General features: G+C 42.6%; 38 protein-coding genes, 5 tRNA genes, 3 rRNA genes and 1 other annotated feature (2 of these 47 cut by a window edge). Of the genes, 10 read left to right on the top strand and 36 right to left on the bottom strand.

The features are described from left to right. Together CGICJO_RS03945 and CGICJO_RS03940 are read right to left on the bottom strand one after the other, a co-directional pair. On the bottom strand, positions 1–1,618 hold the 5' portion of the coding sequence (locus CGICJO_RS03945) for a tetratricopeptide repeat protein (protein ID WP_486499716.1). Its footprint begins 128 nt before the window's first position; the window shows 1,618 of its 1,746 coding nt (coding positions 1–1,618); the start codon lies at positions 1,616–1,618; the stop codon falls past the left edge of the window. Positions 1,619–1,624: 6 nt separating this feature from the next. Next, positions 1,625–2,947: an ATP-binding protein gene (locus CGICJO_RS03940; RefSeq protein WP_486499715.1), complete on the bottom strand. Its 1,323-nt coding sequence runs from the start codon at positions 2,945–2,947 to the stop codon at positions 1,625–1,627. A gap of 198 nt (positions 2,948–3,145) precedes the next feature. On the opposite strand from CGICJO_RS03940, the gene CGICJO_RS03935 reads away from it, so the two are divergent. The 3 genes from CGICJO_RS03935 to CGICJO_RS03925 are packed head-to-tail and all read left to right on the top strand — an operon-like array spanning position 3,146 to position 6,244. After that, on the top strand, positions 3,146–3,520 hold the full coding sequence (locus CGICJO_RS03935; RefSeq protein WP_486499714.1) for a GntR family transcriptional regulator: 375 nt from the start codon (positions 3,146–3,148) through the stop codon (positions 3,518–3,520). After that, positions 3,517–4,416: an ABC transporter ATP-binding protein gene (locus CGICJO_RS03930; protein WP_087378749.1), complete on the top strand. Its 900-nt coding sequence runs from the start codon at positions 3,517–3,519 to the stop codon at positions 4,414–4,416. Before CGICJO_RS03935 ends, CGICJO_RS03930 begins: the two co-directional genes overlap by 4 nt. Next, positions 4,394–6,244, top strand: a complete 1,851-nt coding sequence (locus tag CGICJO_RS03925; RefSeq protein WP_486499713.1) for an ABC transporter permease — start codon at positions 4,394–4,396, stop codon at positions 6,242–6,244. Before CGICJO_RS03930 ends, CGICJO_RS03925 begins: the two co-directional genes overlap by 23 nt. Before the next feature lie 349 nt (positions 6,245–6,593). Here the strand turns inward: CGICJO_RS03925 and leuA are convergent, their stop codons facing one another. The 21 genes from leuA to CGICJO_RS03820 form a co-directional block, all read right to left on the bottom strand. Continuing rightward, positions 6,594–8,267, bottom strand: a complete 1,674-nt coding sequence (leuA, locus tag CGICJO_RS03920) for a 2-isopropylmalate synthase (RefSeq protein WP_486499712.1) — start codon at positions 8,265–8,267, stop codon at positions 6,594–6,596. 46 nt (positions 8,268–8,313) lie between these two features. After that, positions 8,314–8,555 (bottom strand) — a binding site (T-box leader). Between the two features lie 71 nt (positions 8,556–8,626). After that, positions 8,627–8,926: a DUF1292 domain-containing protein gene (locus CGICJO_RS03915; RefSeq protein ID WP_486499711.1), complete on the bottom strand. Its 300-nt coding sequence runs from the start codon at positions 8,924–8,926 to the stop codon at positions 8,627–8,629. 80 nt (positions 8,927–9,006) lie between these two features. Further along, a complete protein-coding gene (locus CGICJO_RS03910; RefSeq protein ID WP_158096277.1) occupies positions 9,007–9,276 on the bottom strand; it encodes a DUF1292 domain-containing protein in 270 nt (89 codons plus the stop codon). An 84-nt stretch (positions 9,277–9,360) separates the two neighbouring features. Continuing rightward, positions 9,361–10,563 carry an elongation factor Tu gene (tuf, locus tag CGICJO_RS03905; RefSeq protein WP_486499710.1) on the bottom strand — a complete coding sequence of 401 codons (1,203 nt, stop codon included), beginning with the start codon at positions 10,561–10,563 and terminating at the stop codon, positions 9,361–9,363. 167 nt (positions 10,564–10,730) lie between these two features. Continuing rightward, positions 10,731–12,809 (bottom strand): elongation factor G, encoded by a 2,079-nt coding sequence (gene fusA / locus CGICJO_RS03900; RefSeq protein ID WP_486499709.1) that lies wholly within the window; start codon positions 12,807–12,809, stop codon positions 10,731–10,733. A 38-nt stretch (positions 12,810–12,847) separates the two neighbouring features. Continuing rightward, complete coding sequence (gene rpsG, locus CGICJO_RS03895) at positions 12,848–13,318, bottom strand: 30S ribosomal protein S7 (protein ID WP_087378735.1); 471 nt, start codon at positions 13,316–13,318, stop codon at positions 12,848–12,850. Between the two features lie 147 nt (positions 13,319–13,465). Next, positions 13,466–13,888 (bottom strand): 30S ribosomal protein S12, encoded by a 423-nt coding sequence (gene rpsL, locus CGICJO_RS03890; protein ID WP_087378733.1) that lies wholly within the window; start codon positions 13,886–13,888, stop codon positions 13,466–13,468. A 722-nt stretch (positions 13,889–14,610) separates the two neighbouring features. Further along, on the bottom strand, positions 14,611–15,723 hold the full coding sequence (ftsZ, locus tag CGICJO_RS03885) for a cell division protein FtsZ (RefSeq protein WP_087378729.1): 1,113 nt from the start codon (positions 15,721–15,723) through the stop codon (positions 14,611–14,613). Positions 15,724–16,014: 291 nt separating this feature from the next. Then, the gene (locus tag CGICJO_RS03880) at positions 16,015–17,454 is read right to left on the bottom strand and encodes a cell division protein FtsQ/DivIB (RefSeq protein WP_486499708.1); all 1,440 of its coding nucleotides are present in this window, start codon (positions 17,452–17,454) and stop codon (positions 16,015–16,017) included. A gap of 37 nt (positions 17,455–17,491) precedes the next feature. After that, positions 17,492–18,754 (bottom strand): UDP-N-acetylglucosamine 1-carboxyvinyltransferase, encoded by a 1,263-nt coding sequence (murA, locus tag CGICJO_RS03875; RefSeq protein ID WP_087378725.1) that lies wholly within the window; start codon positions 18,752–18,754, stop codon positions 17,492–17,494. Between the two features lie 76 nt (positions 18,755–18,830). Next, positions 18,831–19,952, bottom strand: a complete 1,122-nt coding sequence (murG, locus tag CGICJO_RS03870) for an undecaprenyldiphospho-muramoylpentapeptide beta-N-acetylglucosaminyltransferase (protein ID WP_486499707.1) — start codon at positions 19,950–19,952, stop codon at positions 18,831–18,833. Between the two features lie 10 nt (positions 19,953–19,962). Continuing rightward, positions 19,963–21,312 (bottom strand): FtsW/RodA/SpoVE family cell cycle protein, encoded by a 1,350-nt coding sequence (locus CGICJO_RS03865; RefSeq protein ID WP_486499706.1) that lies wholly within the window; start codon positions 21,310–21,312, stop codon positions 19,963–19,965. Between the two features lie 36 nt (positions 21,313–21,348). Further along, positions 21,349–22,374 (bottom strand): phospho-N-acetylmuramoyl-pentapeptide-transferase, encoded by a 1,026-nt coding sequence (mraY, locus tag CGICJO_RS03860; RefSeq protein WP_486499705.1) that lies wholly within the window; start codon positions 22,372–22,374, stop codon positions 21,349–21,351. Positions 22,375–22,546: 172 nt separating this feature from the next. Then, positions 22,547–22,984: a hypothetical protein gene (locus CGICJO_RS03855; RefSeq protein WP_087378717.1), complete on the bottom strand. Its 438-nt coding sequence runs from the start codon at positions 22,982–22,984 to the stop codon at positions 22,547–22,549. A gap of 58 nt (positions 22,985–23,042) precedes the next feature. Further along, the gene (locus CGICJO_RS03850) at positions 23,043–25,361 is read right to left on the bottom strand and encodes a peptidoglycan D,D-transpeptidase FtsI family protein (protein ID WP_486499704.1); all 2,319 of its coding nucleotides are present in this window, start codon (positions 25,359–25,361) and stop codon (positions 23,043–23,045) included. 92 nt (positions 25,362–25,453) lie between these two features. After that, a complete protein-coding gene (locus CGICJO_RS03845; protein ID WP_486499703.1) occupies positions 25,454–25,996 on the bottom strand; it encodes a septum formation initiator family protein in 543 nt (180 codons plus the stop codon). A 233-nt stretch (positions 25,997–26,229) separates the two neighbouring features. Continuing rightward, on the bottom strand, positions 26,230–27,156 hold the full coding sequence (gene rsmH / locus CGICJO_RS03840) for a 16S rRNA (cytosine(1402)-N(4))-methyltransferase RsmH (protein WP_486499702.1): 927 nt from the start codon (positions 27,154–27,156) through the stop codon (positions 26,230–26,232). A gap of 14 nt (positions 27,157–27,170) precedes the next feature. Then, on the bottom strand, positions 27,171–27,590 hold the full coding sequence (mraZ, locus tag CGICJO_RS03835) for a division/cell wall cluster transcriptional repressor MraZ (protein ID WP_158096276.1): 420 nt from the start codon (positions 27,588–27,590) through the stop codon (positions 27,171–27,173). Between the two features lie 316 nt (positions 27,591–27,906). Further along, positions 27,907–29,055 carry a beta-N-acetylglucosaminidase domain-containing protein gene (locus CGICJO_RS03830; protein WP_486499701.1) on the bottom strand — a complete coding sequence of 383 codons (1,149 nt, stop codon included), beginning with the start codon at positions 29,053–29,055 and terminating at the stop codon, positions 27,907–27,909. A gap of 90 nt (positions 29,056–29,145) precedes the next feature. Continuing rightward, a complete protein-coding gene (locus CGICJO_RS03825; RefSeq protein ID WP_486499700.1) occupies positions 29,146–33,477 on the bottom strand; it encodes an alpha-N-acetylglucosaminidase TIM-barrel domain-containing protein in 4,332 nt (1,443 codons plus the stop codon). 323 nt (positions 33,478–33,800) lie between these two features. Next, positions 33,801–34,157 (bottom strand): winged helix-turn-helix transcriptional regulator, encoded by a 357-nt coding sequence (locus tag CGICJO_RS03820; RefSeq protein ID WP_486499699.1) that lies wholly within the window; start codon positions 34,155–34,157, stop codon positions 33,801–33,803. Positions 34,158–34,303: 146 nt separating this feature from the next. Here CGICJO_RS03820 and CGICJO_RS03815 point away from each other — a divergent pair, with 146 nt between their 5' ends. After that, entirely contained in the window at positions 34,304–34,807 is a 504-nt protein-coding gene (locus CGICJO_RS03815; RefSeq protein ID WP_087378702.1) for a flavin reductase family protein, read from the top strand. A gap of 73 nt (positions 34,808–34,880) precedes the next feature. Further along, the gene (locus tag CGICJO_RS03810) at positions 34,881–35,807 is read left to right on the top strand and encodes a radical SAM mobile pair protein B (RefSeq protein ID WP_486499698.1); all 927 of its coding nucleotides are present in this window, start codon (positions 34,881–34,883) and stop codon (positions 35,805–35,807) included. A gap of 420 nt (positions 35,808–36,227) precedes the next feature. On the opposite strand, the gene CGICJO_RS03805 is transcribed toward CGICJO_RS03810, so the two are convergent. The 8 genes from CGICJO_RS03805 to CGICJO_RS03770 all read right to left on the bottom strand — a co-directional run bounded on the left by CGICJO_RS03805 (position 36,228) and on the right by CGICJO_RS03770 (position 41,577). Then, positions 36,228–36,303: transfer RNA gene (locus tag CGICJO_RS03805), tRNA-Asn, on the bottom strand. A gap of 41 nt (positions 36,304–36,344) precedes the next feature. Beyond that, positions 36,345–36,461, bottom strand: a 5S ribosomal RNA gene (gene rrf, locus CGICJO_RS03800). Between the two features lies 1 nt (position 36,462). After that, positions 36,463–36,537, bottom strand: a tRNA-Glu gene (locus CGICJO_RS03795). 47 nt (positions 36,538–36,584) lie between these two features. Next, positions 36,585–36,660, bottom strand: a tRNA-Lys gene (locus CGICJO_RS03790). 62 nt (positions 36,661–36,722) lie between these two features. Beyond that, positions 36,723–39,552, bottom strand: a 23S ribosomal RNA gene (locus CGICJO_RS03785). Between the two features lie 184 nt (positions 39,553–39,736). Further along, a tRNA-Ile gene (locus tag CGICJO_RS03780) sits at positions 39,737–39,813 on the bottom strand. Between the two features lie 33 nt (positions 39,814–39,846). Further along, a tRNA-Ala gene (locus CGICJO_RS03775) sits at positions 39,847–39,922 on the bottom strand. Between the two features lie 125 nt (positions 39,923–40,047). Then, positions 40,048–41,577: ribosomal RNA gene (locus CGICJO_RS03770) — 16S ribosomal RNA — on the bottom strand. Together the 16S, 23S and 5S rRNA genes with 5 tRNA genes alongside form the textbook arrangement of a ribosomal RNA operon. A 763-nt stretch (positions 41,578–42,340) precedes the next feature. Here CGICJO_RS03770 and CGICJO_RS03765 point away from each other — a divergent pair. Further along, positions 42,341–43,441 carry a GDSL-type esterase/lipase family protein gene (locus CGICJO_RS03765; RefSeq protein ID WP_486499697.1) on the top strand — a complete coding sequence of 367 codons (1,101 nt, stop codon included), beginning with the start codon at positions 42,341–42,343 and terminating at the stop codon, positions 43,439–43,441. Between the two features lie 194 nt (positions 43,442–43,635). On the opposite strand, the gene fba is transcribed toward CGICJO_RS03765, so the two are convergent. The 3 genes from fba to CGICJO_RS03750 form a co-directional block, all read right to left on the bottom strand. Next, positions 43,636–44,502 carry a class II fructose-1,6-bisphosphate aldolase gene (fba, locus tag CGICJO_RS03760; protein ID WP_087379885.1) on the bottom strand — a complete coding sequence of 289 codons (867 nt, stop codon included), beginning with the start codon at positions 44,500–44,502 and terminating at the stop codon, positions 43,636–43,638. 198 nt (positions 44,503–44,700) lie between these two features. Beyond that, a complete protein-coding gene (locus CGICJO_RS03755; RefSeq protein ID WP_486499696.1) occupies positions 44,701–45,279 on the bottom strand; it encodes a hypothetical protein in 579 nt (192 codons plus the stop codon). A gap of 76 nt (positions 45,280–45,355) precedes the next feature. Next, the gene (locus tag CGICJO_RS03750) at positions 45,356–45,901 is read right to left on the bottom strand and encodes an ImmA/IrrE family metallo-endopeptidase (RefSeq protein ID WP_486499695.1); all 546 of its coding nucleotides are present in this window, start codon (positions 45,899–45,901) and stop codon (positions 45,356–45,358) included. A gap of 335 nt (positions 45,902–46,236) precedes the next feature. Between CGICJO_RS03750 and CGICJO_RS03745 the strand changes: the two genes are divergently transcribed. The 4 genes from CGICJO_RS03745 to CGICJO_RS03730 are packed head-to-tail and all read left to right on the top strand — an operon-like array spanning position 46,237 to position 50,448. Beyond that, the gene (locus CGICJO_RS03745) at positions 46,237–47,280 is read left to right on the top strand and encodes a D-alanine--D-alanine ligase family protein (protein ID WP_486499694.1); all 1,044 of its coding nucleotides are present in this window, start codon (positions 46,237–46,239) and stop codon (positions 47,278–47,280) included. A 4-nt stretch (positions 47,281–47,284) separates the two neighbouring features. Beyond that, positions 47,285–48,664 carry a UDP-N-acetylmuramoyl-tripeptide--D-alanyl-D-alanine ligase gene (locus CGICJO_RS03740; RefSeq protein ID WP_486499693.1) on the top strand — a complete coding sequence of 460 codons (1,380 nt, stop codon included), beginning with the start codon at positions 47,285–47,287 and terminating at the stop codon, positions 48,662–48,664. 28 nt (positions 48,665–48,692) lie between these two features. Then, positions 48,693–49,505, top strand: coding sequence for a Cof-type HAD-IIB family hydrolase (locus CGICJO_RS03735; protein ID WP_087379879.1), 813 nt, complete (start codon positions 48,693–48,695; stop codon positions 49,503–49,505). A gap of 25 nt (positions 49,506–49,530) precedes the next feature. Continuing rightward, positions 49,531–50,448: a sugar phosphate nucleotidyltransferase gene (locus CGICJO_RS03730; RefSeq protein WP_486499692.1), complete on the top strand. Its 918-nt coding sequence runs from the start codon at positions 49,531–49,533 to the stop codon at positions 50,446–50,448. A gap of 110 nt (positions 50,449–50,558) precedes the next feature. Here CGICJO_RS03730 and CGICJO_RS03725 read toward each other — a convergent pair whose 3' ends face one another. Beyond that, entirely contained in the window at positions 50,559–55,139 is a 4,581-nt protein-coding gene (locus CGICJO_RS03725; protein WP_486499691.1) for a beta-N-acetylglucosaminidase domain-containing protein, read from the bottom strand. A 91-nt stretch (positions 55,140–55,230) separates the two neighbouring features. Beyond that, positions 55,231–57,671, bottom strand: partial view of a glycoside hydrolase family 2 TIM barrel-domain containing protein gene (locus tag CGICJO_RS03720; protein WP_486499690.1) — the final stretch only. Its footprint extends 3,235 nt past the window's final position; only the last 2,441 of its 5,676 coding nucleotides appear in the window; its start codon lies beyond the right edge, outside the window; its stop codon occupies positions 55,231–55,233.

The following is a 57,671-nucleotide window of genomic DNA, read 5'->3' as shown; positions in this document are numbered from 1 at the left end:
TCTCATATTCTCCCATATCATCATACACAGTAGCTAAATTGTTGTATGTCGCAGCGGTATCGGGATGATTTTCTCCCAGCTGTTTTTCTCTTATATACAAAGCTTTGTTGCAAAACTCTAAGGCTTTCTCGTATTCGCCCAGAGCTTTATACACCCCGGCTATATTGTTGTATGTTGTAGCGGTATCGGGATGATTTTCTCCCAGCTGTTTTGCTCTTATATACAAAGCTTTGTTGTAAAACTCTAAGGCTTTCTCGTATTCGCCCAGAGCTTTATACACCCCGGCTATATTGTTGTATGTTGTAGCGGTTGAGGGATGATTTTCTCCCAGCTGTTTTTCGCTTATCTTCAAATCTTTATAGTAAAACCCCAAAGCTTTCTCATATTCGCCCATATGATAATACACCCCGGCTATATTGTTGTATGTCGCAGCGGTTGAGGGATGATTTTCTCCCAACTGTTTTTCTATTACTTTCAAAGCCTTATAGAAAAACTCCAAAGCTTCCTCATATTCGCCCATATCATCATACACAGTGGCTAAATTGTTGTATGTCGTAGCGGTATCGGGATGATTTTCTCCCAGCTGTTTTTCACTGATACTTAAATCTTTATAACAAAACTCCAAGGCTTTCTCGTATTCGCCCAGAGTTTTATACACACCGGCTATATTGTTGTATGTCGCAGCGGTTGAGGGATGATTTTCTCCCAGCTGTTTTTCTCTTATATACAAAGCTTTATAATAAAACTCCAAAGCTTTCTCGTATTCGCCAAGATCTTCATACACACCGGCTATGTTGTTGTATGTGCCAGCGGTTAATGAATTGTGTTTTCCTAAAGTATTTTCCTTTATCCTTAAAGCTTTTTCTGCGGCTTTCAAAGCATCACCGTAACGCCCCTGCTTATCATAAACTTCGGACAAGTCCTCATACACATTTGCAGTGTCAGGATTGTCCTCTCCTAAAAGCTTTTCCCTTATTTCCAAGGCGTAGTTTAGGATTTTTTCTCCGTCGGACAGCCTATACTCTTTGACAAGTCTTTTTCCTCTGTTTCTGAGGGTAATCGCAAGAGCCAAAAGCTTTTCCCTGCTTTGGTTGTAGTCTATAGTTACATCAGTGTTTTCACCTGTACTTCTGTCTGTTATCCTGTCTGCCTCGGACGAAAACTCCGTTGAAAATTCCTTTGCAGGAATAATGTCCTCAAAGGTCATGGTAAGGCGAACATAAGAATAAAAGTCATAAGCGTTTTTACTGAGAAAATCGTCAGCTTCCTTTGTAAGGCAGAAAACAAACACCTTACCCATAGAGTTCAGCATATCCCTGCTGAAATTAAATCGCTTTACTGTATTTTCTCTTTTGTCTTTTTGAAAAAAAAGGGATTGAAAATTTTTGAAGAAATAAGCAGAAGCGTTGGGATTGCCGGAAACAAATTTTTCAATATTTTTTATAGAGTATTCTCCGTCCCACTGTGTACAGTCTACCACTGCAACGGGAGTTGAGGAATAGTGCTCTATGACTTCGCTTTGCATAGCGGGGGAAGCTATCAAAAGATAAAATCCGTCGTCTGCGTTATTCAGTATATTTCCAAGACAGTAATATGAATAGCTGTTATCAGTTTTCATTACGCATTACCTGTTTATAAATCCCTGTTCCTCTAAAAATTCCCCCACAAGAGGGTGAACATCGTGCCAGCGTTTGCTGTTGTATTCAAGGACAACGCTTGCCTGAAGCATTTCCAAAAGCATTTTTTTATCGGAAATCTGTTCCCTGTAATTTTTATCGGAATATATTTTTGCCAAAAATTCATAATGTCTGCTGTCTATTCTTCTGGTAAGTGAGGTTTTAAGCTGTTCCAAAGCTATTGATACATCCTCCATTGATATAGTTTCAGCTTGCCTGCGCATAGCTCTGGTTGCGCCTGAAACGATGATAGAAAACAAATCTCTAATCGACCCACCTGTTTTCTTGATAATATATTTCAAAACATCAGCTTCAAAAAGGTTTAAATCCGTTCTTTTTTCAACAATTTTCTCAATGGCTTCAATTCCTTCGTCGTTTTCAGTGCCATCTATCTTCTTCACCTTTATCATAGGAAAGGTTTTCGCTTCAAAATATCCGTCCAAAGAGCCGAACATTGTTTCATATGACATGTAAATAGGGATGGTATAGATTATAGGAAAGGAAACTCCGGAAAGAATTGCGGGATGATTGTAGAAGATTTTTCTCGCATCCTCGGAATTGAGCTTATCTAATTCCTCGAAAATGACTATAGGCTGTTTCTGGTCGTTATATTCAGTCAGCGTATCGGCAATCTCCGTCATTATATTTATCCATTCGCTGGCACGTCTTGAAACCTTTTCCCTGTACACTGTCCTTGTTTCTTCGTTAAATTTCAAATCGCTTTTCAAAGAAACCATGAAATTCAAAATATTTAATAAAAAGAGTTTTCCTTTTGTATCGGCAGAAATTCCACCGGACAAAGCTACATTTGACCCGGCGCTGATTTCCTGACATTTTTCTTCTTCAACAGTCCAGTATTTTACTATTCTTTCCTCAAGGTCATTACCCAATTCACAGTCATGTTCCTCAGCAATTTTTAAAAGGGCGTTGCCCATAAGTATAAGCAGGTCTGTATATATAATATTGTTTAAATCCAAGTCTAAAGCGCACTGCACAGATTCCACATAATAACCCTCCGTTCTCAGCTTTTCAGCCATGCGGTTAAGCTCTGTGCTTTTTCCGCTTCCTCTGTGTCCTAAAAGCAGAAAGGCGTTTCTGTCCGAGGGCATTTTGCAGGCTTCGTAAATATCTTGTATAGGAGATGAATACTTATCTCCTGTTCTTGTTTCCATTGTTTCACAGTAAAATTTGTCAAGATCATTTCCGTCAAGAGGAGCCGCCTTAAAGGCAGTAATAATTCCATGAAGGTCATTTGCATATTTTACTCCCATAGTATCCTCCTTTAAAAAATATAATAAAAAGCATATATATAATTATTATAATGTTAACATAACCGATTATGCTTTGCAAGAGAAAAATTATAAGACTTTTTCATGAGAACCCTTGACATTGTATTGGCCACCGTGTATAATTGTATTAGATGATACAGTACAATTAGTCATCAAAAATCGGGAAAGGATGGTGATGTTATGTTTTCTGTGGACTTTATGGCAAGACAGCCTCTTTATGAACAGATTTATTTAAGCGCTGTTAACTTAATATCCCACGGGGTTTTGGCTCCCAATGAAAAGCTGCCGCCTATACGCTCGGTGGCGTCGGAGCTGGGAATAAATCCAAACACCGTGACAAAGGCTTATCAGATGCTTGAAAAGGACGGCTACATATATTCCACCGTTGGCAGGGGAAGCTTTGTTTCTCCCAATGTGGACAAATTTGAAGAGCGAAAGAAAAACGCTTTGCGTGTAGTTGAAAAATCTATCGGCACTGCAATAGAATGCGGCGCAGGCAGGAAAGAAATCACCGAGATACTTGACAAGGCTTTGAGAAACGGAGGGTTATTATGATTGAGATAAAAAATCTTTCTAAAGCTTTTGAGAAAAATTTTGCCCTGAAAAAACTTAATTTTCAGGTGGGCGACGGCTCTGTTTTTGCTTTGGTAGGCTCTAACGGAAGCGGAAAATCCACCCTTTTGAGGACAATTTCCGGTGTTTACCAGCCGACAGCGGGAGATGTTTTGATTGACGGCAAACCGATTTTTGAAAATCCTCAGCTTAAAGACCAAGTTTATTTCGTGGCTGACGTTCCCTTTTTCTACAACGGAACAACCCTGGACAACGCTTCAAATCTTCTAAGCAAAATCTACAGCGGATGGAGTGAGGAAACCTATTTAAGACTTTGCTCCATATTCCCTATCGACAGAAGAGGAAAGCTCATAAATATGTCTAAGGGTATGCAAAGACAGGCTTCTTTGATTTTAGCCCTTTCCGCAAAGCCCAAGTATCTTTTACTTGACGAGATTTTCGACGGTCTTGACCCTGTAATACGCAGGCTTGTAAAACAGCTTATAATAAATGACGTAAGCGACAGGGGTATGTCTGTTATCATCGCTTCTCACAACATGAGAGAGCTTGAGGATATCTGCGACCACATTGCTTTTCTCCACAGGGGCAACCTTGTTGTTGAGGACGATGTGGACGAGATAAAAACACAGGTTCACAAGTTCCATGCAGCTTTTGACAGGGACTTTGACCAGAATGAAATTATCGGCGGTCTTGAAATTTTGAACATCAAGAGAAGCGGAAACCTCATAAGCTTCACCGCCAAGGGAAACAAGGAAGATATTGAAAAAATAATCAAAGCGCAGGAACCTATATTTATGGAATCCCTGCCCCTCACTCTTGAGGAAATATTTATGTGCGAAATGGAGGTGGCAGGTTATGACATCGAAAACATCAAATAAGTACACAGCTTTTAACCGCTGTATTTCTCTTATGGGCTGGACTGTAAAGAAATACAAATACACTTTGCTTATATACACTATACTTCTGTTTCTTTCTTTCCCCATGATGGCGGTATTCTGTATAACAAGCAAAGTCCCCATGACATTTGAGGGCAACGACACGGGCTTTATAATGTACAACGCATTTTTCTCCACTGTGGCTGTATCTTTTTCCGTGATTATATCTTTTATAAATTTCGCCTATATGCAAAAGAAAACAAGTGTTGACTGGTATTTTTCTTTCCCTATGACAAGGCGAAACATGTTTGTTTCAAAGTATTTGGCTTCTGCGGTTATGAGCATTGTCCCTGTTATTTTAATCTCTTTTATAGGACTTTTGATACAGGTTACAACAATAGACTTGAGTTCATTTTTCGCAAGTCTTATGATGCTTATTCTTGCAATACTCAGTAACATATCTTTCGTGGCTTTACTTTCAGTTTGCTGCGGAACAACAATTGACGGCATTATCTCTTATTGTGTAATTTCCATGATTTATCCTATAGCATGGGCGCTGGTTTATTATTTGCCGACACTTGTTCTCCCCGGATATGTTCCTTTGGATATCAGCATGACATTGCTGACCGCTCTTGTGCCTTTTGTGTCCCACTATATGGGAACTTTTCTCGGTGACTTAGACCAGTTCACCTCCTATCAATTCATACACACAGGCTGGTGGCTGCTGTTTACGGTTCTCTGCACAGCCGGAAGCATATTCCTTATAAAGCGCAGACGCACCGAATCAGCACAAAACGCCTTTGCCTTTAATATGCCTGCAATAATAATCAAGATAGTAGCCGGCTTTGTTGGCGGAGTTGCTCTGGGATTGCTTTTCAGCGTTCTCTCCTACTCTTCTGATATGTTCTATCTTTGGTTTTTGGCAGGAGCAGTTATCGGCGCATTCTGTGTCACATTCCTTCTGCACATTATCTACGCAAGAGGAACAAAGGGATATTCAAGAAGTCTTTTGCAGTTTGCATGTGCAATCGTGCTGATTTCTGTGTTCTATATTCCCCTTATTACGGGTTGGTTCGGATATGTTTCCAATGTTCCGAAAGCAGAAGACGTTAAAAGCGTAGGCATATATCTCTATGATTCAGAGGGCGGCTACAGTCTTTACACTATAGACGAAGATACCAACACCGGTTACAACAATGTTGACAGGTATACAACCTTTGACGACAAGGAAACAATCGAGGATGTAATCGAAATCCATCAGGAAATTGTTGATAACTTGAGTAATATATATGATTTCCCATATAATTTTGACAGCTCCAACAGGGCTATTATAAGCATGGACGATAATGACAGGTTTTACAACATAAAATTAAATTACACTCTCAACAATGGACGCCATATTACAAGGGAATACGAATACGGAGAACTTTCCGGAGAAGTTCAGAATATGCTTGCTGATTTTGTAACCTCAAGACTTTACGATTACAAGATTATTTCAAATTATGTTGACCGTTTTACGGAAATTATTTCTCTTGAGTATTTGGATTATGAAACCGATACCGGAATACTTGTTAATCAGGAAAACTTTTCTGATATGGATAAAATGCTTGAGGCTTTGAAAACAGATATATATAATAATAAGGACATGGATGAAAGCGACTCCGACGCAAAAGGTAAAATCTATATCACTGCCTTTGACAAATATCATAAGCTTATCCGCTTGGATATAGTTATAAATGATAACTTTGAAAATGTTATGGCTCTGTTAAGCTCAGTAAATGAAAATGCATATTCTAAAGGTTACGCAGATTTAAATACGGAAACCGCTTAATTTTAAATAATCCTTTTATACTTTATCCTTCTATACACTAAAAACACCCCCATGATTTGTAGTCATGGGGGTGTTTTACATATTATATAGTTCTTTAAAAGAATAAATCAAATAAAAAGTTACATTAAAGCGAGCCATTCCAAAGACTAAGCAAAAGGTCTCGCACGCCTTGAAACGACGTTTATTTCTAAACCAAACCTTTGCAAGGCGGAAATAAAATAATCAAACCTAACCGAGAGCGAGCCATTCCAAAGACTAAGCAAAAGGTTTCGCCCGCCTTGTAACGATGTTTATTTCTAAATCAAAGTCCTGCAAGGCGGATATAAAAAATACAGGTCGGATATAAAAATTAAGCCTCTGAGCGGTTTATGGCGTTGAGGACACCGAGGATTGAGGCGAAGTTTACGTTGTGGTCTATGCCGACACCGAAAATGTCGTTGCCTCTTGGTGTTTTAAGCTGAATGTAGGACACAGCCTTTGAGTCTGAACCGGAGGAAATAGCGTGCTGGCTGTAGGACATGAACTCGTAATTGTTAATGCCAACGCCCTTGAGTGCATTAAAGAATGCGTCGATAGGACCGTTTCCTGTTCCGGTAATGGCGATGTCGTGGCCTTCAATGTTGTCCATTCTGATTGTTCCTGTGAATGTAACCTTGTCGCCGTTTTCGTCGTAGAGCTTATGCTCAAGGAGATCGTATTTCTTCTTGTGGTTGATGTAGTTGTCCTCAAATACTTTGTACAGCTCTTTTGAGGTGAGCTCTCTTTCAACACGCTCACATTCTGCCTGAACCAATGCACCGAACTCAGGATGCATTTTCTTTGGAAGGTCAAAGCCGAAGTTGTGGTTCATAACAAATGCGGCGCCGCCCTTGCCGGACTGAGAATTGATTCTGATGATAGGCTCGTACTGTCTGCCAACGTCCGCAGGATCGATAGGCAGATAAGGAACCTCCCAGTAGTCGGAGTCGGTATCCTTCATGTACTTCATACCCTTGTTGATTGCGTCCTGGTGAGAACCGGAGAAAGCTGTAAAAACAAGCTCGCCGATGTATGGCTGACGTTCGTTTATCTTCATGCCTGTGCATCTTTCGTAAATCTCCTTGTACTTAGGAAGATTGCTGAAATCAAGCTCAGGGTCAACTCCCTGGGTGTACATGTTAAGTCCCATTGTAACGATATCCAGGTTACCTGTTCTTTCGCCGTTGCCGAAGAGTGTTCCTTCCACTCTCTCTGCTCCTGCGAGAAGAGCAAGCTCGGAAGCTGCTACGCCGCAGCCTCTGTCGTTATGCGGGTGAATACTGATAATTGCTGCCTCTCTGTTTGGCAGGTGCTTTATAAAATATTCAATCTGGTCTGCGTATGTGTTTGCTGTGCACATTTCAACAGTGTTTGGCAGATTGAGGATAACAGGATTTTCTTTGGTTGCGCCAAGCTCCTCCATAACTCTTGCGCAGATTTCAACAGCGTTGTCCATTTCTGTGCCGCTGAAGCTTTCCGGTGAATACTCAAAGCGGATATTTGTATCGCCCTGATACTGTTCTGTAAGCTCTTTTACAAGCTTTGCGCCCTTTACGGCTATGTCGATTACGCCGTCCATATCAGTTTTGAAAACAACCTTGCGCTGTAATGTTGAGGTGGAATTATAGAAGTGAACGATTACATTTTTTGCGCCCTCGATGGCTTCAAACGTCTTTCTAATCAAGTGCTCTCTTGCCTGAACAAGAACCTGAATTGTAACGTCGTCTGGAATGTGATTTCCCTCTATAAGCTCACGGCAAATTTCGTACTCGGTTTCTGAGGCTGATGGGAAGCCGATTTCAATTTCTTTAAATCCCATATCGCAGAGAGCGTGAAAGAACTCCAGCTTTTCCTGAAGATTCATGGGGTCGATAAGAGCCTGATTGCCGTCACGCAGGTCAACGCTGCACCAGATTGGTGCTTTTTCGATAACCTTGTTTGGCCACTGTCTGTCCGGCAAATTTATCTGCTGAAATGGAATGTACTTGTGAAATGAATTTTTCATTTTGAAAACCTCCGAATTTTTTTATAAACAAAAAAATCGTCCCGTAAAAAGGGACGAAAAAAATCCGTGATACCACCCTGATTCAAACACACCTCACGGTGCGTTCCTCTGCGACTTCCAACAAAGTCCGACATATAACGGTGTCTGCCGTTCTGTTTTAATTACATAAAATGCTTTTGGACAGAAAACTCCGGGATGAGCTATACACACAGATTACAATATCGGTTCGCACCAACCACCGACTCTCTGAATTGTGACACTATGTCTTGTTCCCTTCACAGTCTTTAAACGGGATATTTTGTTTGTTAATCACTATTATATTGAATTTTTATAATTTGTCAAGACTTTCGTCTGATTTTTTATTCTTCAAAGCCAAAAGTGTCCTTATTTCTCTCTTTGAAAAGGTCGAAAACTTCCATGAGAAGGTCGTCGTCGTCGATACCTACATAGTTTTCGTGCTCATCGTCAACGCTTTCGATTTTGAGGATAACAACCTGGTCTGCCTCGTCATTATTCTCTATAAGAACAATATATTCCTCGCCTCTAAGCTCGATGCAGTCCAAGAAGAAAAATTCTACATCTTCGCCCAAGTCGTTTGTGAGAACTATTATTCCGTCCTCGCCGTTTTCGTTTGTCATATTCTTTTTATTTTCAGCCATATTTTCATCTCCGTTTTAAAAAGTTTTCCACATTGAAAAGGCGGAATGTTGATAACTTTTCCGTTTTTTCAATTATTACATCAAAAAATAAACTCGTCCTTATATTCTTCTTTGAATATTTCCATTAACTCGTCTATCAATTCCTTTTTTGTCAATGGCAGGTAAGCTTCTGCTTCATGGTCTTCATCGTATTCATATTTTAAAATCGTCAGCTCATGACAATTTTCATGATTTTCCATAAGATAAACATACTTCTGACCTCTCAGCTTTATCATGCCGAGCCATTTATATTCTACGGGATTTCCTGACGGATCTATCAAGGTGATAATATCTTTTGAATTGTCAGCCATTTTACACCTCATCTTTATATATCAAAAAGGAGCGATCATAGACCGCTCCTTTTTTTTATTTAAAGCATTAGCTTAGGCTTTTAATTAGTCGTTGATAGCGATAACTGCGCCTGAACCAACTGTTCTACCACCCTCACGGATAGCGAAACGAAGACCTACTTCGATAGCGATTGGTGTGATAAGCTCAACATCCATCTCAACGTTATCGCCAGGCATGCACATCTCTGTGCCCTCTGGAAGAGAGATTGTACCTGTAACGTCTGTTGTTCTGAAGTAGAACTGTGGACGATAGTTGTTGAAGAATGGTGTATGACGGCCACCTTCGTCCTTAGTAAGAACGTAAACCTGGCCACGGAACTTTGTGTGTGGGTGAATTGAACCTGGCTTTGCAAGAACCTGTCCTCTTTCGATTTCAGATCTCTGAACACCACGGAGAAGAACACCTACGTTGTCACCAGCCTCAGCATAGTCGAGTGACTTTCTGAACATTTCAAGACCTGTAACAACAACTTTTCTCTTATCCTCTGTGAGACCAACGATTTCAACTTCCTCAGAAACCTTAACTGTACCTCTCTCAACTCTACCAGTAGCAACTGTACCACGGCCTGTGATTGTGAATACGTCTTCAACAGGCATAAGGAAAGGAAGGTCAGACTTTCTTTCTGGAGTTGGGATGAAGTTGTCAACAGCGTCCATGAGCTCGTGGATGCACTGATACTCAGGAGCGTTAGGATCCTTAGAATCGCTTGTGAGTGCGAGGTAAGCAGAACCCTTGATGATTGGTGTGTCGTCGCCTGGGAACTCATACTCGTTGAGGAGGTCACGGATCTCCATCTCTACGAGCTCGAGGAGCTCTGGGTCGTCAACTTGGTCAGTTTTGTTCATGAATACAACGATGTAAGGAACGCCAACCTGACGGGAAAGAAGGATGTGCTCTCTTGTCTGTGGCATTGGGCCGTCAGCAGCAGAAACAACGAGGATAGCGCCGTCCATCTGAGCAGCACCAGTGATCATGTTCTTAACATAGTCAGCATGTCCTGGGCAGTCAACGTGAGCATAGTGACGCTTCTCTGTCTGATACTCAACGTGAGCTGTGTTAATTGTGATACCACGCTCTCTCTCTTCCGGAGCCTTATCGATGTTTGCATAATCAACGAAATCTGCCTCACCGTTGAGGTTGAGAACCTTTGTGATAGCAGCTGTAAGAGTTGTCTTACCGTGGTCAACGTGACCAATTGTACCAATGTTTACATGGGGTTTGTTTCTTTCAAACTTTTCTCTTGCCATTGGAAATTTCCTCCTTTTATTAGTAAATGATAAATTTACTTTATTGTAGCTATTGTACCAATTTTAATTAGAAATTGCAATAGCTTTTTAGAATATTTTCAGAACTTACAACGAAAATACCGTTGTAAGTTCCTGAAAAATTTGTGTTTTATAGTTTCAAAAAAGGATTAGTCCTTCTTTGTACGGTCGCTCATAACCTTTTCTGCAATGTTCTTTGGAACTTCTGCATAGTGGCTTGGCTCCATAACATACTGTCCACGGCCCTGGGTCTTGGAACGCATGTCTGTTGCATAACCGAACATCTCTGAAAGCGGAACCATAGAATTGATTCTCTGTGCACCGTTTTCAGCTTCCATGCCCTGAATCATACCACGACGGGAGTTGAGGTCGCCGATAACGTCGCCCATGTACTCCTCAGGTACGATAACAGTAACCTTCATGATAGGCTCCAAAAGAACAGGATCTGCCTTCTTCATAGCCTCCTTGAAAGCCATAGAACCGGCAATCTTAAATGCCATTTCAGATGAGTCAACCTCGTGGTAAGAACCGTCATAGAGCTCTACCTTAACGTCAACTACATTGTAGCCTGCAAGTACACCGGACTGCATTGCGCCCTGGATACCTGCGTCAACAGCAGGGATGTATTCCTTCGGAATAGCACCGCCCACAACAGAGTTTATGAACTCGTAGCCCTTTTCTGGGTTTGGAGAAACTCTGATCTTAACGTGACCGTACTGTCCCTTACCGCCTGACTGTCTTGCATACTTCTGGTCAACATCTGCATTCTTGCGGATTGTTTCCTTGTATGCAACCTGTGGCTTACCGATATTAGCCTCAACCTTAAATTCACGGAGAAGTCTGTCTACGATAATTTCAAGGTGAAGCTCACCCATACCGGCGATGATTGTTTGTCCGGTCTCTTCGTCTGTGTAAGCCTTGAAGGTTGGGTCTTCTTCTGCAAGCTTTGCAAGAGCAATACCCATCTTCTCCTGACCGGCTTTTGTCTTTGGCTCAATAGCAACACGGATAACCGGATCCGGGAATTCCATTGATTCCAAAATTACCGGGTTCTTCTCATCACATAGTGTGTCACCGGTTGTTGTATTTTTAAGACCAACAGCAGCAGCGATATCACCTGCATAGCAAGTATCGATATCCTTTCTGTCGTTAGCGTGCATCTGAAGAATACGTCCGATTCTCTCGTTGTTATCCTTAGATGAGTTATAAACTGTTGTACCGGCCTTAATCATACCTGAGTAAACTCTGAAGAAGCAGAGCTTACCAACGTATGGGTCAGTAGCAATCTTAAATGCAAGAGCTGAGAATGGCTCTTCGTCGGAAGCATGTCTGCATGTTTCCTCCTCTGTCTCAGGGTTGATACCCTTGATAGCAGGAATGTCTGTTGGAGCAGGCATGTAATCAACGATAGCGTCCAAAAGCTTCTGAACACCCTTGTTACGGTAAGAAGTACCGCAGGTTACAGGAACCATGGTGTTGTTGATAGTTGCTTTACGGATTGTGCTCTTGATTTCATCAATGGTGAGTTCCTCACCGTTGAAGTATTTCTCCATGAGCTCCTCGTCCTGTTCTGCAACAGCTTCGATAAGCTCATCATGATATTTCTGAGCAAGTTCCATCATATCCTCAGGAATAGGCTCGTCTCTCATGTCCTTACCGAGGTCATCATAGTAAACCTCAGCCTTCATCTCTACGAGGTCGATAATTCCCTTGAATGTGTCCTCAGCACCGATTGGGAGCTGAATCGGAACAGCATTACATTTAAGTCTGTCTTTCATCATCTGAACAACTCTGTAGAAGTTAGCGCCCATGATATCCATCTTGTTAACGTATACCATTCTTGGAACGCCGTAGTTGTCAGCCTGACGCCAAACTGTTTCTGACTGTGGCTCAACGCCGCCCTTAGCACAGAGAACTGTAACAGAACCGTCCAAAACTCTCAATGAACGCTCAACTTCAACTGTGAAGTCAACGTGTCCTGGAGTGTCGATGATGTTAATTCTGTGTTTTTTCCAGAAACAGGTTGTTGCAGCGGAGGTAATTGTAATACCTCTTTCCTGCTCCTGTACCATCCAGTCCATGGTTGCGCCACCGTCGTGGGTTTCGCCCATTTTGTGGTTGATACCTGTGTAGAACAGGATACGCTCTGTGGTTGTTGTTTTACCGGCATCGATGTGAGCCATGATACCGATATTTCTTGTCATTTCAAGTGAAACCTGTCTAGCCATGAAATCCTCCTGTTAAAAATTATGCTGCCGGTATATAATTACCATCTGTAATGTGCAAATGCTCTGTTTGCTTCTGCCATCTTGTGTGTATCGTCACGCTTCTTAGCTGCGCCGCCTGCACCGTTAACAGCATCGAGGATTTCGCCTGCAAGTTTCTCCTTCATTGTTCTCTCTCCACGAAGTCTTGAATACTTGGAGAGCCAGCGAAGACCCAGTGTCTGTCTTCTCTCAGGACGTACTTCCATCGGAACCTGGTATGTTGCACCGCCTACACGACGAGCCTTAACTTCCAATACAGGCATTACATTCTCCATTGCCTGCTCGAATACCTCCAATGGATCCTTGCCTGTCTTTTCTGCTATGATGTCGAATGCACCATAAACGATTTTCTGAGAAACACCCTTCTTACCATCGTACATAATGTTGTTGATAAGACGTGTTACGAGCTTTGAATTATAAAGCGGATCTGGCAAAACATCACGTTTTGCGATTTGGCCTCTTCTTGGCACTTTACTTCCCTCCTTCACAATATTTGAGATATCATAGGTACTCGAAAGCGACAAACTCCCGTATGCCACACAGAGGCTTATATATAAAGCACCTGTGTATTGCATCACAGTTACGTAAATAACTTAATGGGTAGTTTTGTCAATTCCTTATTTCTTACCTGCCTTTGGACGCTTTGCGCCGTACTTAGAGCGAGCCTGCATACGCTTTGCAACGCCCTGTGCATCAAGTGTGCCTCTGATGATATGGTAACGCACACCAGGGAGATCCTTTACACGTCCTCCACGAATAAGAACAACGCTGTGCTCCTGAAGGTTGTGTCCCACACCTGGGATATAGGAACTGACTTCAATACCGTTTGAAAGCTTAACTCTGGCAATTTTTCTCAAAGCTGAGTTTGGCTTCTTAGGTGTAGCAGTTTTAACAGCTGTGCATACGCCTCTCTTTTGTGGTGAGCTCTGGTTGATAGCGCAGCGCTTCTTTGAGTTCCAGCCCTTCAAAAGTGCAGGAGCCTTTGCTTTCTTCTCGGAAACTTCTCTTCCCTTGCGAACCAATTGGTTAAAGGTTGGCATGATTTTCCTCCTTTCCTCACTAATGAATAAGAAATTGATTTATGTTAACCACCAAAATAATTTTGGCGGGTCAACAGCAAATTATTCATGTGTTTCCTGTTTTTCACACAATAAAACGGAATGTTTACATCTTTTTAAGCATATTTACGAACATCTTTTTACGTAAATAAACACACCCCGTCAATTTCAAATGATACCATATAACCATGCCTTCTGTCAAGTATTTTTTTATTTTACATAGCAACATAAGCCCATTATATTTATTAAAAATTGTTATTTAAAATACAGCCTTTTATGTGTAACAAATCACCATTTCAAAAAGATATTTCTTAGGGTAAAACTAAATATTTACCCAGCAACACAACGGTAAATTTTAAATATGGAATGGGTTCATCCAACAGCAAATTTCATTGGATTAAACCGCCTTATTTTTATCATAGAGCTTACTTTATAGAGCTTACTTTAACCGATAGAATGTTAATCCTCCCCTACGAGATAAAAAACAAACCGTGGCTCAAAATTCAAGGAACCACGGTAATTGTTACATATTTTAAAATCAACTTTTATGTGAGCAGCCTCCAAAAAATTAAAAGGAAGGTCTCGCCCGACCTGTGCAGAAGCTAAATACATCATCTGACACATTCAGGTCGGAAACAAAAGTCTCGCCCGCTTTGAAACGACGTTTATTTCTAAACCGAAGCCTTGCAAAGCGGAAATAAAAATTATTTGTTGAAGATGGACATGATGTTGTAGAAGTCGTCGTCTTCGTCGATAACTCTTGAAGTTCTCTCAGCCTTCTTCTCCGGCTTTTTCTCTTCAGCAGTAGCAGCCTGTGTTTCCGGCTCCTCAGTCTTTGCAGACTGTGCGCCGAGGTTGTTGCTGTCGAAGCCTGTAGCGATAACTGTTACGCTGATTTCATCGTCCATGTTGTCGTTGATAACAGCACCCCAAATGATGCTTGCATCCTCGTTAGCCTTTTCTGTGATGCTCTGTGAAGCCTCATAGATTTCGTCGAGAGTTGCTGTAGGTCCTGCTGTGATGTTAACGAGAAGACCTGAAGCGCCGTCGATTGTGCTTTCAAGCAATGGGCTGGAAACAGCCATTTCTGCTGCAACCTTTGCCTTGTCCTTGCCTGTAGCTCTGCCGATACCCATGTGAGCCTTGCCTGCGTCCTTCATGATTGAAGTAACGTCTGCAAAGTCAAGGTTAACAAGACCAGGAATAAGGATAAGGTCAGAAATACTCTGAACACCCTGTCTGAGAACATCGTCAGCGATAGAGAACGCATTCTGGAGAGTGATGCTCTGGTCGGAAACCAGTCTGAGTCTGTCGTTAGGAACGATGATGAGTGAGTCAACAGCAGCTGCAAGCTCTGCAATACCCTGCTCAGCCTGAGCCATACGCTTTTTACCCTCGAAACCGAAAGGCTTTGTAACAACTGCAACTGTAAGGATGCCCATATCCTTAGCAATCTGAGCGATTACAGGAGCAGCGCCTGTACCTGTACCGCCGCCCATACCGGCAGTAACAAATACCATATCTGTATCTTTCAGAAGAGCTGCAATATCTTCTCTGCTCTCTTCTGCTGCTTTTTTACCAATTTCAGGCTTAGAGCCTGCGCCCTTACCTCTGGTGAGCTTCTCACCAATCTGGATTTTCTGGTTGGCTTTGGAAAAACGAAGAACATGCTCGTCTGTATTTATTGCAATAAACTCAACATTCTGAACTTCCATCTTTACCATGCGGTTGATAGCGTTACCGCCGCCGCCGCCAACGCCTATAACTTTAATTACAGGCAAATACTCCATCATTTCTTGTTCAACTGCGAAAGCCATTTTAAAGTCCTCCTTGTTTACACTTACCTTTTTTCATAAAGCGATATGTAAATGACATATTTATCCAAATAATAATGACACAATCCATACATAATAAATTAACATATATCGCTCTAAATTTCAACGCTTTTTTAAATTTTTTTTTAAATATTCTTCAAAACCATAGTTTCCAACAAAAACAGACATTTCTCTTTAAGTTATCTATAGAATATGTTGCTGTTTGTGAAAATTATCGTATTTTTATAAAATTTAACCTTAATAAATTTCATAAAACACAGATTTATTGTTCCCTTATGCGGCATCTGCTGCGCTTTCTGTGGTCTCTTCGGAAGTCTCCTCAGCCGCTTCTGTAGCTTCCTGCGTTTCCTCCGCTGTGGTTTCCTCTGTCGGAGTGGTTGTCGCCTGCTGTGTCTGAGGCGGCACATATACTTCGTTTTCATTGAAGTAAGACTTACTGGTTTCTTTGCACATGGAAACATCAAGGGTTCCCTTTATAAGACCAGTATTGTTTGGGTCAAGCTTTTCATTTATGATTGTCTGTGCGGTTTTCACCTTGTAGGAAATATCCTCAGGATATCCTATTATCACAGTAATTCTGTCATCGTATACAAACTTAATATTGGCTGTGTCTGAAATATCAATTACAGTAACCTTATCAAACTCGTAAGCCTCCAGAACATTTACAAGCTGGTTTAGAATATTTGTGATATCCTCGTCTGTAAAGTCCGCATACTCGCCTATGACATTTGTAGTCATTTCAGTTCCATGAACTACCGGCAAATTATAGTAATTATCTGCTGTTTTTTCCAGTATTCTGCCATTTTCGCCAAGGATGTAATAACCGTCCGAATATCCTATTACATAGGAGGGGACTTCCTCTACTATCTCGATTGTTATGGCGTTTGGAATTACAAATCCCACGTTGGCCTGAGCTACAAATGGCAGAGCGTCAACAATTTTCTTTGAAGCCGCCGCCTTGTCGCACAGGAAGATATTTTCTCCTGTTTCAATTCCGCTGAGCTCTACTATTTCATCCTGGGCGTATCTTGTTTCACCGGTTACAATTATTCTTTCTGTCTTAAAGAACACCGTAAGGGAAAGCATTACGCTTATAACCGCAATAACGAAGAAGATAGAAAAAGCGGTTAAAAATCTCTTGATTTTTCTCTTTCTCGGCGTCATGGTTTTCGGAGCTCGTCCGGCGTGGCGTTTTATCTTTCTGCGCCTTGCTCTTTCGTTCATTATTTCCTTGGAACGCTTTTGATTTCTGTTTCTTTCCTCAGGTTTTGTTTCTCTGCTGACAGTTTTTTTCTTTGCCGAAGAAGATGACTTTTTCGCCTGAGACGGTGCCGATTTTTGAACACTCTTTTCACCTGTTGGTTTGTTTCTTCCCTGCTGTGGTTTGTTTTTCACCGTTCCTCCTGTCCGGCGGTGCTGGTGGACTTTGTATTCCCTCTCATCTCCGCCAAAAAACTCTCTGTTTCTCACAAAATCATCGTAACTCATCTGTCCTCTTCCCGCATAGGACATCGACGGATTATAATCACCTGCAGGCTCTCTGTATGGGCTTCTTTCTGCGGGGTAACGGGAGCGGGGATAATCCCTTCCCGTACCCTGCGGTCTTTTTTTCTTTGGACTTCCCGACACTTGAGAACCGCTTTTAACAGGCGCTTTTTTCCTTTTAGGCTGTTGTTTAGATACGGTTTTATTTACTTTTCTTTTTTCAGCCATATTCTGCACCTGCCTTTCTTTTCACTTCCTCTGATATTTATATTTTCTTTATCTCTGCCCCCAAACCGCTCAATACGGTTTCCAAGCTTTCGTAACCTCTTTCAAGGAAATTAACGCCACTCATCTGGGTTGTTCCCTGGGCACAAAGTCCCGCCGTAACAAGCGAAGCCGCTCCCCTTAAATCAGGAGCTACAACCGTTGTTCCGAAAAGCTGTGAAACACCTTCAACAACAGCGACCTTTCCTTCTACCTTTATGTTAGCGCCCATTCGCTCAAGCTCTCCCACGTGACGGAATCTGTTTTCAAAAATATTTTCCACAATAACGGAAGTTCCTTTTGAAACTGCGGTCATCGCCATAATCGGCGCCTGACAGTCGGTGGGAAAACCGGGATAGGGCATGGTTCTTATATGTTTAACTGAATTTAAAACCTTCGGAGCGGTTATTCTCATGTCGCCTTGTGAGAAAGTCACTTTGCATCCTGCCTCTTCAAAAACCGGTATAACCGCTCCCAAGTGACTCTGCATAACCCCGTGAAGCAAAACATCTCCCGAGGTCACTGCCGCTGCGCTCATAAGTGTCGCCGCCACTATTCTGTCAGGTATGACAGTGTGACAGCATCCTGTAAGGGATTTAACGCCGTCTATCACTATTGTACCTTCACCGGCGCCGTATATCCTTGCGCCGCAGCGGTTAAGGTATTCCGCCAGATCACAGATTTCCGGTTCTCTTGCGGCGTTGGTGATAGTGGTTGTTCCCTTTGCCAAAACTGCCGCTATCATTATGTTTTCGGTGGCTCCCACGCTTGGGAAAGAAAGAGCTATTCTTCCGCCCTTTATGCCGTTTTCACAGCTGCATTCCAAAACGCCGTATTTTTCCTCTATGGAAACTCCCATTTGGCGCAGCGCCTTTAAATGCAAATCTATAGGGCGTGGTCCCAGCTCACAGCCTCCCGGAAAGGAAAGCCTTGCTTTTCCTCCGTGGGAAATTATAGCTCCCAAAAACACAATGGAGCTTCTCATTTCCCTCATAAGCTCGTTGGGGATATCGTATCTGTTTACGCCGTCGGCGTTGACGCAGATTGTGTCGCCCTTATGGGACACCTTACATCCAAGATAGCGAAGAATTTTTGTGGACGCCTCCACATCGGAAAGATGAGGACATCCTAAAAACACGCTTTCTCCTTTAGCTAAAATCGAGGCGGCAAGCAGCGGCAAAACGCTGTTTTTTGCCCCCTGAACCTCAGTTTCTCCCGAAAGCCTTCGTTTTCCTCTGATAAGCAGCTTTGACAAAGCAAACACCCTCTCCGATTTATAATATATGACTACCTGATATATTATGATTTCAAAGCGGCGTTTGTGCCTTGTATATTAAAACTTAATGTTCTTTTACTATATTTTTTATTACGGCGTAAATTCTGCTGTTTGCGTCGGTTATCGCCATGCTTTTGGCGTTATCGCCGTATTTTTTCAAAATATCCTTATCTGCAAGCATACGCTTTGCAATTTTTTCTATTACTGTGTCGTCCAAGTCCTTTTCCTCTACCATTTCCGCCGCTCCTGCGTTTACAAGGGCTAAAGCGTTGTAGTACTGGTGGTTCTCAGCAACATTGGGAGAAGGGATAAGGATTGCCGGCTTGCCCATAGCCTGAATTTCGCTGAGGGTTATAGCACCCGCTCTGCAAATTACCAAGTCACAGGCGGCAAGACAGTCGGGCATATTGTCGATGTACTCCCTTATATCAAGGTTTGAGCAATCGTCAGGCTCTATGCCCTTTTCACGGAGAAGGTCAGGAAACCATTTTCCGTATTTGCCGTAGGCGTGAATATGCTGGTATTCGCCGGTTTTTCCGCTTTGGGCAATAAGGGATGCAACGCCCTCGTTGATTTTTCTTGCGCCAAGGCTTCCGCCGAAGCTGAGTATTACAGGGCGCAGATCAAGGTGAAGCTTCTTTCTTGAGGTTTCCTTATCAGCTGTAAGGATTTCCTCTCTTATAGGATTTCCCGTAACCACTGTTTTACACTGGGGGTCAAGGTGCTTTTTTGCGTCCTCTATTGCCAGCATAACCTTTTTAGCGTGCTTTGACAGCATCTTTGTGGTCATTCCCGGGAAAGCATTTTGCTCGTGAATAACTATAGGTATTCCCATTTTTGCGGCTGTTCTAAGAACCGGGCCGCTTACATATCCGCCGGTTCCCATACAGATATCCGGCTTGAATTTTTTTATAATCTTTTTTGACTCTGAAGAAGCAGTCACCGCACGAACGGCGGTTTTAACATTTGCCGCAATAGCAGAGGGGGAAAAGCTTCTCTTAAAACCGCTTATATGGATTGTTTCCATATCAAATCCGGCTTTTGGAACGAGGGTTTCCTCCATTCCGCCTTTGTTTCCCACAAAGAGGATTTCTGTTTCAGGATCTCTGTTTCTGATGTAAGAAGCCACCGCAAGAGCCGGATTTATATGTCCGGCAGTTCCGCCTCCGGCGAAAAGTATTTTCATATCATGTCACCTAACTTTTTTCAAGATTTGACGTTCGTGAAATAGAAAGAACCAAGCCCATCTGTACAAGCATCATAATAAGAGAGCTTCCTCCTGAGCTGAAGAAAGGCAGGCTGATACCTGTATTTGGAAGCCAGTCTGTAATAACAAATATATTCAAAACAACCTGTAAACCAACCTGAGCAGAAATACCCATGCCCAGAAGCTTTGCAAAAACTCCCGGTGCGCTCATGGAAATTTTAATTCCTCTCCAAACCAGCAGTGCAAACACTGCAAGGATTATAACTGCGCCGATAAATCCCAGCTCCTCGCAGACAATAGCAAACACAAAGTCGTTCTGAGGTTCCGGCAAATAAAGATATTTTTGTCTTGACTGTGTAAGTCCCAGACCGCCGAAACCGCCTGAGCCTATTGCATAAAGGGAATTTCTTGTCTGCCAAACGTCCCACAAAAGGTCGCCGCTTACATTAGGGTCAAGGGCTTTACCCCATCCGTGAAGTCTGTCCATAGCATATGACAGATTTCCTGTAACAAGCAATCCTGCAACAACCGCAACTACTGCGCCTCCGGAAATTGCAAACCACTTTATATTGAGTCCGCCTAAGAAAAGCATAACAGCAACCAGCAGAACAGTGATAACGATACCTGAATAGTGAGGCTCTTTGTACAGCAGAAAACAGGTGCTTCCCAAAATTATTACTGTTGGGAGTATTCCTTTTTTCAGAGAGTTTATATCATCGCCCAGCTTTGTACAAAAATAGGCAAAGAAGAAAATCATAACAAGCTTTGTTATTTCCGAAGCCTGAATGGTAAAGCTTCCGATGGATATCCATCTGTGAACTCCTGTTTGAGAGGGCATAAACAAAACCACCGTCAAGCCCACATAAGAAGCAGCCAGCAATATAAAAGCTATTGGCTTTTTATTAAAAAAGTTTACGTTTAAATAGGAAACCGCAAACATTGCCACAAGTCCGATAGCCGCAAACACAACCTGTTTTTTCAGATAATAGTAGCTGTCGCCCTCTTCGTAAAAACCAACGGGATAGCTGGCGGAAAACATCATTACTATTCCCACCGTCAGCAAAATCAAAACTATTATCAGGAAAGGAATATCAATTCCCTTTCCCTTGGCAAAAGGTTTATGCTTAACCTTAGGCTGGCTGAGCCTTGTTCCTTTTGGTTTTGTTTTTGACACATTGGTCTTTCTGCGTTTTACAGTACCGCCGGAAACATTGCCGGAATTTGTTCTGCTTCTTCCGGATGACGGTGTTCCCCTGTAACTGGTACTCATCACGCTGTCAAAGTCGTACAGGTTTCGGGTGTTTCTTCCCCCGCTTACCCCTGACTTATTATTTTCCATATATTTCCTCCAAATAACTCTAAACCAAATTACGCCTTATGCTGCGCCGAAAATAACGCAGAGAAAAGCGATAATACCGAAAATCACAGTCACTGCGCTGAACACAATTACAATCTTTGTTTCACTCCAGCCGCACATTTCAAAGTGGTGATGAATAGGACTCATTTTGAAAAGTCTCTTTCCGTGAGTAAGCTTGAAGTATGTAACCTGAAGCATAACGGAGAACATCTCCACAAGGTACATAATTCCCATAGGAATTAAAAGTATCGGCATCTTCAAGGAGAATGCCAAAGCGCAAACCATTCCTCCCAAAAACAGAGAGCCTGTGTCGCCCATAAATACCTTTGCAGGATGGAAGTTCCAAACAAGGAATCCAAGGCATCCGCCTGCCAAAGCCGCTGACTCTATGGAAACTCCGCCCAGTCCCATATAATCTGAAATCATCATAAAGAACAGAGCTGCAAAGAATGTTATTGAACCGTCAAGTCCGTCTATACCGTCTGTGAGATTTACCGCATTTACAATTCCCACAATAACGATTGCGGCTATTATGTAGTAGAAAAATCCAATATCAATCATACCAACAAAAGGTATATAGGTTTCTGTGCCGTATCCGCAAAGGGTAAGTGTTGCAAGATAAGCTATAGCAACGGCAAACTGCAAAACCAGCTTCTGCTTTGCGGTAAGTCCCAGATTTCTCTTTTTAACAACCTTTATATAGTCGTCGATAAATCCTATAAATCCGTAAAGTATTGCCATTACAAGACCAACAGGTACGAACACCTTCATGGCGTTGATATTATCGGTTGAAAAATTTCCGCCTCCCACAAATCGGTACATAAGTACAACCAGGGCTGTAGAAAAAACGGTTGACACAATAAACATTATACCGCCCATTGTTGGCGTACCCTGTTTATTTTTGTGCCATTTCGGGCCTATATCAAGTATTGTCTGACCATACTTCAGCTTGTGAAGAAATGGTATGAGTTTTCTTCCCATAAGAGAAGATATCAAAAAAGACAGTACAACGGCAGCAAACGCCCACACAGTAGTATTCTCCATAATTACACCTCATTTGTTTTTATCCGTATTTTAACCGTTCCCGGTTGTAAACCTTATAATATGAAGTTTCTCAACATTGATATAAGTATATTTTAAAGATACTTATATTTATTTAACTTTTCAAATAATCACCAAATTGCGGCAAGCCAATTTGACATTGCCGCAACCTGATTTAATTTTTTAAAATAGAATTGATAGCAGAAATAACATTCTTAAGAGGAACTCCGGCAGCATACATAACAGCCGCCGCCATAAGCACGGAATCCACCTCTATATGCTTTGAATCGTCTATAAAGACTCTTCCCATATGCTCTGCGGACATAAGCTCAAAGCTTATGTAGCCTGTATGCTTCTGGACATTTATAGCCACTATATCGGCGCTGTTATCCTTTGCCGAATATGTCACGCAGCCGGCAGGAGTACCCGAAAGTTTAAGTCCTACGGGACACACCACCATATGTCCTGTCACCTCTTTATTGTTTTCCGAGGCATCAAAGATTTCACAGGCAGCATTCTCCGGCTGAAGCTTTTTTAGACAAAGCCCCAGCAGCTTTTCGGCTTCTTCTCTGTTAACATCTTCACCATGAAAAACCATAATTTCGGCAGTCATAATTCCCTCCGCCTCTTTTCTCTATTATTTCTCAGCCTATAAACAGTTTATGTGAAAATCAATCTCCTATTCCCGCACCCACAAAGGTAAGCGTTACAACCGTTCCCGGTGAAACTTCTTTTCCTGAGTCAATGCTCTGGGTTTGAACCACACTGTTGTAAACATTTGTGGCTCCGGTAATACTGATATTCAAATTATATTCGGCAGCCTTCTGGCTTGCTTCCGTAACCGTAAGTCCAGAGAAATCCGGAACGGTTACCGTTTCTTCCTTGCTGGCGTCGTCGGTGTACAGAACAACCTTTCCGCTGTTAGGTATCTTTGTGCCGGACTCAGGAACCTGAGCGATAACGGTGCTTCCGCTTCCCTTTACCACAGCTTCAAATCCGTCCTCCTCTACCTTGGAGGTTGCTTCGTCAACTGAAAGTCCTATATATGTATTAGCTGTTGTATCGATGTTTTCCAGCTCTTCCTCTGTGTAATGTCTTTCAACCTCAAGATACGGAAGAACCTCTTCCATGATACTTGCAAACACAGGAGCCGCAACTGTACTACCGTGGTAAAGAACTCCTCTAGGTGAGTCAAAATACAGGAGCATTACAATCTGCGGGTCATCATAAGGCGCATAGCCGCAGAAGGAAGCTATATGGTCTTTATTATCATTAAGCTTTTCAGAAGTACCTGTCTTACCGGCAACTTCATATCCTGCAACATATCCGTTGGTCGCACCACCCTCGTTTACGTTTCCGTAGAGGATTTCGTTGAGCTGTTCGCTGACTTCCTTTGAAATAACCTGACGTTTAACCGTCGGTGTTGTTGTTTCTACAATATTTCCGTCGCTGTCAACAATTTCCTTTACAATATAAGGCTGCATAAGATATCCGCCGTTAGCAATAGCAGAAATCGCTGTTATCATCTGCATAGGAGTTACGGCAAAGCCCTGACCGAAAGAGGAAACCGCAAGGTCAAGATCTGTCATTTCATGGTCAAAGAAAATATCTTCGCTTTCGCCCGGCAGGTCTACTCCTGTCTTTTCGCTGAAGCCGAACGCCTGATAATATTCCCAGAACGTATCAACTCCCGCAATCTGACCCATCTGAACAAGAGCCGGGTTACATGAATTCCAAAGAGCCTGAACAATATTCTGCTCGCCGTGCTGATTGCCTGAACCTGGCCAATAAATATGGCAGTGAATATCTATACCGCTTACTGTAATTGTGGCGTTGTCACAATAAAATTTTGTGTTTTCATCAACCAATCCCTCTTCCAAAACCATGGAAGCCACGATTGGCTTAAATACGGAACCTGGATAGTAAACATCACTTACGGCTTTATTTCTCCATTGCTGCTGCAATGCGTCGCTGTATGCCTGATCCTGTTCTTCCTCCGGCAAAGCTTCAATTTCCGCAGCAGTTTCCTCGTTTGCTATGGTGTAAGGGTCGTTAAGGTCATATCCTCCCTCAACTGCTATAGCGTAAATCTCACCGGTTGACGGGTTCATGGCTATTGCCGCCGCTCTGTTTGCAACCTGGTAGGTTTCAATCGCTTCTTTAAGATATTTTTCGCAGATAGACTGTATTGTTTCGTCTATTGTTGTAACAATACTGTATCCGTCCTCGGGCTCAACATTCTGTTCATACTGGAAAGGCATGTTGATACCTATTGCATTGATTGCGGAAACCGTTCTTCCCGGCTTGCCGCTGAGCTCTTCATCGTACTGAATTTCAAGACCGCTCAAGCCCTGGTCATCGCTTCCGGTAAATCCTATAACTGCGGAAGCCAAATCACCGTAAGGGTAATATCTCTTGTAGTCGTCCTGAAGATACAGAACATTTGAATTTAATTTTTCATCGTTGTATTTTTGTGTTTCACCGTCGTAAACCTTAAAGGTTTTTTCTTCCATTTCATCAAGGAAAGTAAGAATTTCTTCCCTGACGTCCGATTCTATTTTTGATTCAATGGTTACATAATATGTATCCCTGTCAGTTTTTTCAAAGAGGTCGTTTTTCTCTTCCTCATCATATCCGAATATTTCGGCCAATCCGTCTGTGACATACTGTCTTTGCTCGTCAGTTTTAATATAGATAGGCGCCATTATAAGTTTCCAAACCGAGGCGCTCTGTGCCAAAACCTTACCGTTTCTGTCGTAAATATCGCCTCTTTTGGCGCTTACGGTTATATCTCCCAGCTGCTGGTCAACTGCCTTTTGCCGCAGTTCGTCACCCATTATAATCTGGAGATAACCGAGTCTGAGCACAGCTGTTCCAAATCCCAAAACGAGAAATATCATCAACATTATAAAAGCTCTTTTATTAAGTTTTTGTTTGTTGAATTTTCCCAAAACTCTGCTGCTCCTTTCATCATTTCCAATATCAGACAAATTATGTACGTCCGTCATAGCGAAATAAGAGTTAAGATATCAATCTCAACTCTTATTTTTGTCATTACATACTTATTAAGACACAAGCACTGTTATGACCAAATACCTGTAACAGCGTCAACAATAGTGCTGAAAATATTCTGACTTTCTTCTGTCAGAACCTCTGCCTTGTCGCCATCGGAAAGGTTTACAAACTCCTTTTGATAGTTTGTAGCCTTGCTCATTCCCAGCTCATCCTTGGCGTATTCTTCCACAATAGCAGTTGAGTATCTTGAACGTACATTCATATCCAATTGTGTGTACTGACTTTGTTTCTGCTTTAGTTCCTCCGTTTTTTTCTCAATAGATCTGTTCAGCTCCGTGAGCTGTGCCTGCCCCATAATAATAGTCGCTAAAGCGCCGACTACAAATAATCCCGCAACTACTGAGCTTAAAACCTTTAAAGGACTGTATTTTTTTCTCTGTCCTTTCTCTGCATTTCTGTCTTCGGCTGTCTCAGCAGATGGCTTTTTCTTAGCTGCATTTGCACCGGATTTTGTTTTTTCCCTTGTGCTTTGGGGCACTGTAGTATACTGTTTGTCGTCGTCCTCAAACAAAGACAAGTCGTATGCTAAATTTCTTTCTTCAAATGCCATTTTATATGCACCTTCAACCTTCTTGTTTTATCGGAAAAAATTCTCACATCGCTTACAAAACCGATTTTCAATCGCCATATACCATCCCGCATAAATATGCAAAATATCAACCAATACAAACCGCTTTTGTTAACCTTTTGTAACAATTTTAACTACAAGTACCTTATTGATTACAATTCTGTTACTATCTTACTACATACACCGCTATTTGTCCAGCAAATATCGAGATTTTCCTAAATTTTTTCGCATATTCTGAGTTTTGCGCTTCTGCTTCTCTGATTAACTGCAAGCTCCTCCTGTGATGCCTCTATGGGCTTTCTGTTCACAATTTTTACCTTAGGCTTGTTGTGGCAAACGCAAACAGGAAAATCCTTTGGACAGGTGCATCCCTGCGCCCAGCCCGCAAAGGTCTGTTTAACAATTCTGTCCTCCAGGGAATGAAATGTTATAACGGCAAGTCTGCCGCCGCTTTTAAGCATGTTAAAAGCTCCTTCAAGTCCCTGCTCAAGCCTTATAAGCTCGCCGTTTACGGCAATTCGCAAAGCCTGAAAACTTTTTCTCGCCGGATGACCCTCTCTTCTAACCTTTTGAGGAACGGAATTTTTTATAATCTCCGCCAGCTGAAGAGTGGTTTCAATTGGGCTTATGTTCCTTGCTTTTTCGATGCCTTTTGCAATGCTCATGGCGTACTTTTCTTCGCCGTAGCGTGAAAGTATTTTCGCTATTTCATTGACCGGTAAGTTATTTACCAAATCAGCAGCCGTTGCGCCCTGCATACTCATTCTCATATCCAAAGGTGCATCTTCATGAAAGGAAAAACCTCTTTCGGGAGTATCCAGCTGATGTGACGACACTCCGATATCAAGCAGAATTCCGTCTACACCTTCCACGTCTCTCTCTTTTAAAAGCATCTCCATGTCACCGAAATTGCCTTGAATTATGGTGACGTTTTTGTTGTTTTCAAATTTTTTTGTAACAGTTGCAATTGCGCTGGGATCTTGGTCGATACAGTAAAGCTTCCCGCTTTCGGAAATCCTTTGGAGTATTCCGGAGGAATGTCCGCCGCCGCCTGCCGTGCCGTCTACATAAATGCCGCCGGGCTTTATGTTAAGTCCTTCCATTGTCTCTTCAAACAACACAGGTATATGAGAAAACTCCAAATCATTTCACCGCCTTACAGTTTCAAAAGTTCCAACGCCTCTTTTATGGACTGCTCCTTTTGCTTTTTGATAAAAGCGTCAAGCTTTACGGTGTCCCAAATTTCGATACGGCTGTCCATACCTACTACAGTTACATCCTTTTCAAGTCCCGCCTTTTCTCTAAGGCTTTGGGGTATCTGTATTCTACCCTGGGAATTAGGTGAAACCTCCACCGCCGGAGCAATCAAAATGTACTGCAAAGCCAAAGCTTTATCACCGGGAAGCTGAGCAATCTGTTCTCTGAGCTTGTGGAAATGCTCTGTAGACATTATCTGAAGACAATCCTCAAAACCGCAGGTGAGAAAAAACTTTTCTCCCAGCTGTTCTCTGAAATTCAAAGGCAAAATAATTCTTCCTTTGGCGTCCAGTGAATGATTAGTCATTCCAGAAAACAAATTGTTCACCTCCTGCCACTTTGATAAAAGTTCTTTGCAGATTAAGCAGCTTGTGTCACCTGATGACACAATACGCCACTTAGTAGATTTATTATAAACCATGTAATCTCAAATTGCAAGTTAATTACCGTGGTTTTTTTATTTCTGAAAATATTTTCATTCTTTAAACACATAAGATATCGATAAAGGAATATTGCTGAAAAAACGGCAAAAAATCAGGGCCGGCAGAAATCTGCCGACCCTTGTCATATAAAGAAATTATTTGTCAAATTATGTCGAAATTCAACTTTTCTTTATTAAGTTTATTTTTTTGCAATCAATAGAACATCTCGTGGATGAAGAACTCTTCTCCTGCATCCCAGGAAATTCTTACAACCTGTGTCTGTGGATCAAGAGTGAAGTCGCAGATTGACTTATCCAAAGTTCCAAGCTCTACATACTCGTCAGTTCCGTAAACCTTAACCTCAACCTTTGCATTTGAGATTGTCTCGGAGTTCTGAATTACTGTAAATGTAAACGGATTAAGTCCAACTTCCTTATTGATTGTGTATTCGATGTAGCCGCCCTCTGTGCCGGAAGCAAAATATGTGTCCAGCTTGCCGTCTACCATATTGTAAGATTCATAGCCTTCCTTCTGAACAGCGTCTGTCTTGATTGTTCTTTCGTTTACTGTTGAGAAGCTCATTCCGCCGTTGATTTCAATGCTTGTACCGTCTCTGAACTGGTTGAAGTAGCTCTGGCTTGGATAGCCTGAATAAGCTTGTGGGCAGAATACCAACGGATATGTGCCTTCCTTAGTATCAAGCCAATCCTGCAAAGCATTTACTGTCATAACCTGGAGTAGTGTTTCTGACCAAGCGTCGTCTGCAAGCAATGCAAACTGTCTTACGCCCATATCATAGAAAATTTCAAACTTATCTATGATGTACTGAATTTCCTCTTCAAAATTATTCTTGTTAATACCGTTGTTCATAAACGGATGGATAGCGTAAACAAAGCCAACCTTTGTTTCAACGCCCTTTTCGATAACCTCTTTAAGTCCATCCAAAGTTTCCTGTGGATAAGGCTCTCTCCACTGTGAGTTGTGGTAAGGGTCATCCTTAGGAGCATAGATAAATGTGTTCATCTTGAAGTCTGAACCGAACTCCATAAGGGACATGATGTCCTCGTTGGAATATGGAATTCCGTAGTAACCCTCGATTATACCTCTCCATTTTGCAGTTGCATAATCGTTGATTCTCATTGTTTCAACTTCGCCTGCTTTTACCTGATCGAGAATTCTCTCAAGGGTTGTGATACCGTAGTAAACAGCGTCTGTATCCTTACCGAGAATTGTGATTTTGTTAGCCTCAATCTTGAGGATATAAGCGTCGTAATTGTTGAAGAAATCTTCACTTGTAAGTGTGATTCCTGAATTGTCGTTCTCTGGGTCATAAACAGATGCAACTACTAAATATTTGAGCAATTATAACATAATAAAATAGATTGCGTTTAAAATTATATCTACTATTATTCTAACATTGAATTACACAAAAGTAAATAGGTCAACAATTTCTTATAACAATAAAATTTGAATTAAAGTTGCATCATATACAGTTACCTTGCCGTCACCATTCATATCAGCCATTGTTTTTGATTCCTCATCAAGTTCCTTGATATGGCTCAAATACTGCTGAACTAAGGTTGCGTCATCAATAGTAACTTCTCCGTCGTTATTGACGTCGCCCTTTGTTCTTCCGCCGAGCTTAGAATCGGTAAAGTGAAGCTCTGCAACTGATGCAAAAATCTTTCCATTTGTATCGCTCAATGCGTCCTTAACAACAAACTTCATCTTAACAGCATTCATTCTCTCAAAGCTGAATACCTGCCAATCTCTGTTTGAAGAATCCAATTCTCCGGAGCTTACCAGAACATACTCGTCGCTTCCCTCTGCCATTGCGTAAAGCTCATAGGAGGTTGCAACACCGTTGATGCCTGAGGCTCTCGGCAGATAACGGAAACCGTCAACCTCAACAGCTTCATCGAAGGTAAATTCAAGGTAGTGTTCCTCTCTCGGAGAACCTGCCCACAATGTGTGCCATATTGTTGAAGCGCTGTAGTCAAGTACGTTTTCAGGCTTATCACTTGTCTGGAAGTTACCCGCTGTCACTGTAATATTTACATTCGGGTCGATATCCTTTGACTTGTCAGCATTTGGATCTGCTGCGGAATAATTGGCAAGGATTTCTTCTCCCAATACCTTCAGATTTTCATCTGTAGGAACATCGCTGTATTCTGTGTTATCTCTTGCCCACTCCCAGCCGTAATTGAACCAGTAGTTATTGTTGAACTGAGAAACGTTAGCTTCTTCACCGTGAAGCTTCTTGCTGTACTCGTTTATCCAAAGCTCCCAGCGTCCCTTGTAATAGTCGCCGATAAGTCCGTTCCACTGACGGTTGGAATAATCGCTCAAACCGCCTGTAACGCTCTGATTATAAGAACCCCAAGTTGTGATAAGGGCTTTAGCGTTAAACTCGTAAAGATCCTTTGTAAAGTCGTCGGCATTTTCTGCAAGCTTCTTAGCCGGATTTACCCAGTTACCAAGCATAAAGTATTTGCTTGTGCCGGTAACTCTGTCCATAAGGTCGATTATCTCAAGGAACTTAGCTGATATCTCGTCGAACTTCTCAGCGTCTCCTGCGTTGATAGCTGATGTCATCTTCTTCTGATATTCCTGAGCTGTGTTTGAAAGTACCTGCTGCAAGATGTTTGCAAGATCATATCTGTAGCCAACACTTGAGTTCAGTGTGTCGTAATCCTCCAAAAGGAGAGCTGCTGCTTTTTCAAGCTCAACCTTGTCATAGTCAACAATAGCATTGCCCCAAGTTGAAGCTGCGCCGATATTCAAAGCCGGTTTTGCGTTTACAACGGACTCCGGTGCGCCCTGTCCCTTCATATTCAAAGAGGACTTATAAACTGTTTCTGTGAGAATTTCAAGAGCCTGTAATGCGCTTTCGCTTTCAGCTCCGTATCTTCTCTCTGCATAATCCTTGAGCCATGCGTCAATATCCACAACCTCCATATCCTGGGTTGCGTCGTCCTGCCAAATGCACTCAAACAGGAAGTCGTAAAGAAGCGGATTGTTTACGCTTGCCTCAGGTGTAATTCCTATACCTGCAATATAATCAGCTGTGTTAAATGCTTCCGGAATATTGTTTACAAGATTATCAAGATGTCCGTGAAGTCCCAGACGTCCGCCGAAGTTGTTGAGCATACAGAATACCCAAGGAGTTGAGTCAAACTCTGGGGCATAGCCGTAGCTTCCTGCACCCGGTCTGCCCTCGTTCCAGTGAGGGGTTTTCTCTGCATAAAGGTCAAGTATCAAAGCGTGGTCTTTTCTGTCGCCAAGGCCTCTCAAAAGCTCACTTGTCGGGTTGCCCTGCCATGACTGTATAATCCAAACAGCCTCAGGGTCGCTTGCAAGCATTGAATTGAGAACCTCTTCTGAAATTTCAGCAGGCTGCAAGCCTGTTGTTATACCGCCCTCATGGAATGGGTCTGTAGCATAGTAATGAGCTCTGTCGCCCAAAACATTTTTCTGACACTGATAGAAAAGCTCTGCATATTTGTCAAAAGCTTCTGATGTAGTTTTGAGCATTGTAGGTCTTGTGAATGAGCACCATGAGCCCTGTGCGATAACGTCGCTGTCTGTAAGTGCATATTCCCCTGCAGCCTTTGAAACTATGTCTGTGGGAACCATGCCGCTGTAGCCCTGCAATGCAGGCTGCATACCCAGCTTAGCCATTGAAAGCTGGTTCTTTCTTGCAAGCTCTGTTCTCTCTTCAAACCATGTATCGTGAACAGGGCCGCCAAATCCGGAAAGGTTAGCCATATATGCCCATGCATAGTAGGCAGGACCTGCGATATAATCCTTAGCCTCCTGCTCTGTGTAGCCAAGTGTCATAAGGAACTGACGCCATACTTCTTCCTGAGCTGTTGCGTCAAGCACAACATTTACTCCGTTTAAAGCCAGCCAGTCAAGCTCGTTTCTCCACTCTTCCTCTCCCCAGAATGCCATTGAGTAGGAAAGTGTGCAGTAGTTGTAGGAATATCTTACTTCCGCCTTTGTCTCCTTGAAAACTGTTTCGCCCAGCGGAACTATAGCCTCAGGCATGTCCGCCTGATCGCCAACCTGAGAAATATTTACCTTGCAGTAATATTTAAGGTAATGGTTAAGACCTGTTGCAAGGGAAACACCGTCGTTGCCCTTGATGTGGATTTTTCCGTCCAAATCTGAAAGCTCAAAATAGTCGTAGCTGTGACCCTTTGGATTTTCAGAAAGCTCAAGGGTAAACCAGTCAACATATTCTTCGCCGAGTCTTCTTGTAATAATTCCCTGAACCTCTTCGTATGTATCCTGTTCGGTTATCTCCACGTTGTAAACGCTTTCATCGTAATTAACAACATTGATTTCCGGTTTCTCCTGCAAAGGAGTTCCGCTTTCACGTCCGGTTGCTCTTACTTCGTTTACAATAGACTGTGTGGAAGCTGAGTTGTATTCAAAATAAATTCTTATATACCTTGCCTCAACATTCTGGTCGGTAACATTGAAAATATTTCCCTCTGTCGGGCAAGGCTCTGTATCCTGCTTTTCTGCAAGCTTTGAGAAATCTCTTCCGTCAAGGCTTGTGTATATTGTGTACTGACTGTATCCGTTTGAAGGTGTGAAAACCTCAACCGTATCAAGATAGTAATTTTTCTCCAAATCTATATCCACATATCCCGGATAGTAGCTGCCTGTCCAGCGTGTGTTTTTGCTTCCGTCGTTGATGTTCTGTGCGCTGTTTCCAAAGTTGGAATGTACAGGCTTTTTCCATGCTATACTCTCGCTGTCGTCGATTACAACTTCGCTGCCGTAAATCTTAAAGTCAGCAACAGCCGGCCAGCCTTTTCCTGCTGTGGATGTGCAGTCCTCCATAAGTATTCTTATTACAGAGTACTGAGCCTCGTCAATTTTATAGCTCTGATAATAATTGTCAAGTCTGTCTGCCTTTGCGCTCTGTACCAGAGTTACAAACTCATCACTTCCTGCTTTCTTACCCAAAATGCTGTAAGTAAAGTGATAGTCGTTCTGATCTGTTTCAGTTGTCAAATGCTCAAAAGCTATTTCAAAAGCGTCAATGCTTCTTTCGTCCTCAAATGTCAAATCAATATATCTCTGATCATAAAGCTGAGCATTGTGGAATTTGTAAAGTGTGGAATAATCTCCGTCAACCAAAGTTGAAGGTGATGTTGCCGGATTATCGCCGTTTGTTGTGATATCCGCCTGAGGTGCAATATCGTTGTAGTTAGAAAGCTTTACGTCCTGCATTTCGTAGGTTTCAAGCTCTCTGATAGCAGGCCAGAATGTAATTTCTTCGCTCTGTCCGTTCTGAACAGGGTTTGAAATTTCCACAAAAACATGAGAAGCCTGAATAGGCTCGGAAACCTCAAACACTACATCAGAACCTAAAGCCTGATTTTTCTTTGTTTCACCGAAAGGTACAAGCTCGGTGGTAATTCCGTTTTTAGCTACCATGACAGTTACGTCAACGCTTGCTGATTTCTGGTCGCCGCCGCCAAGCTTTACAACAACCTTTTGAATGTTCTTACTTCCCTCATATTCAACCCATGCTCTTACCGGAAAAGTTGTATCCGGATATGCCCACATGGTTGAATCGTCTCCGTCATTTATGTTTTCCAGCAATCCGCCGTAAACTGTGTCCTCTGCGTCAGCACCCGGAGTAGCCTCAAGAGCAACATTGACAAGCTGTTCCTTTGCCGAAAACTCCGCCGTCTGAGCAATAAAAAGTGATGTAATCATTGAAATTGCCAAAATCAACGATAGTACTTTCTTATGAATGTTCATCTTATTCTCCTTTTTGCTTCTCGTAATAAAATTTGTTTTTTAATCCTTTAAAAGTTAATATTTTTATTATCTTCTCCTCTCTTTTAAGCAATTTTTTTAAATTATTCTCTCACGCCCCTTTATTGCTGTATTTTTTCTCATAAATCCTTTTCAACAAAATTATACATCCATAAAAAAGTAAAAACAATAAATTTTATTAACATTTTGTTTACTTTATTGTCAATAAAAACAAAACATCAGATACATAAAAAATGCATCTGATGTTTATTCAGATTATATTTTAAAGCAATGTTTGCGTCATAAATATTTTTCAATGTACTGTTTTACGGAATATACTTGAGTCCCCACTGGGAAATGGCGTAAAAAACAGGGAGAAGCTCCTTTCCTTTCTCAGTAAGGGAATATTCCACACGCAGCGGCATTTCATTAAATTGTGTGCGCAGTACCAACTCATCTTTCTCCAATTCCTTAAGAGCATTTGTAAGCGCAGCATTAGTAATTGGATTAAGCATTTTTCTCAGTTCACCAAATCTCATAGGCGACTTAATACACAACTCATAAAGAATCTGGAGCTTCCACTTTCCCTGCAGCATCTTAATAACCGGCATAACCGGGCAGTTCCCCTCTTTTGTTAAAATTACACTGCCGACTTTTTCTTTGAACTCTTCATATGACATCATAGGATATTTCCTCATTTCTAAGTATTATTTTTTATACCTTGTATAAATTATTTGCGTACTTGAACTAATATTTCTATCAGGTATAATAAATATATCACTAATAACCCAGGTCAACAAGTGAAAAATATTAGAAAGGTCTGAATTTTATGAAAGAACTCAACATCATGGAAGCAACAGTCTATACATCTCCAAATCCACTTACTTTGATTTGCTCTCAAAATAAAGACGGTACAACCAATCTGGCACCTATATGTTTCTTTTCGTACTTGTCTTTCAATCCTCCCATGGTGGGATTTGCAGCCGGAAAACAATCCCATACAGGAAAAAGAGTTCGTGAAACCGGAAAAGTTATAATCACAGTTCCCGGAGAAAGCATGGCTGATGCTGTTATGGCATGCGGAAGCTCCACCGGAGCATCTAAAAATAAAGTCTCTGAAAATAACATTGAAATGATATCAATTGATGGCAGGGATATTCAAATACCGGCAGATACTCGTCTTGCCATGATAGCCACATTACAGCAAGCAACCGAGGTTGGTGACCATATTCTGCATGTTTGTCAGGTAGAAAAATTTCTGGGCAACGAAAACACAAAAGGTTTATACGCTTGGAAAGGATTCGGCAAAGCTGCACCTGCTGAAGAAGGATAAAATTATAGTAAACACGTATTTCTAACTGCATGTATTTACAATTATTATATCAGGTATCGGAGGCATAAAAAATATGGCAGAAACCAGCAAAGACAACATCCTGATTCGTGATATTCACACTAAAAATATTATGACAAAATCAACCTTGCCTGTAGGAGGTTATTCAGTCAACCCTTATGTAGGATGTACACATGGATGTAAATACTGCTATGCATCATTTATGAAGCGATTTACAGGTCACAAAGAACCCTGGGGCACCTTTTTGGATGTAAAGCATTGGCAGGAAATAAAAAACCCACAAAAATATAGAGGACAACGAGTAGTCATAGGATCAGTCACTGACGGTTACATACCTCAGGAAGAGCAGTTTCAAAATACACGCAGAATATTAAAACAGCTAAAAAACAGCGGTGCAGAACTGCTTATATGCACCAAATCCGACCTGGTAATCAGAGATATTGAACTGCTAAAAGAATTTGAAAAAGTAACAGTATCCTGGTCTGTAAACACCTTAAATGAAGACTTTCGCTCTGATATGGACAATGCTGTAAGTATTGAACGCAGACTTTCAGCTATGAAAAAAATTTATGATTCAGGAATACGCACAGTTTGCTTTATTTCACCAATATTCCCCGGAATTACAGATTTTAATGAAATTTTTCAGCGTGTAAAAAAACAATGTGATTTAGTATGGCTGGAAAATCTTAATCTGCGTGGCAGCTTTAAACAGGAAATTATGACCTATATAAAAGAAAAATATCCTCATTTGACCGACTTGTATAATTCTATCTATAATAAAGGAGATCGCAGCTACTTTAAATCCCTGGAAATGCAGGCTGAACAATTGGCAAAAGATAATAACTGTCCTTTTACAGATAATGAGCTGCCCTACGGCAGAGCAAAGCCTGGCCATCCGATAATTGTAAACTATTTTTATCACGAAGAAGTAAGAGGCTCTGAAAATACAGGAAAGCGAAATCATAAAATAAATTTCCCTTAATAAGAGAGTATATCACCTATTTCAATTATGTAAAAACCCCCTGAATTTCCAAAGAAACTCAGGGGGTTAAAGTTTGTATAAAGCTTTCCATAACAAAAACGACCTATCTTATAAAAAATAATTTCTAATCAAAATTTTTTAAGACATAAAATCGACTGTAAGCAATCATTCCTAAAACTAAACAAAATGTCTCGCCCGTCCTGTGCTGACGTGTATTTCATAAAATAGCCTACCTTAAAAGAACCTTTATTTCTCAGCTAAACCTTTTTAAGATATAAAAATAAAGCAAAGCCTATCGTGAGCAAGCCATTCCAAAGACTAAACAGAAGGTTTCGCCCGCCTTGAAATGAACTTAATCTCTAAGCCAAACCTTTGCAAGGCGGAAATAAAAAAAGCAGTCTCTTTCGAAACTGCTTCTTTTGGCTCCCCCTGTCGGGCTCGAACCAACGACCCTGCGGTTAACAGCCGCATGCTCTACCGACTGAGCTAAGGAGGAATATATAAATTACACCCGATTTCTCGGATGTAATCTCTTCGTGTTGGCATCTCCCTATTTTCCCAGGCCGTCTCCAGCCAAGTATCTTCGGCACCACTGAGCTTAACTTCCGTGTTCGGTATGGGAACGGGTGGACCCTCAGCGTCATCAACACCAACTTGGTGACTCGTGGGGGAATCGAACCCCCGTTACCGGCGTGAGAGGCCGGTGTCTTAACCGCTTGACCAACGAGCCATTTCTCGAGGCTAACGGTTCTTTTGTTCATTAGCCCCTATTTTTTATGGTGCACCATCAGGGGCTCGAACCCGGGACACCCTGATTAAGAGTCAGGTGCTCTACCAACTGAGCTAATGGTGCATCTTTCAGAGTTAACACCCTGAAAACTGAATAAAGAGTATACAGACAAATCCAAAGGACTTATGGTCAAGCCCTCGACCTATTAGTACTGCCAAGCTGAATGCCTCACGGCACTTACACACGCAGCCTATCAACCTCGTAGTCTACAAGGGGTCTTACCCGATTTCTCGGTGGGATATCTAATCTTGGAGCCGGCTTCACGCTTAGATGCTTTCAGCGTTTATCCGTTCCGTACATAGCTGCCCAGCTGTGCCACTGGCGTGACAACTGGTGCACCAGAGGTACGTCCATCCCGGTCCTCTCGTACTAAGGACAGAGCTCCTCAAATATCCTGCGCCCACGACAGATAGGGACCGAACTGTCTCGCGACGTTCTGAACCCAGCTCGCGTACCACTTTAATCGGCGAACAGCCGAACCCTTGGGACCGAATTCAGCCCCAGGATGTGATGAGCCGACATCGAGGTGCCAAACCTCCCCGTCGATGTGGACTCTTGGGGGAGATCAGCCTGTTATCCCCAGGGTAGCTTTTATCCGTTGAGCGACGGCATTTCCATTCACATACCGCCGGATCACTAACTCCAACTTTCGTTACTGCTCGGACCGTCATCCTCGCAGTTAGGCTAGCTTACGCGTTTACACTCTAGGGCACGGTTTCCGTCCGTGCTGAGCTAACCTTTGAGCGCCTCCGTTACCTTTTCGGAGGCGACCGCCCCAGTCAAACTGCCCGCCTGACAATGTCCCCCGACCGGTTTCACGGCCGCAGGTTAGAATTCCAGCAATCTAAGAGTGGTATCCCAACGGCGACTCCGCAAAGGCTGGCGCCTCTGTTTCCCAGTCTCCCACCTATCCTGTACATAGATTACCGAAACCCAATATCAAGCTGCAGTAAAGCTCCATGGGGTCTTTCCGTCTTGTCGCAGGTAACCGGCATCTTCACCGGTACTACAATTTCGCCGGGCGGGTAGTTGAGACAGTGCCCAGATCGTTACACCATTCGTGCGGGTCGGAACTTACCCGACAAGGAATTTCGCTACCTTAGGACCGTTATAGTTACGGCCGCCGTTTACCGGGGCTTCAATTCAGAGCTTGCACTCCTCCTCTTAACCTTCCGGCACCGGGCAGGTGTCAGCCCCTATACTTCATCTTTCGATTTGGCAGAGACCTGTGTTTTTGCTAAACAGTCGCCTGGGCCTATTCACTGCGGCTCAGCTTTCACTGAGCACTCCTTTTCCCTAAGTTACGGAGTCAATTTGCCGAGTTCCTTAACTACCCTTCTCCCGTTGGCCTTAGAATTCTCTTCCTGTCTACCTGTGTCGGTTTGCGGTACGGGCACCGGCTCTATACACAAAGCTTTTCTCGCCCTCGTCCACATATACTTCGGACTATTGTCCTCCCTTACGCCTCGGAATACCAACTCCGGGGTTATACGCTTTCAAGGTGTCCCTTTGCTTAAATTGCAGGTGGTTACGGAATATCAACCGTATGTGCATCGACTACGCCTTTCGGCCTCGCCTTAGCTCCCGACTTACTTGGAGCGGACGAACCTTCCTCCAAAAACCTCAGACTTTCGGCCAATATGATTCTCACATATTTCTCGCTACTCATTCCGGCATTCTCACTTCTGTAAAGTCCACCGCCGCTTTCGCTGCGACTTCACCCCTTACAGAACGCTCTCCTACCAAGTCTTAACGACTTCCCAAGCTTCGGTGTGTAGTTTAGCCCCGTTAAATTTTCGGCGCAGAGTCACTCGACCAGTGAGCTATTACGCACTCTTTTAATGAGTGGCTGCTTCTAAGCCAACATCCTGGTTGTCTATGCAACTCCACATCCTTTTCCACTTAACTACTCTTTGGGACCTTAGCTGTGGGTCTGGGCTGTTTCCCTTTTGACAATGAAACTTATCTCCCACTGTCTGACTCCTGAAAAACGATTATTCGGCATTCTTAGTTTGTTAAGGTTCAGTAACCTCTCGGCCCCTAGCCAATACAGTGCTTTACCTCCGATAATCTATTTCAAGGCTAGCCCTAAAGCTATTTCGGAGAGAACCAGCTATCTCCGGGTTCGATTGGAATTTCTCCGCTACCCACACCTCATCCGCTACCATTTCAACGGGAGTCGGTTCGGTCCTCCATGGAGTTTTACCTCCACTTCAACCTGGACATGGGTAGGTCACCCGGTTTCGGGTCGTGTACAACTGACTTCATGCGCCCTTTTCAGACTCGCTCTCGCTACGGCTCCTCACCTTAAGTGATTAACCTCGCCAGTTACACACACTCGCCGGACCATTCTACAAAAGGTACCCGATCGCACGTTGATGTGCTTTCGGTGCTTGTAAACACAAGGTTTCAGGTTCTTTTTCACTCCCCTCCCGGGGTTCTTTTCACCTTTCCTTCACAGTACTATTCGCTATCGGTCACCAAGTAGTATTTAGGCTTGGAGGATGGTCCCCCCGTCTTCCCACCGGGTTTCACGTGTCCGGCGGTACTCTGGATTCAGCTAGCCTCCTTGACTTTTCGCATACAGGATTCTCACCTTCTCTGATTGGCCTTCCCATGCCATTCTGCTAAGTCTTAGAGTACACGTTGCTGTCCGAACCCCAAATGTATTTCTACATCTGGTTTGGCCTCTTCCGCGTTCGCTCGCCACTACTTACGGAATCTCTGTTGATTTCTCTTCCTCGCCCTACTTAGATGTTTCAGTTCAGGCGGTTCCCTTCGTATACCTATTTTATTCAGTATACGATGACCGAACTACTTCGGCCGGATTGCTCCATTCGGAAATCCACGGGTATAGCGCCTACTTACGGCTCACCGTGGCTTATCGCAGTTTGTCACGTCCTTCATCGGCTCTTGGTGCCAAGGCATTCCCCTTGTGCTCTTTGTAGCTTGACCATATGTGTTCTCTTTGGTTTGTTTTTTCTCGCTTGCAGTAAATAAGCTCTTTTGCTTACTTACCCTCTCGCTTCCAGCTTTATTGTAGTTTATATACCTTACGCTTAACTCTTGTTAAACCTGTTTGATATTTAAACTTTTCTCGCTTTATCTGCTTATCTTTATTCAGTTTTCAAGGTGCTTTTGGTGGGCTTAAGTGGACTCGAACCACCGACCTCACGCTTATCAGGCGTGCGCTCTAACCGGCTGAGCTATAAGCCCATGTCACGGCTTGTTCTTTTTCACTCAAGCCTTTGGTGGAGATAAGCGGGATCGAACCGCTGACCCCCTGCTTGCAAAGCAGGTGCTCTCCCAGCTGAGCTATACCCCCATATCTCTTTCAGGGTTATTCCTTTTTGAGACCCTGAAAATTAAACAACGATTTCTAGTCGAACTTTCGTAATGCCTGACCTTGGATGTTAGAACTTTATCTTTCAAAAGTTCAAGTCTCCATAGAAAGGAGGTGATCCAGCCGCACCTTCCGATACGGCTACCTTGTTACGACTTCACCCCAGTCGCCAATCCTACCTTCGGCAGCGTCCTCCTTGCGGTTAGACTACTGACTTCGGGTATTACCGGCTCCCATGGTGTGACGGGCGGTGTGTACAAGGCCCGGGAACGTATTCACCGCGGCATGCTGATCCGCGATTACTAGCAATTCCGACTTCATACAGGCGAGTTGCAGCCTGCAATCTGAACTGGGACCATTTTTAGGGGTTTGCTCTGCATCGCTGCTTTGCTTCCCTCTGTTGATGGCCATTGTAGTACGTGTGTAGCCCAGGTCATAAGGGGCATGATGATTTGACGTCGTCCCCACCTTCCTCCGTTTTGTCAACGGCAGTCCTATTAGAGTGCTCTTGCGTAGCAACTAATAGCAAGGGTTGCGCTCGTTGCGGGACTTAACCCAACATCTCACGACACGAGCTGACGACAACCATGCACCACCTGTCTCAACTTTCCCCGAAGGGCACCTAATGTATCTCTACCTCGTTAGTTGGATGTCAAGACCTGGTAAGGTTCTTCGCGTTGCTTCGAATTAAACCACATACTCCACTGCTTGTGCGGGCCCCCGTCAATTCCTTTGAGTTTCAACCTTGCGGCCGTACTCCCCAGGTGGATTACTTATTGTGTTAACTGCGGCACGGAGGGGGTCAGACCCCCCACACCTAGTAATCATCGTTTACGGCGTGGACTACCAGGGTATCTAATCCTGTTTGCTACCCACGCTTTCGTGCCTCAGCGTCAGTTAAAGCCCAGCAGGCCGCCTTCGCCACTGGTGTTCCTCCCTATCTCTACGCATTTCACCGCTACACAGGGAATTCCGCCTGCCTCTACTTCACTCAAGCAAAACAGTTTCAAATGCAGTTCGTGGGTTAAGCCCACGGATTTCACATCTGACTTGCTCTGCCGCCTACGCACCCTTTACACCCAGTAAATCCGGACAACGCTTGCTCCCTACGTATTACCGCGGCTGCTGGCACGTAGTTAGCCGGAGCTTATTCATTAAGTACCGTCACTTCTTCGTCCTTAATAAAAGAACTTTACAATCCGAAGACCTTCATCGTTCACGCGGCGTTGCTGCGTCAGGGTTGCCCCCATTGCGCAATATCCCCCACTGCTGCCTCCCGTAGGAGTCTGGGCCGTGTCTCAGTCCCAATGTGGCCGTTCAACCTCTCAGTCCGGCTACCGATCGTCGCTTTGGTGGGCCGTTACCCCGCCAACTGGCTAATCGGACGCGAGTCCATCTTCAAGCGATAAAATCTTTGATACGGTTGCCATGCGACATCCGTATGTTATGCGGTATTAGCGTTCTTTTCAGAACGTTATTCCCCTCTTGAAGGCAGGTTACTCACGCGTTACTCACCCGTCCGCCACTAAACTTACCAAAATCCACCCGAAGGCTTCATTCGATAAGTTCCGTTCGACTTGCATGTGTTAGGCACGCCGCCAGCGTTCGTCCTGAGCCAGGATCAAACTCTCTAAAATTTGTATCTCAACATCTTTCGATGTTCAAATCAATTTCAGAGCTTGATGCTCATTTTCGATACACTAACGTATCCGTGATTTTTAGTGTTTTCTCACTTGTAATTGTTTGAGTATTTACTCAAAGTCATTACGGGTTCTTACTATATTTCGTTGTTTAATTTTCAAGGTCCTGTTTCGCTCGTTTTTCCCATTCCTATCAGCTTTTTTGCCTCTCAGCGTTTCGCTGTTTTCGTGTCGTCCCGAGCGGAACAGTTGCTATTATATAACATCACACCCCTTTTGTCAACACTTTTTTTGAATTTTTTTTGATTTTTTTTCATTTTTATTTTTCGCCCTATATATTGTGGTTTATCAATATTACAAACACAAGATATTTCCGCCTCTCACTGCTTTTCGACACTTCCTGTCAAAAAAATCTTTTCTCTCTTCAAAAAAAATTTTGAAATTTTTTAAAAAATATTTTTTCTTTTCAAAAACATCTGCTGATACTCTCTGTTTTTGAATCAAAAACTGTTTCTACATTTTTCTTTCCTATATAGTATATGCAGGTTTTATCCTTTTGTTTTCGTTTTGAATACCGTTCATAACAATATGTGTTTTTAGCCATATCAGAATTTTTATTTTTTATATAAATCACAATCCAACTATTGCATTGTCGATGTATTGTATAGTATACTATTTTTATAGTATTGATATATTTTCAATACTTTTCTGGATTTTGGCTTGTATTAAGGCCATTTATCACAAAAAGGAGGACATATTTATGAAACACACAAAAAACACCAAGTCAGTTTTTGCACGCATGGTGTCTTTTGCTCTTGCTGCATGTATGGTTTTTTCCATTATAACTGTAACAGCAGGAGCTGAGGAAACTGACGCAAAAAATTACGTAGCTCTCGGCGACAGTATTTCTACCGGCTACGGACTTGCTGAGGGTGAAAAAGCATTTACTCAGCTTGTTGCCGAACAAAACTCTTTTAATCTCACCTCTCTTGCAGAGGACGGAGCAACAACAGCTTCTCTTCTTGCAAAGCTTTCTGAAGCGGAAACAGTAGCCGCTTTGTCAACTGCTGATGTTGTCACCATTACAATAGGCGGAAACGATTTTGTAGGCGCATTTTTTGAATACGTTGCAAGAAGCTATAACGAAGCAAACGAGGGCGCAAACAAAACAGCCGAAGATATCAAAAACGATATTTTGGGAAATAATTTTATTGTGCTTAACTTCGCTTTAGGAATTGCCGAGGATTTCGACTCTTCAACTGAGTGTCAGACTGCAATTGCAGGAGTACAGAAAAACTTTCCTCAGATAATTGCAGCTATTAAAGCCATAAATCCTCAGACTGCTATTATTTTGACAAATCAGTACAATCCTTACAGCTTTGCAGCAGGTACCTTGACCGGAACTGATGAATACACTTTAAAGTTTAAAGCTTTGGAAGGCGCTTTGGATAGTGGTATTCAGACTATCAATTCTTTAGTAACAGTTTTGTGCACTCAGCTGGGATGTTCTGTTGCGGATACTTATACAGCTTTAAAGGCAGCAGAGGAAAATCCAACAAACGCTGTTTTCTCTCTCTTTGGCCTTTCTCTTGACTTCCATCCAAACGCTTACGGTCATTCCCTTATAGCAAATGCAGTAAGCGCAGTGATTCCAAATGAGCCTGAGTATACAAAGGGCGATGTAGACATGAACGGAGTTATTGATACAAATGATGTTACTATGATACAGATGTATGTTGTGGGTGCAGACCTGGGCGATACATTTAACATTTCTCTTGCCGATTTAAATGATGATGGAGAAATCTCAATTACAGATGCAACTCTTTTGCAGATGTTTATTTCACAAATGATTAACATATAATGTAAATAGTTGAAATAATACAATAAACAAACCGTGGCTTTTCTTAATTATAGAAAAACCACGGTTTGTTTTTTACAATTAAAATATCAAAGCTAACTGTAGGCGAGCCATTCCAAATAAATTAGGAAAACGTCTCGCCCGCCTTGAAATCACGTTTATTTCTAAAATAAACCTCTGCAAGGCGGAATTAAAAATCAAGCTTTGTCGATGGAGCCAAAGAGTTCCATTTTCTCTTTAACTGTTGCTTTGATAGCCTCGAAACCAGGAGCGAGGAGTTTTCTTGGGTCAAAGCCCTTACCCTGCTGGTCTTTGCCTGCTTCGATGTACTTTCTTGTAGCCTCAGCAAAAGCAAGCTGACACTCTGTGTTAACGTTGATCTTGGAAACACCGAGGTCGATAGCCTTCTTAATCATGTCAGCTGGGATACCTGTGCCGCCGTGGAGAACCAATGGCATTGCGCCTGTGAGCTTCTGAACAGCGTCGAGAGTCTCAAAGCTGAGTCCCTGCCAGTTTTCCGGATATTTGCCGTGGATGTTGCCGATACCTGCTGCGAGCATTGTAACGCCGAGGTCAGCAATCTTCTTGCACTCTTCCGGATCTGCGCACTCGCCAGCGCCGATAACGCCGTCTTCTTCGCCGCCGATTGAACCAACTTCAGCCTCGAGAGAGAGACCCTTCTCGTTGCAGATAGCTACGAGCTCTTTTGTCTTCTCAACGTTCTCTTCGATTGGATAGTGAGAACCGTCGAACATAACAGAGCTGAAACCTGCTTCGATGCACTTGAGAGCGCCTTCGTATGAACCGTGGTCAAGGTGGAGAGCAACTGGAACAGTGATGTTGAGTTCCTCGAGCATACCGTTAACCATGCCTACAACTGTCTTGTAGCCGCACATATATTTGCCTGCACCCTCGGAAACACCAAGGATAACCGGTGAATTAAGCTCCTGAGCTGTAAGAAGAATAGCCTTTGTCCACTCAAGGTTGTTGATGTTGAACTGGCCTACTGCATAGTGGCCTGCCTTTGCTTTTGTGAGCATATCACGAGCATTTACTAATGGCATTGAAATCTACCTCCGATAATATAAATTGATATAACGGGCACACAAAACAAATCTGTGCTCCTATACGCTTTAATTATACAATACTCTGTTAAAAATATCAAGAAGAATAACTGAAGCCAAACAAAAATCTTTGTTTTTTCAATACAAATTTATCAACATTTGCAAAATTAATAATTGCGTCTCTTTATATTTACCTTATCAATCATCTGTACTAAAATTTGTATTTTTCGTATTTTTTGAATTCTCTTTTTTGTTTTCAAGATCATTTTTTTGAATTGATTCCACAATAGTTGTTATATATTGTTCCTCATTTTCCGGAAAGAAATATTTTGTAATAATCTTGAGTAATCCTATAACCAAAGAAACAAAAGAAATACAAGAGGTTATAAAGGCAACCAAATTCGACATATCCAGATCTTTTCCCGAATTCGCTATTTTGCATACAAAATAAATCAGCACAGCGGCAAAGGAAACAATAATCGCTATACTTGGTATTATTATAATCCATCTATAGACACGTGTCTGTTTCACTTTGTTTCTGTAACATTGGACATACTGGGTTAATAACTCGGTTATCTGCTCATCTCTATTTTGCTGTTCTTGGGTAACATAAGGATCCTTGTATCCCCACTCTAAATCGCTTGCGTTTTTAGTTTCATAAAAGGATACCATATCTATAAAGCTGGCTATCTCTTTATCCAAAGTAGCTTCCTCATTATTTATCTTTGACTGAACACGATTTTTCGATGATTGTGGCGGTTGTTTTGATTTATTCATTAACATCAACTCTGTTCCTAAACAATTTCAATTTAACAACTATACTCTCATATTTTACTATACCGGATACAGGCGATCAATATCCAAAGTGTGCTTTTGGTGCTTGAATATCTATTACTTCAGAAATTCTCCTCAAGGCACTTTCCAGAGGAACCTTATATATAGAAGCCAACTGAACGCCTATTGCATTATTCTCTAATCCAGAATTCTTCAAATTATTGTATTCCCTTAAAAATGAGTTTTTCGGCATAATAAGGTTCGCGGCATAATAATCCGCCTCGTTTTCTTCTTCATTTTTACCCTTTTTATTTTCACGGTGCAGATATGCGGAACCGCCTTTATAGTGTAAAATAAAATGGGCAAATTCGTGGGCAATTATAAATCTTTTAAATTCGTAGGAACGCTTCGAGTTTACGCCGATTATTCGGTCGTTAAGACCGTCTACCCCGTTAGGCTGAACAATAAGAAATCCGTCATCGTTATCTTCCAACTCTGCGCTACCAACCGAAAACCCTAATTTTCTTACAAAGTCCACAATGTCAATATAGTTATCATGCTCTTGTGAATAGCCATATCTTTCAAGCATAATGTTTACATTTTTCTCTATATCCCTTTTATCCATAAATATCCTCCTCTCCAAATTATAATAACCTTATATTGCATACAAGAAAATAAGATGGTGATTGGTTATACTATCACATATGCAATCATTTGTCAATTATTATTTTAATATATTTTTTTAAAAATTTCAATTAGAAATTATTTACTATTTGGAATTAAATATTTACTCGCTTTTTATAATATGTTTAAATACAACAAAAGATTAAAATGAACCAATGTTTTTCATTACACACCGCAAACATTTTCATTGTTCAACAAATTTTTATCTACACAATAGACAACATAATTTCTAAGTGGTATAATATATCAGATTATAATGTAGAGGGAGTGTTCCTTTTGAAAATTGCAGTTTTGTCAGGCGGACTCAGCACAGAAAGAGATGTTTCCATAACCTCAGGTTCCATTGTTTCCAAGGCTCTGCGTGAGCGTGGACATCAGGTGGTTTTGCTTGACGTTTATATGGGGTACGAAGAAGAAAATTGTGATCCCGAAGAGCTTTTCAGACAGGGTTACGATTTCACAAAAAATGCGGTTATAAGCGAGGATGTGCCTAATCTCAAGCAGATTAAAGCCATGCGTAAGGATAAATCAGACCGTTTCTTAGGTCAGAATATAGAGGAAATATGCCGCTGTGCGGATATAGCTTTTCTTGCCCTCCACGGCGACGTCGGAGAGAACGGAAAGCTCCAGGCAACCTTTGACCTTTTGGGCATAAGATACACCGGAACAGGCTGTCTGGGAAGCGCAATTTCCATGCATAAGGGCATAAGCAAGGGCGTTCTTGCCTACAACGGAGTTCCTGTACCTAAGGGTCAGGTATTCAATAAGAAAACACCTGTTGAAACATGGAACTTTTTCCCATGTGTTGTAAAGCCATGCTCAGGCGGAAGCAGCGTCGGAGTTTCCATAGCCAATGACAGAGATGAATTTTTGTCAGCTATGAAAGAGGCTTTCCGCTATGAGGAAGAAGTAATCGTTGAACAGTATATAAAGGGAAGAGAATTTTCCGTTGGACTTTTGGACGGAAAGGCTCTGCCGATTATCGAAATAAGACCGAAAACAGGTTTCTATGATTATAAGAACAAATATCAGAGCGGCTTGACAGATGAAATTTGTCCGGCTGAGCTTGATTCTCAGTCCACAATAAGAATGAAGCAGTATGCAGAACAGGCTTACAAGGCTTTGATGCTCCAGGCTTATTCAAGAATAGATTTTTTAATGGACGAAAAGGGCGATATGTATTGTCTTGAGGCAAACACACTGCCGGGCATGACACCTATGAGCCTGCTCCCTCAGGAAGCTTTGGTTCAGGGCATTGAATACGGCGAGCTTTGCGAAAACATTATAGCCTTGTCTTTGGATAAATATCATAAGAGGTAAAAATATGGCAATGAAAAAAATAACAGTGGGTCAGGTTGCCGGCGCCTGCGGCGGCAGGCTTTTCGGAAACGAAAAAGACGCTGACATTGTAATTAAAAATATATTTACCGACAGCAGAAAAGTGGGCGAAGGCTCACTTTTTGCCGCCATTAAAGGGGAACGTGTTGACGGACACGACTTTATTATCCCCTGTTTTGAAAAGGGCGCAGTCTGTGCAATTTCAGAAAAGGAAATAGAAACCGACAAACCTTACATTCTGGTCGACTCTACTCTCCGGGCTTTAAAGGATATCGCCGCTTTTTACAGAGGTCTTTTCGATATTCCTTTTATAGGAGTTACCGGAAGCGTGGGCAAAACTTCCACTAAGGAAATGCTTTCAAGCGTTCTTTCCCAGAAATTTAAGGTTCATAAAACCCAGGGCAACTTTAACAACGAGCTGGGCGTTCCTCTCACAATTTTCGGACTTGAGGAGGAACACGAGATTGCCGTAATAGAGATGGGTATTTCAGATTTCGGAGAGATGACAAGACTTTCAAAAATTGTCCGTCCCGACTTCTGTCTTATAACAAACATCGGATGCTGTCACCTGGAAAACCTTATTGACCGTGACGGAGTATGCAAGGCAAAAACCGAAATGTTTGCCAACATGAACCCCAACGGCATGATATTTTTAAACGGCGACGACGACAAGCTTGCAAAAATCCACGAGGTAACAGTGGAAAATCACAGAATAGTCCCAATATTCTATGGAATTTCAGATAAGAACACTTTCCACGCTGAAAATATTTCAGGTGATGTCCGTGACGGAATAGCCTGCGACATTGTTTACGACAATGTGAAGAACCGTGTTTTCATTCCGGCAATCGGAACATACATGGTGACAAACGCCCTTGCGGCTTTTGCGGTGGGAAAGGCTCTCGGTCTTTCCGACGAAGAAATTGTAAAGGGAATTGCCGCCTATGAAACTGTAGGAAGCCGTGCAAGGGTTATAGATACAGGATTTATAACAATAATAGACGACTGCTACAACGCAAACCCCACATCTGTTCAGGGCGCTATAGACACACTTGTAAAGTTCCCGGGCAGAAAGGTTGCGGTTTTGGGCGATATGAAAGAGCTTGGCACTAAGACCCAGGATTACCACATTGAAACAGGAAAATACCTCCACAGACACGGAGTTGACGTGCTTGTGGCTGTGGGCGACCTTGCCAAGAACATATATCTGGGAGCACAGATGCCGGAAAAATCCATATATTTCGCCACCACGGAAGAGGCATGCGAAAGGATTTACGACGTTATCAAGGAAAACGACACGGTGCTTGTAAAGGCTTCCCACTCAATGCACTTTGAAAACATTACAAAGGCTTTGGAAAAGTTAAAATAAGGATTATATAAAGGCAGGAAAATTTTTTATGGATTATAAAATTGTCGCACTTGACTTGGACGGAACTTTGGTAAATTCCCGGCACGAAATAAGCGATAAAAACAGTGATATACTTATAAAAATTCAGAAAATGGGCTGTAAGGTTGCCATAGCTACAGGCAGACCCTTTAAAGGGGCAACAAGACAGGCGGAAAAGCTGAAGCTTTCAAAATTCGGCGGATATATCATGTGCTACAACGGCGGTCTTATAATGGATTGCAGTGACAACAGGATTATCTACAGCAGAGAGCTTCCCCATGAGTACATTCCGGAAATCTGCGAAGGCATCAAAGGTATGGACATAACAATAAATACATACACCGCCGATGAAATTATCGCTTCAAACAGCCGCAACAAATACACCGAAATCGAACCGAGCATAGTGGGCATGAATCTCCATTTTGTGGACGACTTTGTAAAGTTTGTGGATTTCCCAATAAACAAATGTCTTTTGACCGGCGAGCCGGAAACAATCGCAAAGCTTGAGAAGATTTACAAAGAGCAGTTCAAGGGCAGACTTGACGTATTCAAGTCGGAAGCATTTTTCTTAGAGCTTGTTCCAATAGGCGTAAACAAAGGAGAAGCCATAACAAAGCTTGCAGAAATAAACAATGTGGACATATCGGAAACCATGTCTTTTGGCGACGGATTTAACGATGTGGAGCTTATAAAAACCGCAGGTATGGGAATTGCAATGGCAAACGCCTGCCCTGAGGTTTTGAACGCCGCTGACTACGTCACTTTGAGCAACGACATGGACGGAGTTGCCGCAGGAATTGAAAAATTCTTTTTCGGAAAATAATTAGGCTTATGGAAAGGGAATAAAAATGAATATTACAAACAATCAATTTGAAATCCTTGCATTTGCAGAAAGAGAAAACAGAGAGAATAATGAAAATCCCGGAGCGGGAAGAATTTCCACCGAAACAAGACTTCCCGCAGAGCTTGTAAAGGGAATTTGCTCTGACTTTGAAAATGACGGTGTTTTAGAGCAGGACAGCAACGGCGGTTACAAGGTTACAGAAAAGGGTCTTGAAACACTTGAACCATACAGAGTAAAAAGAGCGGTTATTCTCGCCGCAGGCTTCGGCTCAAGAATGGTTCCTATAACACTCAACACTCCAAAGCCACTGGTTAGAGTTCACGGAAAGATGATAATTGAAACTCTCCTGGACGCCATCGAAAAAGCCGAAATTCCTGAAATCGTCCTCATAAGAGGATATCTGTGGGAGCAGTTCGACCAGCTTAAATACAAGTATCCTAATATTAAATTCATAGAAAACCACCTTTACAACAAGGCAAACAACATCTCCTCTGCCCTTATTGCAAAGGATTTGCTTGAAAACGCCTATGTCTGCGAGGCTGACCTCCTTGTGAGCAATCCTCATCTTATCAGAAAATACGAGTACAGAAGCAACTATCTGGGACAGTACAAGGACTACACAGACGACTGGTGCTTCAAGGTTGAAAACAGCGTTATAAAGGAGCTTCTTGTGGGAAGCGAAAACTGCTATCACATGTACGGCATTTCCTACTGGACAGAAGATGACGGAAAGAAGATGTCAAGCGACATTGAAAAGGTTTACAACATGGAGGGCGGAACAGAAAAGTACTGGGACGAGGTTGCCCTGAGATTTTGTATGGACAACTATGAAATCCATGTAAGACCCTGCTTTGAAGGCGACATTGTGGAAATCGACACCTTCGGCGAACTCCAGCAGATTGATGAAAGCTATAAAATCTAATATTAAAAGGGCGGAATTATCCGCCCTTATTTTTTATCTGTATTACGAAAACACCGGCTTGTCTTTCGACAAGCCGGTGTCCTTATTTAAGGCTTTCGCCCGATTTCAGTTTACTGAACTATTTCGTAAACATTGATTTCAGCGGCACTGATAAATGCGTTAGCTTTATCTCCTACTGTTGAAGTTGCAACAAGTCTGATTCTGCGTGCATTAACCTGAACAAATTCTGCTGATTTCTCATTTTTGTTGTTTGCCCATGTACCTGAACCGCCTTTAACCTCTACGAAATTATCTCCCTCAGCTTCTGTGCTATACATCACCTTATATCCTGTGATTGTACCATTGGAGCTTGAGTCTGTTCTCGGTAAATATGTAATCTTATTTACATATCTGTTCTGTCCCAAATCAATTTCGATGTAGTTATCTACGCCGTCCTCACCGATTGTAGGAAGAGGAGACTCTGTAGCCCACTTTGTGTGCCACCATGTTCCTGTATTTCCGTCAATGGCAAGCTTTGCTTCATTTCCTGCATGGACGTTAGGTGCAGTTGCTGTAAGAGCAGACTGGTCAACCTTTACAGTTTCGCCTTTCATAACAAGGCCTTCAATTGCATTCTGAAGCTGTACTACTGCCTCTTCTGCCTGCTTAACTGTCAAATCTAAGGCAGCGCTTTCTTCAATTTTAGTCAATATTTCTGTGAACACTGCGGCGGACTCATCTGTATAAAGAGTTGTATCTATCTCTTTTGCCTCTGCAATCAAAGCATTAAGCTCTGTCTTATCAGCAAGTTTTTCTACAAGACCGTCCACTGCGTTCTGGAGATCTGTTAAAGCCTTCTGTACATCCTGCTCTGTAGCTGCTGCAAAGATGATTACGCCCTGAGCGTTGTCTTTTGCAGCTGCAAATGCTGCAAAGCTATCCTCTGTGTAGTATTTTGCCTCGTAGTCCTTAACCTCGTTGTAAAGAGCTGTCAAGGCGCCCTTATCAACTGTTGACTGAGCTTCGTCTGTAACTATGAACATTTCATAGATTTCAGGAATTACGTCTGCCCACTCGAACTTAATCTCGAATACGTTTTCAACGTCCTCAGGAATTGCAATCTTGTTAAGGCTTCCTGACAATGTTCCGATTTCCTGCCATGTGTCTGCGCCTGTTCTAATCTTAACAGTTGCGTTGGAGATAGTTGCAGGGTTCTGAACAACTGTGATATCTGTTACAGCATTTGTGTTTTCAGATACCTTGTAGGAAATGCTGCTGTTAGCTGCTGTTGACATATAGCTTGTAGCCAAATCTCCGTCCATCATCTTTTCAGCATTGTGGTTAGCCTGCTCAACTGCGCCTGCAACATATGTCGGGTTATTGGAAACAGGTCTGTACTCGTTATCGTTGATTTCAAATTCGCAGAAACGAACCCACTTCTCGGAAGCGCCTGCATCGGATGTAAGCTCAACCTTGATGTATCTTACCGGAATACCGCCGATTTCCTCGTTCTTTACAGAATAGTAGGAAATGAGGTAGTTGTGGTTGCCGTAGATTTCGCCGATTTCCTTATCTGTTGTGCCGTCGCCGATTGTGATAACCTTTGTCCAATCGCTTCCGTCCTCAGAAACAGAGATATCTGCGTTTCTGATAAAGTCATGCTCACCGTCGTAAACGATGAATTCAAGCTTGTTAAGGTCAATTGTCTGACCTATATCGTATGTGAAGTACTTGCCTGCACCCTGAGCATTCTTGAACCATGCCATTGTGCCTCTGTTATAGTCGAATGCGTTTGCTGCGCCCTCAATAGATGTGAAGTTTGTATCTGATACGTAAGGATCAGCAATTTCATCGGACTTAACTGTGAGTGCTGCGAAATTAAATGTAGCGTCAGCTTCGCCCTTGTTGATGTATCTTACATATCTTGCATTAACTTCGCCGCCATTGTACTCGTTCCACTCTACTGCGTTTTCTGATACTTCAATTACAACGCCTTCTGGAGCTTCAACGCCTTCAATAGAAATGACGTCACGGATTCTCGGGAGTACGATTCCGATGTACTGGCCGTTCTTCAAGGTGATTTCCTTGTTGATTGTGAGAACGCCTGTATCTGTTGTGAACTCTGTTGCTGAACCTGCAAGTGTTGGGATATTTGTGTATACGCTGCTTGATGATGAAGCTGTCGGAGCATAAACATCAAAAGCTCTGAATGCACACCACTTGCTTGTATCTGCAAGGTTTCTCAAACGGATATACTTAGCTGTAACATTCAATGAAGAAGCGTCGAAAGTAACTTCCTTTCTTCCATCCTCAAATCTCATAAGCTCTGTATATGTTTCGCCGTCTGTTGAATACTCAATAACGCCCTTTGCGATAATATCGCCGTGAGAAGCGTCCTTACCCTGGAGAATTCTGATTTCTCCGATTGGCTTAGCCTCGTCAAGCTCGATTCCAATCCACTCGCCTGCCTTAAGGTTGTCGTCTGCTGTGCTATACCATACTGATGATGTGTCGTCTCCGTCAATAAGGTTTGCGTCGCTTCCGGAATATGCGCCTGTATAACCTGAAGACTTAATAACGCCCTTAGCTGTGTATCTCTCAGCTGAGCCGTAGTTCGGGTCGATAATTGCAAGAACCTTTGGTGAAAGTTCGTTGCTGAGTTTTGTTACGAACGGAATAATTCTCTTTGCGCCTGCTTCAACATTCTGCGGGCCGGAGATATTCTGTACAGGGCAGTTCTTTGAATTTGTCAAAGCTGCTGATGCCTCAAGGTAGTTAGCGCATGCTGCTTCTTCATCGCCCTCTGCAAGAGCAATACCTGTCTTTACAAATCCGATAGCTGCTTGTGAAATATATTCCATTGAATTGAGCCATGGCTCAAGCTCTGTTTTAAGTCTTTCGTTTGTTCCCTTTTCTCTGTATTCATTTAAAGCGGCAACAATCTTTTCGAACTCTGCAACAACTGCGTCGCCCTTTTCCTTTATCTGGGCAGCGTCGCCGCCTGCGAGAGCTGTGGTAAATTCATCGAGGAACGGTCTAAGCTCCTCTGACTCCTGGAGAACAAGTCCGTGTGTATTCGGGCTTGGGTCGGAGTTGTGTTTTGCAAACTCATAAAGTGCGTCAGGTGCGCCCTCGTCGATATACTTGAAACTGTCGTACCAACTCTTATCAGCATCAAATGTATCTCTGTTCCATGTGTAGTCGGCAATAGCAAAGATAGATACCTTGGAAGCCTCTGCCTGCTGCATTGGGTTTGTAAGAATACCGGTAAAGCCTGTTACGCCTGCGCCTAAAACTTCGCCCTTACCCATGAGCATACGAACCTTGTTGATATCGTTTACAGGCCAGTTAAGCCACATGAAAGCTTCTCTTCCTGCTATCTGCTTGAAGTAGTCAAAAGTACCCTGGGTTACCCAGCCGCAAACAGAGTCGCCTGTCCACATTACCTGAACCTGCTCAGGCATACCGTCCATCAAATCAGCAAAATACTGAGCGTTTGACCACGCCTTGTTGTAGCCCTGGGGAACAAAGATAAGGTCGTAAACGTCGCCCTTTTCTTCACACCATGCCCACATATCCTTGCAGATTCTGTTCTGGATTGCAACAGGACTGGAAGCGTCGTCAGCAAGGATACCGAACTGTCTTACGCCTATGCTGTAAAGCTGTTCAAACTTAGCCTTGATTGTTTCAAGTCTTTGGTCATAGTTTGCTTCTGTAATGGCATTATACATAAACGGATGGATTGACCATACAAACTTACACTTGGAAGCGTTGCCTACGTCTACCATCTTCTTCATTTCCTGAAGTCTGTCCTCAGGATAAAGCTCTGTCCACTTTGCGCTGTGGTAAGCGTCGTCCTTAGGAGCAAATACGTATGTATTAGCCTTGAACTTGCCGCCGAATTCCATAAGGCTTATTCTGTCCTCATCGGACCAAGGAATACCATAGTAACCCTCGATAAAGCCTCTGAACTGAGCGTCTGAGTAATCCTCTACTGTGAGAGTCTTAATTGTCTTTGATTCTGCGCACTGCTCAAGGATGAGTTCAAGTGTAGAAACTCCGTAGAAAGCAGCGTCTGTGTTCTTACCGATAATTGTGATTTTGCCTTCCTCAATTTTCAGCATGTAAGCGTCTGTCTTGTCGTAAAGGTCCTCAAAAACTGTAGGAACAACATCGTTTACATAAACTGTGTTTACCTGAGGCATTGCAAGCTTTCCGGCAACAATAAGCTGAATCATTGTTGCGTCAACTACGTTTATTGCCTTATCGTAATTTACATCGGCAACGCTCTCATCGATTGTAATACCTTCCATTCTTATGAGGTATTTCTGAAGCTGAGTAACGTCATCAGATGTAATATTTCCGTCTCCGTCAATATCGCCCAAAAGCTTTTCTCCGCCTTCGTCTCCGTTAACTTCAACGTAAACATTCAGTGCATCTGCGGACTGCTCAACGGTAAATCCGTTGTCCTCAAATGCGCTCTCTGCGTGATTTCTTGTAGCTTCATCAATGTTTTTTGTGTAGTGGATATTTACTTTATCCAGCGCAAATTCCCCGCCGTCGTATGTAATACTCTGGGGAATAGGATAAATCTCGTAAGTATCCGCATTGTTTCCTGCACCGGTTTCTTCTGCGCTTACTGAGCCTAAGGCCATAAAGGAAGAAGAAATCATCAATGCGCTGAGAATCACGCTAATAATTCTCTTTCTCATCGTCTCACTGTCCTTTCCTGTTTTTTATATTTCATTGCAGCCTGCACCAAGTACAGGCTGCAATGTCAGTGACTTAAATAACCGTTAACGATTAAGCCAATTTAACCAGCATAAGCTGAATTGCTGTTGCGTCGTCTACCAAAACAGAACCGTCCTTGTCATAATCTGCCAATGAAAGGTCAAATGTCAAAGACTCGTCAATTCTGTCTGCGCAGTAAAGCTGGATATATGTTGCATCGTTTACAGTAATTTTTCCGTCGTGGTTTACATCGCCCAACTGATACTCAGGCTCAATGGACTTAGTGTATTCATATACGTTGATTTCCGCAGCGTTTATGAAGAGGTTCTGCTGTGTGCCTTCGCCCATTGTTCCCACTGCTCTAAGCTGGATTCTTCTTGCTTCAACAGGTGTGAACTCTACAGTCTTTTCTGTGTAGTCCTCTGCCCATGTTCCTTCGTCAAGCTTTACGAAGTCGTCGCCGGACTCGGATGTGCTGTAATAAATCTCATACTTAACAATGTTACCGTTCATACTTCCGCTGTGGAGTCCCTCATCTCTTCTTGGGAGATAAGTGAGCTTTCCAACTGTGTATGTGCCGCCCAAGTCAATGGTAATTTCGTTGTTTTCGTTGTTTGCCATATCAGGCATTGTACCGTCGTTTGCGTTCCATGCTGAATGGTAATATGTGTTCTCCTTGCCGTCGAAAGCAAGTTCAATTCCGTTGCCCTCATGAACAGAAGAAACTTTACCGCTCAAATTCTCCTGCGGAATAAGCTTGTAGTCCTCTTCAGGCTCTACAGGTGTGCTTCCTGAGCTCTTCAGGTTTGCAGCTGCTGTTGCAAGCTTCATGTATGCATCCTTATAGTCTGCGGAAGTTGCAGCCTCGTTTTCGAGAACTGTCTTTGCATTCTCCAAAGCCTCTGCAAATGCTGCCCAGGATTTTGCTGTGTAGTCAGCCTCGTTCTTTCCGAGGTTCTCGTTGTAAAGCTCCTGAAGCATATCCTTTGTAACAGAAGAATAAAGGTTGATTTCTGCTGCTGTTGCGTGGGTTCCGTTTTTGTCGCCCTTTGCAGATGTGATAACAATCTTAACCTTTGTAGCCTTTACAGCGTCAAACTCAACTGTCTTCAATGCGCTTGAATCTGCCCATGTATGACCTTCAACTATTGTTTCTGTTGAACCGTCAGCCTTTGTGATTACAAGGTTGAACTTCAAAATTCTTCCGTTTGGAGAATCCTGTCTTGGCAAATAGGTCAGCTTGCTGATTTCCTTTTCGCCGTTGAGGTCGATTTCAATCCAGTGCGGATTCTGCTCTGTGCAGGTTGTATCGCTTGCCCAGTTTGTATGCCAGTATGTGTTGTTGTTGCCGTCAAGAACGCTGCCTGCTGCTCCGTCTATGCCAACGCCAATCTGGTTGGAATACTGTGAGCAAGCTGTAGCTGTCATGCCTGTTCTGTCAAGAGCTGTTTCAGGCTCTTCCACAACAACTTCATCACCTGTTGTGCCTGTTGTTCTGTATCCTCTTGTTGCATCCATAATCTCTGCATTTGTGGAGGATGTTGCAAATGGGATAATTGTATATTTATAATTGTATGCCTTATCATTCAAAATCTGATACTGAGGAAGTGTATCAGGTCCGCAGCTTGAGTTACCGTTACCGTCTGAACCGTAGTTTACTGCAAGATATGTGTTCTCGCTTGGCTTAAGCTCATATGGATGTGTTGCTGTATCAAGCTGATCTGAAGTAAAGTGCAATGCACTTGCTTCAAAGTTGTCGCCTGCTATAACAACGCCGTTTGCCTTATTTTCGTCTGTAACAGCAATCCACTTAACATTTGTAAGGTTACCGCTGTCCTGAACGTCAATAAACGGATAGTACATGTTTGTAACTGTATCTGTGTAGATACCGTATTTTGCAAATGTGTTTCTGTCGCTGTAGGACTCAATTCCGCCTGCGCCGTACCATGTCATCTGCTCTGCGCCTGCAGGAAGAGTCATAACTGTACCAAGTCTTGAATATCTGCCAAGGCTTGTAACAGAGCTGTTGTCAACTGTAACGTCAACTGTAATTGCTCCGCTTCCGTCGATTGTGTACTCGATAATCTCGTCACAGTTTGCAGCTGCTCCGCTGAGGTTGAGAACTGTCTTAATAACAGTCTGTCCCTTATCGTTTGTTGTAACCTCGCTGCTGTCAAGTGTTACGTTGTCGTCTACCTGTTTCCATGCTGCATTGAGAGCACGGTCGTTGGCGTTCTTTGCTCTCCAGAATGAAGGTACAGGACCCTCTGTAATCAAAACTTCGCCGCCTACTGTGTAATTCTCAATAGCGCCTGTTGTCTTGTTAATCTTAAAGTTGAAGTTTTCACCTGTTACTGTGATATAGTCAGCAGCAGAATCATCAACTGTAACTTCCTTATCGGAAACCTCTGCCTCTACAGAGTATACGTCTGTGTCAAGAAAGAACTGCTCGTAAGCGATTACATAACCTGCATCTGCCCAGTCTGTAGCCTCTTTGAGCTTAACATTGATAT

This window comes from Candidatus Limousia pullorum (genome assembly GCF_057405065.1).
Note: the sequence above shows the minus strand (reverse complement) of the source record. Positions and strands in the feature narration are given on the sequence as shown.

Excerpts from the sequence above, each read along its gene's own strand:
- CGICJO_RS03740 (WP_486499693.1), top strand. The coding sequence starts at position 47,285 with ATGGCAATGAAAAAAATAACAGTGGGTCAGGTTGCCGGCGCCTGCGGC.
- CGICJO_RS03940 (WP_486499715.1), bottom strand. The coding sequence starts at position 2,947 with ATGGGAGTAAAATATGCAAATGACCTTCATGGAATTATTACTGCCTTT.
- tuf (WP_486499710.1), bottom strand. The coding sequence starts at position 10,563 with ATGGCAAGAGAAAAGTTTGAAAGAAACAAACCCCATGTAAACATTGGT.
- CGICJO_RS03910 (WP_158096277.1), bottom strand. The coding sequence starts at position 9,276 with ATGGCTGACAATTCAAAAGATATTATCACCTTGATAGATCCGTCAGGA.
- rpsL (WP_087378733.1), bottom strand. The coding sequence starts at position 13,888 with ATGCCAACCTTTAACCAATTGGTTCGCAAGGGAAGAGAAGTTTCCGAG.
- ftsZ (WP_087378729.1), bottom strand. The coding sequence starts at position 15,723 with ATGGCTTTCGCAGTTGAACAAGAAATGATGGAGTATTTGCCTGTAATT.
- CGICJO_RS03865 (WP_486499706.1), bottom strand. The coding sequence starts at position 21,312 with ATGGAAAATAATAAGTCAGGGGTAAGCGGGGGAAGAAACACCCGAAAC.
- CGICJO_RS03725 (WP_486499691.1), bottom strand. The coding sequence starts at position 55,139 with ATGAGAAAGAGAATTATTAGCGTGATTCTCAGCGCATTGATGATTTCT.
- CGICJO_RS03735 (WP_087379879.1), top strand. The coding sequence starts at position 48,693 with ATGGATTATAAAATTGTCGCACTTGACTTGGACGGAACTTTGGTAAAT.
- CGICJO_RS03765 (WP_486499697.1), top strand. The coding sequence starts at position 42,341 with ATGAAACACACAAAAAACACCAAGTCAGTTTTTGCACGCATGGTGTCT.
- CGICJO_RS03925 (WP_486499713.1), top strand. The coding sequence starts at position 4,394 with ATGACATCGAAAACATCAAATAAGTACACAGCTTTTAACCGCTGTATT.
- CGICJO_RS03820 (WP_486499699.1), bottom strand. The coding sequence starts at position 34,157 with ATGATGTCATATGAAGAGTTCAAAGAAAAAGTCGGCAGTGTAATTTTA.
- murG (WP_486499707.1), bottom strand. The coding sequence starts at position 19,952 with ATGAAAATACTTTTCGCCGGAGGCGGAACTGCCGGACATATAAATCCG.
- CGICJO_RS03815 (WP_087378702.1), top strand. The coding sequence starts at position 34,304 with ATGAAAGAACTCAACATCATGGAAGCAACAGTCTATACATCTCCAAAT.
- fusA (WP_486499709.1), bottom strand. The coding sequence starts at position 12,809 with ATGGCTAGACAGGTTTCACTTGAAATGACAAGAAATATCGGTATCATG.
- fba (WP_087379885.1), bottom strand. The coding sequence starts at position 44,502 with ATGCCATTAGTAAATGCTCGTGATATGCTCACAAAAGCAAAGGCAGGC.
- CGICJO_RS03730 (WP_486499692.1), top strand. The coding sequence starts at position 49,531 with ATGAATATTACAAACAATCAATTTGAAATCCTTGCATTTGCAGAAAGA.
- CGICJO_RS03845 (WP_486499703.1), bottom strand. The coding sequence starts at position 25,996 with ATGGCATTTGAAGAAAGAAATTTAGCATACGACTTGTCTTTGTTTGAG.
- CGICJO_RS03755 (WP_486499696.1), bottom strand. The coding sequence starts at position 45,279 with ATGAATAAATCAAAACAACCGCCACAATCATCGAAAAATCGTGTTCAG.
- CGICJO_RS03750 (WP_486499695.1), bottom strand. The coding sequence starts at position 45,901 with ATGGATAAAAGGGATATAGAGAAAAATGTAAACATTATGCTTGAAAGA.
- CGICJO_RS03930 (WP_087378749.1), top strand. The coding sequence starts at position 3,517 with ATGATTGAGATAAAAAATCTTTCTAAAGCTTTTGAGAAAAATTTTGCC.
- leuA (WP_486499712.1), bottom strand. The coding sequence starts at position 8,267 with ATGAAAAATTCATTTCACAAGTACATTCCATTTCAGCAGATAAATTTG.
- CGICJO_RS03880 (WP_486499708.1), bottom strand. The coding sequence starts at position 17,454 with ATGGCTGAAAAAAGAAAAGTAAATAAAACCGTATCTAAACAACAGCCT.
- CGICJO_RS03825 (WP_486499700.1), bottom strand. The coding sequence starts at position 33,477 with ATGAACATTCATAAGAAAGTACTATCGTTGATTTTGGCAATTTCAATG.
- CGICJO_RS03915 (WP_486499711.1), bottom strand. The coding sequence starts at position 8,926 with ATGGCTGAAAATAAAAAGAATATGACAAACGAAAACGGCGAGGACGGA.
- mraY (WP_486499705.1), bottom strand. The coding sequence starts at position 22,374 with ATGGAGAATACTACTGTGTGGGCGTTTGCTGCCGTTGTACTGTCTTTT.
- CGICJO_RS03855 (WP_087378717.1), bottom strand. The coding sequence starts at position 22,984 with ATGACTGCCGAAATTATGGTTTTTCATGGTGAAGATGTTAACAGAGAA.
- CGICJO_RS03935 (WP_486499714.1), top strand. The coding sequence starts at position 3,146 with ATGTTTTCTGTGGACTTTATGGCAAGACAGCCTCTTTATGAACAGATT.
- CGICJO_RS03810 (WP_486499698.1), top strand. The coding sequence starts at position 34,881 with ATGGCAGAAACCAGCAAAGACAACATCCTGATTCGTGATATTCACACT.